The sequence below is a fragment of the Streptomyces sp. NPDC057253 genome, from assembly GCF_042669125.1.
GTDB lineage: Bacteria > Actinomycetota > Actinomycetes > Streptomycetales > Streptomycetaceae > Streptomyces.
On record NZ_JBHUXV010000077.1, the window covers coordinates 1 to 47764 of the forward strand.

Annotated in this window: 51 protein-coding genes and 2 pseudogenes; 35 read left to right on the forward strand and 18 right to left on the reverse strand. The window is 69.3% G+C overall.

The genetic code is table 11. The features are described 5' to 3' along the window. Nucleotides 1–172 precede the first annotated feature (172 nt). On the forward strand, nt 173–469 hold the full coding sequence (locus ACFULQ_RS32595; protein WP_383550998.1) for a hypothetical protein: 297 nt from the start codon (nt 173–175) through the stop codon (nt 467–469). Between the two features lie 603 nt (nt 470–1072). Here ACFULQ_RS32595 and ACFULQ_RS32600 read toward each other — a convergent pair. Continuing rightward, nucleotides 1073–1639, reverse strand: coding sequence for a DUF6233 domain-containing protein (locus tag ACFULQ_RS32600; protein ID WP_383550902.1), 567 nt, complete (start codon nt 1637–1639; stop codon nt 1073–1075). A gap of 86 nt (nt 1640–1725) precedes the next feature. On the opposite strand from ACFULQ_RS32600, the gene ACFULQ_RS32605 reads away from it, so the two are divergent. The 7 genes from ACFULQ_RS32605 to ACFULQ_RS32635 all read left to right on the forward strand — a co-directional run bounded on the left by ACFULQ_RS32605 (nt 1726) and on the right by ACFULQ_RS32635 (nt 6738). Beyond that, a complete protein-coding gene (locus tag ACFULQ_RS32605; protein WP_383550904.1) occupies nt 1726–2733 on the forward strand; it encodes a hypothetical protein in 1008 nt (335 codons plus the stop codon). A 32-nt stretch (nt 2734–2765) separates the two neighbouring features. Further along, nucleotides 2766–3365 (forward strand): DUF6292 family protein, encoded by a 600-nt coding sequence (locus ACFULQ_RS32610; RefSeq protein ID WP_383550906.1) that lies wholly within the window; start codon nt 2766–2768, stop codon nt 3363–3365. A gap of 159 nt (nt 3366–3524) precedes the next feature. Next, entirely contained in the window at nt 3525–3713 is a 189-nt protein-coding gene (locus tag ACFULQ_RS32615; protein WP_383550908.1) for a hypothetical protein, read from the forward strand. A gap of 219 nt (nt 3714–3932) precedes the next feature. Next, nucleotides 3933–4982, forward strand: a complete 1050-nt coding sequence (locus tag ACFULQ_RS32620; protein WP_383550910.1) for a YihY/virulence factor BrkB family protein — start codon at nt 3933–3935, stop codon at nt 4980–4982. Nucleotides 4983–5037: 55 nt separating this feature from the next. Continuing rightward, complete coding sequence (locus ACFULQ_RS32625) at nt 5038–5592, forward strand: phosphatase PAP2 family protein (RefSeq protein ID WP_383550912.1); 555 nt, start codon at nt 5038–5040, stop codon at nt 5590–5592. Nucleotides 5593–5893: 301 nt separating this feature from the next. After that, a complete protein-coding gene (locus ACFULQ_RS32630) occupies nt 5894–6265 on the forward strand; it encodes a phage holin family protein (protein ID WP_383550914.1) in 372 nt (123 codons plus the stop codon). Beyond that, nucleotides 6262–6738: a DUF3618 domain-containing protein gene (locus tag ACFULQ_RS32635; protein ID WP_383550916.1), complete on the forward strand. Its 477-nt coding sequence runs from the start codon at nt 6262–6264 to the stop codon at nt 6736–6738. The genes ACFULQ_RS32630 and ACFULQ_RS32635 overlap by 4 nt, the downstream gene beginning before the upstream one ends. 793 nt (nt 6739–7531) lie before the next feature. Here ACFULQ_RS32635 and ACFULQ_RS32640 read toward each other — a convergent pair. The 3 genes from ACFULQ_RS32640 to ACFULQ_RS32650 form a co-directional block, all read right to left on the reverse strand. Continuing rightward, a complete protein-coding gene (locus ACFULQ_RS32640; RefSeq protein WP_383550918.1) occupies nt 7532–8263 on the reverse strand; it encodes a GAF and ANTAR domain-containing protein in 732 nt (243 codons plus the stop codon). 37 nt (nt 8264–8300) lie between these two features. Beyond that, nucleotides 8301–9071 (reverse strand): GAF and ANTAR domain-containing protein, encoded by a 771-nt coding sequence (locus tag ACFULQ_RS32645; protein WP_383550920.1) that lies wholly within the window; start codon nt 9069–9071, stop codon nt 8301–8303. A gap of 213 nt (nt 9072–9284) precedes the next feature. After that, complete coding sequence (locus ACFULQ_RS32650; RefSeq protein ID WP_383550922.1) at nt 9285–9629, reverse strand: helix-turn-helix transcriptional regulator; 345 nt, start codon at nt 9627–9629, stop codon at nt 9285–9287. Between the two features lie 126 nt (nt 9630–9755). On the opposite strand from ACFULQ_RS32650, the gene ACFULQ_RS32655 reads away from it, so the two are divergent. The 4 genes from ACFULQ_RS32655 to ACFULQ_RS32670 all read left to right on the forward strand — a co-directional run bounded on the left by ACFULQ_RS32655 (nt 9756) and on the right by ACFULQ_RS32670 (nt 13169). Next, nucleotides 9756–10325 (forward strand): anti-sigma factor antagonist, encoded by a 570-nt coding sequence (locus ACFULQ_RS32655; RefSeq protein WP_383550924.1) that lies wholly within the window; start codon nt 9756–9758, stop codon nt 10323–10325. A gap of 501 nt (nt 10326–10826) precedes the next feature. Then, nucleotides 10827–11099 (forward strand): hypothetical protein, encoded by a 273-nt coding sequence (locus tag ACFULQ_RS32660; RefSeq protein ID WP_383550926.1) that lies wholly within the window; start codon nt 10827–10829, stop codon nt 11097–11099. A gap of 117 nt (nt 11100–11216) precedes the next feature. After that, the gene (locus ACFULQ_RS32665) at nt 11217–11678 is read left to right on the forward strand and encodes an ATP-binding protein (RefSeq protein WP_383551000.1); all 462 of its coding nucleotides are present in this window, start codon (nt 11217–11219) and stop codon (nt 11676–11678) included. Nucleotides 11679–12851: 1173 nt separating this feature from the next. Then, nucleotides 12852–13169, forward strand: coding sequence for a hypothetical protein (locus ACFULQ_RS32670; RefSeq protein WP_383550927.1), 318 nt, complete (start codon nt 12852–12854; stop codon nt 13167–13169). Nucleotides 13170–13256: 87 nt separating this feature from the next. On the opposite strand, the gene ACFULQ_RS32675 is transcribed toward ACFULQ_RS32670, so the two are convergent. The 3 genes from ACFULQ_RS32675 to ACFULQ_RS32685 form a co-directional block, all read right to left on the reverse strand. After that, on the reverse strand, nt 13257–14060 hold the full coding sequence (locus ACFULQ_RS32675; RefSeq protein ID WP_383550929.1) for a hypothetical protein: 804 nt from the start codon (nt 14058–14060) through the stop codon (nt 13257–13259). 305 nt (nt 14061–14365) lie between these two features. After that, entirely contained in the window at nt 14366–15076 is a 711-nt protein-coding gene (locus tag ACFULQ_RS32680; protein WP_383550931.1) for a hypothetical protein, read from the reverse strand. A gap of 259 nt (nt 15077–15335) precedes the next feature. Beyond that, entirely contained in the window at nt 15336–15644 is a 309-nt protein-coding gene (locus ACFULQ_RS32685; protein WP_383550933.1) for a hypothetical protein, read from the reverse strand. A gap of 210 nt (nt 15645–15854) precedes the next feature. Here ACFULQ_RS32685 and ACFULQ_RS32690 point away from each other — a divergent pair, with 210 nt between their 5' ends. Beyond that, entirely contained in the window at nt 15855–16091 is a 237-nt protein-coding gene (locus tag ACFULQ_RS32690; RefSeq protein ID WP_383550935.1) for a hypothetical protein, read from the forward strand. A 184-nt stretch (nt 16092–16275) separates the two neighbouring features. On the opposite strand, the gene ACFULQ_RS32695 is transcribed toward ACFULQ_RS32690, so the two are convergent. Next, complete coding sequence (locus ACFULQ_RS32695) at nt 16276–17091, reverse strand: hypothetical protein (RefSeq protein WP_383550937.1); 816 nt, start codon at nt 17089–17091, stop codon at nt 16276–16278. Between the two features lie 529 nt (nt 17092–17620). Between ACFULQ_RS32695 and ACFULQ_RS32700 the strand changes: the two genes are divergently transcribed. After that, on the forward strand, nt 17621–18136 hold the full coding sequence (locus ACFULQ_RS32700) for a hypothetical protein (protein ID WP_383550939.1): 516 nt from the start codon (nt 17621–17623) through the stop codon (nt 18134–18136). A gap of 176 nt (nt 18137–18312) precedes the next feature. After that, the gene (locus ACFULQ_RS32705; RefSeq protein WP_383550941.1) at nt 18313–18822 is read left to right on the forward strand and encodes a hypothetical protein; all 510 of its coding nucleotides are present in this window, start codon (nt 18313–18315) and stop codon (nt 18820–18822) included. 61 nt (nt 18823–18883) lie between these two features. Here ACFULQ_RS32705 and ACFULQ_RS32710 read toward each other — a convergent pair whose 3' ends face one another. Next, the gene (locus tag ACFULQ_RS32710) at nt 18884–19096 is read right to left on the reverse strand and encodes a hypothetical protein (RefSeq protein WP_383550943.1); all 213 of its coding nucleotides are present in this window, start codon (nt 19094–19096) and stop codon (nt 18884–18886) included. A gap of 90 nt (nt 19097–19186) precedes the next feature. Beyond that, complete coding sequence (locus tag ACFULQ_RS32715) at nt 19187–19321, reverse strand: hypothetical protein (RefSeq protein ID WP_383550945.1); 135 nt, start codon at nt 19319–19321, stop codon at nt 19187–19189. A 216-nt stretch (nt 19322–19537) separates the two neighbouring features. On the opposite strand from ACFULQ_RS32715, the gene ACFULQ_RS32720 reads away from it, so the two are divergent. The 4 genes and pseudogenes from ACFULQ_RS32720 to ACFULQ_RS32735 all read left to right on the forward strand — a co-directional run bounded on the left by ACFULQ_RS32720 (nt 19538) and on the right by ACFULQ_RS32735 (nt 24645). Then, a complete protein-coding gene (locus ACFULQ_RS32720; RefSeq protein ID WP_383550947.1) occupies nt 19538–19831 on the forward strand; it encodes a CU044_2847 family protein in 294 nt (97 codons plus the stop codon). Then, nucleotides 19807–23826, forward strand: coding sequence for a trypsin-like peptidase domain-containing protein (locus tag ACFULQ_RS32725; RefSeq protein ID WP_383550949.1), 4020 nt, complete (start codon nt 19807–19809; stop codon nt 23824–23826). The genes ACFULQ_RS32720 and ACFULQ_RS32725 overlap by 25 nt, the downstream gene beginning before the upstream one ends. 172 nt (nt 23827–23998) lie before the next feature. After that, nucleotides 23999–24172 (forward strand): annotated as a pseudogene (gene merB / locus ACFULQ_RS32730) (organomercurial lyase); the annotation flags it as partial. A gap of 8 nt (nt 24173–24180) precedes the next feature. Further along, nucleotides 24181–24645 carry a DUF5990 family protein gene (locus ACFULQ_RS32735; protein WP_383550951.1) on the forward strand — a complete coding sequence of 155 codons (465 nt, stop codon included), beginning with the start codon at nt 24181–24183 and terminating at the stop codon, nt 24643–24645. Nucleotides 24646–24794: 149 nt separating this feature from the next. Here ACFULQ_RS32735 and ACFULQ_RS32740 read toward each other — a convergent pair whose 3' ends face one another. Then, on the reverse strand, nt 24795–25781 hold the full coding sequence (locus ACFULQ_RS32740) for a hypothetical protein (RefSeq protein ID WP_383550953.1): 987 nt from the start codon (nt 25779–25781) through the stop codon (nt 24795–24797). Nucleotides 25782–26363: 582 nt separating this feature from the next. On the opposite strand from ACFULQ_RS32740, the gene ACFULQ_RS32745 reads away from it, so the two are divergent. Next, nucleotides 26364–26960: an RNA polymerase sigma factor gene (locus ACFULQ_RS32745; protein WP_383550955.1), complete on the forward strand. Its 597-nt coding sequence runs from the start codon at nt 26364–26366 to the stop codon at nt 26958–26960. Next, complete coding sequence (locus ACFULQ_RS32750; RefSeq protein WP_383550957.1) at nt 26957–27934, forward strand: CU044_5270 family protein; 978 nt, start codon at nt 26957–26959, stop codon at nt 27932–27934. The genes ACFULQ_RS32745 and ACFULQ_RS32750 overlap by 4 nt, the downstream gene beginning before the upstream one ends. A gap of 499 nt (nt 27935–28433) precedes the next feature. Here the strand turns inward: ACFULQ_RS32750 and ACFULQ_RS32755 are convergent, their stop codons facing one another. Further along, nucleotides 28434–29108, reverse strand: coding sequence for an SDR family NAD(P)-dependent oxidoreductase (locus tag ACFULQ_RS32755; protein ID WP_383550959.1), 675 nt, complete (start codon nt 29106–29108; stop codon nt 28434–28436). A gap of 129 nt (nt 29109–29237) precedes the next feature. Between ACFULQ_RS32755 and ACFULQ_RS32760 the strand changes: the two genes are divergently transcribed. Both ACFULQ_RS32760 and ACFULQ_RS32765 read left to right on the forward strand, forming a co-directional pair. After that, the gene (locus ACFULQ_RS32760; RefSeq protein WP_383550961.1) at nt 29238–29951 is read left to right on the forward strand and encodes a TetR/AcrR family transcriptional regulator; all 714 of its coding nucleotides are present in this window, start codon (nt 29238–29240) and stop codon (nt 29949–29951) included. Nucleotides 29952–30682: 731 nt separating this feature from the next. Next, nucleotides 30683–31474, forward strand: a complete 792-nt coding sequence (locus ACFULQ_RS32765; RefSeq protein WP_383550963.1) for a DUF4239 domain-containing protein — start codon at nt 30683–30685, stop codon at nt 31472–31474. Nucleotides 31475–31679: 205 nt separating this feature from the next. Here the strand turns inward: ACFULQ_RS32765 and ACFULQ_RS32770 are convergent, their stop codons facing one another. Continuing rightward, entirely contained in the window at nt 31680–32966 is a 1287-nt protein-coding gene (locus tag ACFULQ_RS32770; RefSeq protein WP_383550965.1) for a helix-turn-helix domain-containing protein, read from the reverse strand. A 270-nt stretch (nt 32967–33236) separates the two neighbouring features. On the opposite strand from ACFULQ_RS32770, the gene ACFULQ_RS32775 reads away from it, so the two are divergent. The 7 genes and pseudogenes from ACFULQ_RS32775 (at nt 33237) to ACFULQ_RS32805 (ending at nt 36245) form a co-directional block, all read left to right on the forward strand. Next, nucleotides 33237–33515 carry a hypothetical protein gene (locus tag ACFULQ_RS32775; RefSeq protein WP_383550967.1) on the forward strand — a complete coding sequence of 93 codons (279 nt, stop codon included), beginning with the start codon at nt 33237–33239 and terminating at the stop codon, nt 33513–33515. Nucleotides 33516–33677: 162 nt separating this feature from the next. Continuing rightward, a pseudogene (locus tag ACFULQ_RS32780) lies at nt 33678–33858 on the forward strand (IS5/IS1182 family transposase); the annotation flags it as partial. 60 nt (nt 33859–33918) lie between these two features. Further along, nucleotides 33919–34512: a molybdopterin-dependent oxidoreductase gene (locus ACFULQ_RS32785; RefSeq protein WP_383550969.1), complete on the forward strand. Its 594-nt coding sequence runs from the start codon at nt 33919–33921 to the stop codon at nt 34510–34512. A 55-nt stretch (nt 34513–34567) separates the two neighbouring features. Then, on the forward strand, nt 34568–35242 hold the full coding sequence (locus ACFULQ_RS32790; protein WP_383550971.1) for an FAD-binding oxidoreductase: 675 nt from the start codon (nt 34568–34570) through the stop codon (nt 35240–35242). Nucleotides 35243–35252: 10 nt separating this feature from the next. After that, complete coding sequence (locus tag ACFULQ_RS32795; protein ID WP_383550973.1) at nt 35253–35543, forward strand: DUF6510 family protein; 291 nt, start codon at nt 35253–35255, stop codon at nt 35541–35543. A gap of 70 nt (nt 35544–35613) precedes the next feature. Then, nucleotides 35614–36111 carry a hypothetical protein gene (locus ACFULQ_RS32800; protein WP_383550975.1) on the forward strand — a complete coding sequence of 166 codons (498 nt, stop codon included), beginning with the start codon at nt 35614–35616 and terminating at the stop codon, nt 36109–36111. Continuing rightward, complete coding sequence (locus ACFULQ_RS32805) at nt 36108–36245, forward strand: hypothetical protein (RefSeq protein WP_383550977.1); 138 nt, start codon at nt 36108–36110, stop codon at nt 36243–36245. The genes ACFULQ_RS32800 and ACFULQ_RS32805 overlap by 4 nt, the downstream gene beginning before the upstream one ends. Nucleotides 36246–36359: 114 nt before the next feature. Here ACFULQ_RS32805 and ACFULQ_RS32810 read toward each other — a convergent pair whose 3' ends face one another. Then, nucleotides 36360–36653: a zinc-binding dehydrogenase gene (locus ACFULQ_RS32810; protein WP_383550979.1), complete on the reverse strand. Its 294-nt coding sequence runs from the start codon at nt 36651–36653 to the stop codon at nt 36360–36362. Between the two features lie 326 nt (nt 36654–36979). Next, nucleotides 36980–37591, reverse strand: a complete 612-nt coding sequence (locus ACFULQ_RS32815; RefSeq protein ID WP_383550981.1) for a TetR/AcrR family transcriptional regulator — start codon at nt 37589–37591, stop codon at nt 36980–36982. Nucleotides 37592–37748: 157 nt separating this feature from the next. Here ACFULQ_RS32815 and ACFULQ_RS32820 point away from each other — a divergent pair, with 157 nt between their 5' ends. From ACFULQ_RS32820 to ACFULQ_RS32835, 4 genes are read left to right on the forward strand one after another with little or no spacing between them, the layout of a single operon-like run. Next, nucleotides 37749–38306: a (2Fe-2S)-binding protein gene (locus ACFULQ_RS32820; RefSeq protein ID WP_383550983.1), complete on the forward strand. Its 558-nt coding sequence runs from the start codon at nt 37749–37751 to the stop codon at nt 38304–38306. Continuing rightward, nucleotides 38303–39295 (forward strand): FAD binding domain-containing protein, encoded by a 993-nt coding sequence (locus tag ACFULQ_RS32825; protein WP_383550985.1) that lies wholly within the window; start codon nt 38303–38305, stop codon nt 39293–39295. The genes ACFULQ_RS32820 and ACFULQ_RS32825 overlap by 4 nt, the downstream gene beginning before the upstream one ends. Next, on the forward strand, nt 39292–41409 hold the full coding sequence (locus ACFULQ_RS32830; RefSeq protein ID WP_383550987.1) for a xanthine dehydrogenase family protein molybdopterin-binding subunit: 2118 nt from the start codon (nt 39292–39294) through the stop codon (nt 41407–41409). The genes ACFULQ_RS32825 and ACFULQ_RS32830 overlap by 4 nt, the downstream gene beginning before the upstream one ends. Continuing rightward, nucleotides 41402–42634: an XdhC family protein gene (locus tag ACFULQ_RS32835; RefSeq protein ID WP_383550989.1), complete on the forward strand. Its 1233-nt coding sequence runs from the start codon at nt 41402–41404 to the stop codon at nt 42632–42634. The genes ACFULQ_RS32830 and ACFULQ_RS32835 overlap by 8 nt, the downstream gene beginning before the upstream one ends. 628 nt (nt 42635–43262) lie before the next feature. Here ACFULQ_RS32835 and ACFULQ_RS32840 read toward each other — a convergent pair. Both ACFULQ_RS32840 and ACFULQ_RS32845 read right to left on the reverse strand, forming a co-directional pair. Next, a complete protein-coding gene (locus ACFULQ_RS32840) occupies nt 43263–43865 on the reverse strand; it encodes a transposase (protein ID WP_383550991.1) in 603 nt (200 codons plus the stop codon). 161 nt (nt 43866–44026) lie between these two features. After that, nucleotides 44027–45097: a tetratricopeptide repeat protein gene (locus ACFULQ_RS32845; protein WP_383550993.1), complete on the reverse strand. Its 1071-nt coding sequence runs from the start codon at nt 45095–45097 to the stop codon at nt 44027–44029. Nucleotides 45098–45252: 155 nt separating this feature from the next. Between ACFULQ_RS32845 and ACFULQ_RS32850 the strand changes: the two genes are divergently transcribed. Beyond that, nucleotides 45253–45417: a hypothetical protein gene (locus ACFULQ_RS32850; RefSeq protein ID WP_383550995.1), complete on the forward strand. Its 165-nt coding sequence runs from the start codon at nt 45253–45255 to the stop codon at nt 45415–45417. Nucleotides 45418–46105: 688 nt separating this feature from the next. Here the strand turns inward: ACFULQ_RS32850 and ACFULQ_RS32855 are convergent. After that, the gene (locus ACFULQ_RS32855; protein ID WP_383550997.1) at nt 46106–46861 is read right to left on the reverse strand and encodes an NPP1 family protein; all 756 of its coding nucleotides are present in this window, start codon (nt 46859–46861) and stop codon (nt 46106–46108) included. Nucleotides 46862–47764: the final 903 nt, after the last annotated feature.

A 47764-nucleotide genomic window follows, 5' to 3' on the forward strand; every position in this document is an offset into this window, starting at 1 on the left:
CCTGGTCGTCGACCTCGGCTCCCAGTGGGGCCAGTACGAGTACGTCACCAACGTCGGATTCGCCGCCTGGGCTGGGCCTTCCGCACCTGACCGGGCAAGCGGCGGCCCCCGGGTAGGCCAAGGCGACCCTGGGCACGCCCGCCTTGTCAGTGGGGGCTGCCACGCTGATCAGATGAACGGCGATGAGCAGCTGCTGAACGGACGCGTCTACGGCGCGGACCACGACGACCCCCATCCCGGCCCGCTCCCGCACCGGACGTATGCCGCGCTGGTCGGCGGGCCGCTGGACGGCCTGCTCCTGGACATCCACGGGTGGCGGGCCGAGGACATCGACGACGGGGTAGCCCTGCCCACCGAACTCGGACAGTTCCCCGGCGGCCGGTCGCTGTACGACCCGCGTCCCGACGAGCCGCGCACACCGGGGCAGGGCGTGAGCTGCCGCCTATACTACTCCGGCGACACGCCTTGATCATCAGGCCATTGATGAGGCTGACCGGGTCGAGTGGACACGCGACCAGAGCTCCGACCACGGCTGGTGCTGCTGGTCAGCCGTCGGCTGTCAGCTGGTTGGCGGTGTCCTCGATCTACAGCCGCAGCGGCAACTCACCCTCGAAGAGCAGCTCTTGTACTGGTCCGAGGAACTCCGGCGCCGCCGACAACTCAGCCTGCCCAGCCGATGTGACGGACCTCGGTCGCTCCGGCGTGCGGCATGTACTGGAGCCAGCAGCGGGTCCGAACGCCTCCCGGATCTTCCAGCGCCAACTCGGGCAGCAGCGCATGAAGGAACGGCTGATCGTGTTTAAGCCTGTGGGTAACTCCGATTTCGAGGCCTGGTAGACCCACCGGTAGAGGTGACGGTTGACTGTGACCGGCGCGTACTCGTCGATGAATTCCTTGTATCCGTTCGGGAGTTCTGTGCCGATCTCCGCGTCGAGGCGGGCCCAGCTCTCGGGGTCGGCGAAGCGTCGACCTCCGGGCCCTGGCATCGCGAAGGCAAGAGGCAGATGGTCGGTCGCAGGTTGCGCCTCTCATTCGGCGGAGAAAAACGCAGGAAGATCGACGTGGTTCTGCATCACGTTGGTGGGCTCGTGACGGAATGGGCGGCTCGACGGCTGATCTCGGCGGCGTAGGCGCCCAAGTCTCCGGCGGCCCGCGGCCACTTGACGGCGACGGTGACGTGAGTGCCGAGGGTGGGGGCGAGGATCGCGGCGGGCAACTCGGTGGCGAGGTGGAACCGAGCGCGGCTGGGACGCGCTCGCCGGGCAGGCCGCCGCTGCCGCGCCTCGGAGGCCGGGGCGGATAAGTCGATGATGTGGAGCTGGGCATCGGGCTGGCAGTGGGTGCAGGCCCGCAGCCCTTCGGTCAGGAGGCGGCGGGCTTCGTCGCGGGTGACGGGGCGGCGGCGTGAGCCGATCATGTGGCAGTGGCCGGCGTGGACCTGCACGGGCGGCTTGCCGGCGCCGATGCCGACTTCGACGACCCACTCCGACGGCTGTGGCCGGGCGCGCCGACCGTACTCCTCTTCCGCCGTCCGGCGTTCCAGCCGCTCGATCTTGGCGTCGATGCGGTGCAACCACAGCGCGTGCCACACCCGCAGGGTGCGCAGACGCTCCAGGTCGGGCGGAAGATCATCGAACACATTTTTGATTCTATGCCCATGATCACGGCTCGCACCCTCGCGTGTTCGATTTTATGTTCGATAGCGTGGTGGGGGAGGTGAGGCCGATGAGCACCCGCGCGATCTCGGGCGGGCACGGCGTGGTGATGCACGTGCGCTGCCCGGACCGGCTGGGGGAGGAGGCGTTCCGGCAGGTCCTGGAAGAGCTCGCCGGCCTGTCCCCAGTGGTGCAGGCCCTGCCTCCGACCGCGGCCCTGGTAGACCTGCGCGGGGCCCTTCGCTTTCACGGCGTCGACGCCCGACGCCTGGGGGAGATCCTGCGGATCAGGACGATCTCCCGCCTCGGTGTCGACGTCCGCATCGGCATCGGCCCCTCCATCACGATCGCCGCCACCGCCTCCGGCCAGGTCGACCTGCCGGGCGGGGTCCTCGCGATCGCCCCCGAGGACGTCACCGGCTGGCTCGGGCCGCTGCCCGTCGAGGCCCTGCACGGGATCGGCCCCCGGCAGGCGGCCCTGCTGCGGGACTACGGCATCCACTGCGTGGGCCTGCTCGCCGCAGTCCCGCCGGCCACGGTCCAGCGGCTGCTGGGTGGGAAGACCGGCCGCCTGGCCACCGATCGCGCCCGCGGCATCGACCCCCGCCCCGTTGCCCCCCGCGCCCTGCCCGCCTCCGCGAGCGTGCGCTGCGCCTTCGATGAGCACACTCTGGACGGCGCCATCGTCCGAGCCTCCCTCCTGCAGCTGGTGGTCCGGCTCGGCAGCCGGCTGCGCGGCCGCGACCAAGTAGCCCGCGCCCTGACCCTGACCCTGACGTTTGCGGGCGGCGGCAGTTGGGAGAAGACCCGCCGCCTGGCCGCGCCCTCCGCACATGAGGACGACCTGCGCCGGCTCGCCTACCAGCTGATGGACGCCGCCGGCCTGCAACGCGGCCGCCTGACCGGACTCGTGTTGAAGGGCGAGGACCTCATCGACGCCGACCAGGCGCCCCGCCAGCTCTCCCTCGACGACACCCGCGAGGCCCGCCTCGCCGCCGAGACGGCCATCGACCGCGTTCGCGACAAGTTCGGCCCCCGTGTGATCGGCCCGGCGGCCGTCTTCCGCCGCGCCTCATGACCCCCATCCGCTCCCCGCTGGAGGTGAGACCTGTGCTGCTTGATCCGCCGCAATGGCGCAGCGCGCCGCAGGGGCTGCCGCACTGGCCCTACGTCCAGGCCGTCGACGACGCCCTCACCGCGCGCGGCATCCCGCCGGGTTCCGTGCGCGCCAACCACCACGGCCTCGAACGCGGCCTGACCACCTACATGCGCCTGGGCTGGGACGTCTCCCGCACGAGCGGCCGCGGCGGGATCCGGCTCGACTGGGAGGAATGCAAAGGCTGGTACTACGCCCTGACCTCCATCGACTCCCATGACGTGCTCCTGTACACCGTGCTCACGGCTCTGCGCACGCCGATCGCGGACCCGGAGCGGGTAGCTGACGTCGCGGAGGAACTGGTCTGCTTTCGGCGGGTGCCGGATGAGGAGTACCGGGAGGAATGGGACGGCGCGCAGGAGATGCGCGTCGCTGCCGACGACTTCCGCCGCAGTCGTCTGGGGCTAGGGCCCTTCCGGGCGCCGCAGGAGAGCGCCGGCGGTGAGCGGGATGCCGGGCCGGGGGTGCAGCTGACGGTCGACACCAGGATCGATACCTACGAGCAGGCGGCCGCGGCGCTGCGGGCCCTGTACAGACATGGCCCGCAGAAATGAGGACTCCCGGCGCTGGGTTCGGTGCGCCTCGAAAGGCCGAAGACTCGCGGGGTGGGCGGTTCACTTCCAGGCGGTCACCAGACGTTCACAACGCCCGGCTGGTTTCTGGCCCTGCGCGGGCACCCGGGTGTGTGGCCGTTCTGGAGGAGGCTCAGTGTTGTGATCTTCGTAGCTGTTCTGCTGCTGCCGATGCTGGGCCTGCTGCTGTACGGGATGGACCGCTTGGAGGACCGGCTGTTCGCCAGGCCGGACCGGGGCCGCCACGCGCGCGGCCGGCTGCGCCTGATCCACGGGGGCAACTCGCCGGCTGATCGCCGCACCACTGGTCGGCACACGGACGCAGCCTGACCCCTCTAGCGGCCACCCGGCCCTGCCCCAGTGCGCGTGAGCACCTTGGCCCATCCCCGTGCCGCTCCGCCATGCCTCGCCGACGCCAACGACGCGCGCCGCAGGGACCGGGCCGAGAACGTCGGTGCGAGGGATCTGCTCACGCGGCCGCAGCCGCAGCCGCAGCCGCAGCTGTGGACGTGTCGCGCTTGGGAGGGGCGAAGCGGGTACCCGGCCCGCATGACAAAGCTGCATATTCCTGGACGAAAAGAACATCACGCCCACGATGAATCACCCGCGCCGGTCGAGGCCGGCCCCGGGCCGGAGGTGGAGCGCAGGGCGCCGAGCACGCCGAGGCACCTGCCGAAGGGCTCGTGGGGCGCGGCACTCAAGGGCAGCCTGCGCGAGTTCAAGGACGACGAGCTGACCGACCGCGCGGCGGCGTTGACGTACTACGGGGTGCTGGCGCTGTTCCCGGCGCTGCTCGTGCTCGTCTCCCTCCTGGGCCTCACCGGCAGGTCGACCACCGACAAGGTGCTCAGCAACCTCCAGCAGTTCGCCCCCGGCTCGGCCCGCGACATCATCACCAGCGCTGTCCAGCAGCTGCAGGGCAGTGCCGGCGTCGGTTCCGTCATGGCCATCGTCGGCCTGGTACTGGCGGTGTGGTCGGCGTCCGGCTACGTGGCCGCCTTCATCCGCGCCGCGAACGCCGTCTACGACATGCCCGAGGGCCGCCCGGTGTGGAAGATCCTTCCGGTCCGGGTCGCGGTGACCGTGGTGCTGATGGTGCTGGCCGTGATCAGTGCGCTGATCGTCGTCTTCACCGGCAGTCTCGCCCGCCAGGCCGGCAAGGTGCTCGGGATCGGGGACACGGCGTTGACGGTGTGGTCGATCGCCAAGTGGCCCGTGCTCCTGGTCCTGGTCGCGGTGATGATCGCGATCCTGTACTGGGCCACCCCGAACGCGCGGGTGAAGGGCTTCAGGTGGATCACTCCGGGCAGCTTCCTGGCCCTGCTGATCTGGATGATCGCCTCCGCCGGATTCGCGCTCTACGTCGCGAACTTCGCCTCCTACAACAAGACCTACGGCACCATGGCCGGCGTCATCGTCTTCCTGCTGTGGCTGTGGATCACCAACCTCGCCATCCTGCTGGGCCTGGAGTTCGACGCCGAGCTCGTCCGCCGGCGAGCCATCGCCGGAGGCCATCCGGCCGGGGCCGAGCCCTACACCCAGCCCCGGGACACCCGGAAGTGGGACGAGGAGGACCGGCGCCGCCTGGGGAACAGGTGACGGCACTCGTGTCGATCTTGGGTGTAGGACGTTGACCTCGGGATACCTGCCTCTCATGAGGCTTCTGGCGGAGGTTCGTGACGTTGATCGGTGGCTGACCAGGAAGACGGCCCGCGCCACCCCCACCGGCGTCGGCAAGGTGCTCTCGGCGGTGGAGGAGAGTGCGGAGAGCTCGAAGCTGTGGTGGGGTGCTGCCGCGGCCATGGCGTGGCTGGGCGGGTGGCGCGGTCGCAAGGCGGCCGTGGCCGGCCTGGGCGCCCTGACGCTGGCGCAGCTGATATCGAACGGCCTGTGCAAGCAGCTGGCTGCCCGGCCCCGGCCGCCGAAGGAATGGTTCCCCCACGACGAGGTCGACGACCGCCCCGACTCGTCCTCCTTCCCCTCCGGTCACACCGCCGCCGCGGTCGCCTTCACCGCCGCCGTGGTACCGGCATGGCCGGCCCTGGGCGTTGCCTGCGCGGTGCCCGCCGCCGCGGTCTCCGTCGAGCGGGTGCAGAGCGGCGCCCACTACCCCAGCGATGTCGTCGTCGGTGCCGCGATCGGCATGGCCAGCGCCTGGCTCACCCGCCACGCCCTGCACCTGACACTGCGCCTCTGGCTCTCCCGCTGACCGGGACGGTGGCATTCCCGCCGGCCAAACCGCCACCGCACCTCAGGCCTCCCGCCTTGCGGCTGGTCCATTCAGCTGCGGTGAAACCTGTGCTGCCGTGCACGTCCTGGACTTCGGGCAGGTGATGTGGCTCTTCGTTAACGCGCCCGTTCGGGGTACTCGCGCGCCAATCGGGCGGTCGGGCGCAGGAAGCGGCCCGGCCTGCAAAGACGTAGAGGGACGGGAGGTGATGGCCGTGTCGGGTACACAGCCGCACTACGCCGGAACCGATCACAGCACGGACCGCTCTGGTCAGGAGCCGGTGGGGGAGCTGGTGCAGCGGGCTTCGCAGCAGCAGACCGATCTGGTGCGTGGCGAGCTGCAACTGGCTCAGGCGGAGATGAAGGAGAAGGGCAAGCGGTACGGCAAGGGCGGCGGCCTGTTCGGCGGCGCGGGCCTGGTCGGTTTTCTGATGGCGCAGGCGATGGTGGCCACTGCGATCGCCGCCCTGGCGGTGCCGCTGCCGGTGTGGGCCGCCGCACTGATCGTGACCGCGGTGCTGGGCGTGATCGCCGCGGTGATGGCCCTGACCGGGAAGAAGCAGGTCCAGGAGGCCGGCTCGCCCGCACCCGAGCAGACGATCGAGAACGTCAAGGCCGACGTGGCCGAGATCAAGGGAAGTGCACAGCGATGACGCAGCCGCACGACGAGCAGAACCCCACCCCTGAACAGCTGCGCGAGCAGGTCGAGCAGACCCGCGAGGAGCTCGGCCAGACCGTCCAGGAGCTGACGGCCAGGACCGACGTCAAAACGCGCGCCCAGGAAAAGGCCGCTGACGTACGCCACCAGGCCGCCGCCAGGGCCGACCGGCTCAAGGAGCAGGCCGCACACAAGAGCGGAGAACTGAAAGCGAAGGCCACCGATCTGGCGCACCAGGCGCAGGACCGGCTGCCCGCCCCGGTCAAGGACAAGGCCGCCCACACCGCCGAGCAGGCCCGTGCGAAGGCGGCACACGCCGGCCATGTCTGGGAGGAGAAAGCGCCCGAACCGGTGCGGCAGAAGACGGCCCAAGGGGCGCGGCTGGCGCGGGAGCACCGCACCCTGCTGCTGGCTGCCGCAGGCGCGGCCGTGGCGGTGTGGTGGGCCGGTCGGCGCCGGAAGGAGTAAGCCCACGTAGGCCTCGAGGTTCGCCTACAAAGCGGTCGGCGTCACGCTCGGTGCCGTCAGCGGCGCAGCCGCCGGGCGGGTCTTCGCCTGAATGAAGAAGATCCGCACCACGGACTAGGACAACGCGGCCTACGACGACCCCGACAAGTGGCTCGCCGACCGCTACAAGGCGCAGTGCCGTCGCGCACAGAAGCCCTGCGGCGCCGAGGACTTGGACGACATCCGCGAGATCGGCGACATGCTCAAGGGCGTCGCCGACCACATCGAGGCCATCCGCCCGAGTTCACCAAGGTCGTTGGAGGTGTCGACGCCTACCTGGCCACCGTGCTGCCCGAGCCGACCGCCAGTTTTAAGGTCACCTTCCTTGAGCACCACAGCCTGCTCGCCTGGGCGGTGAAGCAGGAAGCCGTCGGCGTCGGGCTGGCCCGCGCCATCCTCACCGCTCAGCAGGACATCAGGTACTCGGGCCGCAGCACGAGGTGGGGCTGCTCCGAGCGTGGAGCAGCCCCACCAAACGATGTGCAGGACGGCAGGCCTGGGCTTGCGGTCACGAGGGTGCCGGCCGGGGTGCGGGTGAGGTGGACGGCCTCGGACGGGTTCACCGCGCCGTCGAAGGATCAGACGGGAGCCTCGGGTCACGGCATGCATGCGATCGTGCAGGCTGTGGTCTCGGGGCTGCTGGTCCGGCAGGGACAGACCGTCACGGACCTGCCAGACAGTGGGGACCTGCTGGTTCTGGCCGACGGGCAGGAAGATCCGAGGGCTGGAGGGGCCGTGGGGAGAGCCGGGAAGGTCATCGGCTCGGTGTGGCGGGGACGAGGGCTGGGTCCATGGTGCGGGTGACCAGGGCGAGGGCGGTGTCGGCGAGGCTGATTTGGTGGTGGGCGGCGTAGTCGGCGAGAAGGCGTCCGGCCTCGGTGACGGTCACGTCGTGGTAGGCGGCGATCATGCCTTTGGCGATGTCCAGGGTGGCTTTGACGGCGATGGCGCTCTGCACGCGGGTGGTGACGTCGTCGTGGCGGGGTTCGGTGGCCCAGTGCATCAGTGACAGGGCGGCCGCGTCGGCCAGCGCCTGGGCGAGAGCCTGGTCGTCCCGCGGCATCTGGGCGGTGCCGGTGCTGAGCAGGGTGAGGGCACCCAGGGTGCGCTCGTGCAGGCGTACCGGAACGGTGTGCAGGGAGCGGTATCCGGCGTCGGTCATGGCGGTGACGAGGTGGGGCCAGTGCTCGTGTTCGGCGGTGATGTCGGGGACGCTGCGGGCGAGGCCGGTGCGGTAGCAGTCCATGCAGGGCCCTTGGCCGGTCTGCAGCTGCATCAGCTCGACGAAGGCGGCTTCCTCGTCGGTGGCGGCCATCGTCTTCAGCGTGCCCCTGCCGTCGGCGACCATCACCGCTGCCGCGTCGACCCGCAGCAGGTGGCGGCAGCTGTGCACGAGCCGGTTGAACAGGTGCAGGGGGTCGAATTGCGGCGCGTAGGTGTCGGCCAGATCGACGAAGGCCTTCGCCAGGGCGCGCTCGCGGTTCATGTCCGTCTCCCCGGCACCGGTGCGTGTGCTCGTTGGTTCATTCATGGCGGATGTCCGTGGTGCGGTTGATGATCGCTCGCGCGACGTCGGCGGAGGTCTGGTCCTGTGCGAAGGCCCGGGCCCGAAGTCTGAGCAGGGCCTCCTGTGCGCTTACTCCCAACTGCACCATGATCATCCCGGTGGCCTGGTGGATTTCTTCCCGGTCCGATTCGGCGCTCTGCAGCCACGTTACGACCTCGGAGGAGTCTGCAGAACCGTGGTCGAGGGCGCTGACGGCCAAGGTGAGGGCGTCGGCGAGCAGCAGCGCGGTGCGCAGCTGTCCGTTGCTCATGCCGCCCGCACGCTCCCGGTACAGGTCAAGGGTGCCCAGCGGGCCCGCGGCACCCGGAAGCGGGAGGGAGGAAACGGCTTCGACACCGGCCCGGGCCGCCTGCACCGCGAACAGCGGCCACCGGCGGACGTCCGGGCCGCGTGTCAGGTCGGCAGCCAGCACCGGAGCCCGCAACCGCAGGGCCTCCGTGCACGGACCCTCTCCGAGCGTGAACTGCATCTCCGCCAGCTGGGAGGCGACCTGGTCACTGGCGAAGAGCACGATGCCGGTGCCCGCCCCAGGTACGGCGATCGACGCCGACAGACCCGAGACCTCCGGCAGGAGCGTCAAACAGGCCCGGCACAGCGCACCAGGCATCGCGGCAGCGGGCACTCCTGCCACCGCGCTGGTCAGTGCGCGGGCGATGCGAGCGCGCTCGTGCTGCGCGGAGCGTTCAGCGTCCTCGCCACTCGGCTCCCGATCCCCGGCCACCGTCATCCTCTCTCCCGGTGGGCGCAGTCGCCGCCCCCGTCACCGTCGTCCGATCTTTCCTCACGGAGACGGTCGCTGGACGGCGGCCCGCTGGTGCTGACGCAGTTCCCAGCCGTATGCGCCCAAAACCCGGCACCGTCGCCGGCGGGCGGCACTCCCGTCCTTCGGCCGGTGCAGGCAGGACCCAGGCTTCGCCCGGTCTCAGGGGGTGGGCCATGCTCACCGTTGGCCGTCCGGTTCCGCGTCGGCAGGGGCGGCGATGACGCGGTCATGGCGGACCAGCAGGGCCAGCAGGTCCGCAACACTCGCCTCACCGTCAGCGGGATGACGCAGCATCGTGTCAGAAGCGACCCGGTAGAGATTGGAACGGCCCTGGCGGATGTGGGTGAGGTAGCCGCCCTCTTCCAGGTCGGCGATGATCCGCTGCACCGCCCGCTCGGTCAGCCGGCAGCGCGCGGCGATGTCGCGGATGCGGGTGCTGTCGTCCTCGGCGACGGCGGCCAGCACCCGCGCGTGATTGGTCAGAAACGTCCAGCCCACATACGGCTTTGCGACTCCGTCCACACCCACAGAGTAGGGGGAACGTTTCACGCTTTCAAAAGCACGACTTGTGTTTCATGTATCAGTTGGCGTGGAACGCGGAGGGTGGCAATGCTGAAGAAGCACGAGGACGGACGCTGGGGAGTCACTATGTCCGACCAGGCAGCCGCCCTGCCAGACGACCCAGAGCTGTGCGTCGACTGCGGTGCCGAACGGCGCCCCGTCTCGCGGGTTCCCCCGCTGTCCTTGACCGTCCATGCCGACGCGCACGGCCGACACACCCTGGTCACAGCGTCCGGTGAGATCGACTTCGACAACAGCCCCGCGCTGGGACAGGTCCTCCAGGACGCGCTCGACCAGTCCGCCGACGGCGTGGACGTCGACCTCGCCCAGATCACATTCTGCGACTGCTCCGGACTCGGCATCCTCCTCCACGTGCGCCGCCGCGCCCGCGAGGCCGCCAAGACCCTCACCGTCCGCGTCTCCAGCCCGACTGTCCTGCGCCTGCTCCAGCTGACAGGCGCCGTCGACGTGCTCACCTCAACGGACACCGCGCACACCCCCGGCACGGAAGACGTTGAAGGCATCCAGACGGAAAACGGACAACTGCGACGCGCCATGCAGACCCGCCCAGCCATCGACATCGCCCGCGGCATCCTCATGGCCTCCTACACCATCAGCGCCGAGCAGGCATGGAACGTCCTGGTCAGCACCTCGTAGCACAGCAACACCAAACTCCACCTGCTCGCCGAACTACTCGTGGGTGCCGTGCACGGCGAGAACCTGCCCGAGCCCCTCGCCGGCCACCTGGCGCAAGCGCTGCAAGAACACCGCAGCCAGCCCCTCTGAGGGCCACCCGGGAAGGACACGCGCTTCCTGGCCGGACCAAGGCCACGCCACAGCGGCGACCGGCAAGGCCGTCACCGAGGACTGTTCGTCAAGAAGATGTGCGAGAACCCCCTTGCTGGATGCGCACGATTGGGACAATGCCGCCGTGAGCAAGCACCTCACCTGGAAAGTCCAGCGGCTGAGCGGGTATGAGTCGACGGTCCCCTGACGGCCGTTGGCCGGGACCGGCTGCAGAACGCCATAGATCACCGGCTCAGCGTCCGACGCGGTTGCGGACGGCGAGGACGGCCAGGCCCAGCAGGACGGGTTCGGTCGGGCGGGAGGTCATCTCGATGTAGGTGCCGGCGGTGGAACGGTGAACGGGGTGCCCCCGTGGTCGACGCTGGCCCCGGCAGCCAGGCCGGCCAGGTAGGCGTCACGATCGGCGGCCGCAAGGTGCGCGAGGCGCGCGGTATGGCCGGGCACACGGACGCCGCGGCAGCCGACGGGATGGTGGCCGGGTCCGTGCCGTGCGCGCAGTACGGCCAGGCTGGCGCTGCCGACGATGTGCTCATGGTGCTCGGCTCCACGGTGCCAGGTGCCCGTATGGACGCCCCTGGGCATGGGGACGGTTCAGGCTCGACGTTGCAGGGCGGCCACGGCTGATGACAGTGGACGTGCCGGTTGCGTACTCGTGATGCCAGGGCTGCGTGCGTCCGGGATTCCGGGGTATCCGAACGCCCTCCGGATTGCTCAGGGCGAGGGTGGCGGTGTGTGCCAGTGGTGCACGAGGACGAGGATCAGCTGCTGACCAGCCGTCCCCTCCTGTCCGCGGTCGCTCTGGAGAGTGGGGAGCGGATAGCTGAGGCCCGGGACGCGGCCCGCCGCTTCATGACCGGGGTGCAGGCGGTTCACGGTCTTCCGGTATCGGAGCGTGCGATCGGCCTGGCGGAGTTGGTGGTCAGCGAGCTGGTGACGAACGCGCACAAGTACGCGTCCGGTCCATGCCTGCTGGACTTGGAAGTCATCGACGGTGCCGTGGAGATCAGCGTCTGCGACAGCGATCCCGCCATGCCGGTGCCCCAGGAAGCGGATCCGAACCGGATCGGCAAGCACGGCCTGGAGATCGTCATGGCCGTGTGCCGCAGCTTCGAGATCCGCCGCGAGCCGGTCGGCAAGAGGATCCGGGTCGCGATCGTGCTGGCTGACGACCCCGGTGGACACCCGACAGGCCGCCTGCTGTAGCCGGTGGCGCCTGCCGCCAGACGGTGTCGGCTCCGGGAAGGCGGCCGGGAACGGTGGGCAGCCGACGATCGGCACCAGTACTGCCACCTGCGAGCAGGCGGCCCCGGCGCTGCGGAAACCGCGTACGGGGAGGCTGACAGCTGTGAAGAGCCGGCAAAGAGCTCTGTGGGGCTGATCGCGTTGCTCGGGGAAGCGATCACGCCCCTGCTTCTGCGGCGCCCGCCCCGAACGGACGGCCCCATCCTCGAACACGCGCACTCCGCGGCTCGTTCGACGGCTCAACACGGCAGATGTGTGACACAGACCGCGCCCGGTGCGCTGTCACGGGTGAGCCGTCACTACGGCTCGGCACGGCCCGCAATACCCCCGTGTGCTGGGCCGCTGCCCACCGGGGCGGGCAGGTCAACTCCCCCTGCCCGCCCCTGATGGAGAGCAAAAGTCAAGGCCTGTGGATCAAGTCCGCGGCGGCCCAATGAGGCTGGCGATCTCGTTCGTCGGCCGGTGCCTCTGCCCGGTCCGGGCATGTTCAGCTGATTTATGCCGCGCTCGCCCAGCTGGTAGCCACTCGGGAGTGTCCCGGGCACCAGCCAGTGCACCTCGTCAGGAAGGTAGGCGGTCCCGAAGCGCGCCTCGAGCCGCTCGATCGGCGCATCGCTGTTGTTTACCATCACGATCTCGCGATAGCCCGGACCTGGGCGGACAGCCGCCCGTGGGTGGACGCCATGCAGCTATACGCCGCCTGAAAAGGCCTGGGGTCAGCCCATCGCCGCGCCTACCGCTACAGCCTCTGGGCAGTACCTACGAGGCGGCCACGAACTGCGAACTCCTGCTGGCCGCAGTCCAACAGATCGGGCAGTAGCCCTAACACAATGCTCGAGGAGCATCGATTCGTCCTACTCGAAACTGCGGCGTCGCGCCGGACCCGTCCGAGGCCCGAGATCCGTATACGTGCGGGCCAAGTAGGAGGGCGGCAAAGTGATCTCGTCCAGCCGCAGCCATCGCCCCAGGCCACTCCGATGAGCCAGGTGGAACCTGGAGTCGCCAGGCTCGTCGGCGTCGTACGGGGCGTTTCCGACAGCCCGCAGCAGCGCTCGGCCGCCAGGTGACCTACAGCGACCGGCACCAACCCTGTTCGTGGAGGATACTTCCTGACTCGAACTCAGGGGAGGCGCGTTGAAGATCGAAGAGCGGGACTCAGCCCACCGCTACGCAGCCAGCAAGCAGTGGACGCTGGAGTCGGCCGAGATGAGCTGGCAGGGCATCACCACCTACATCGACCGATGGACCAAAGCGGGCACCGACATGACTGTGACCGTGGTCTGGGTGCACTCACCCGACGTGTATCCCCATCCCTACTGGGCCAAGGGCCACTGGGAGGCCGAGGGGCAGAAGGGACGTATCGAGTCGATGATGTCCGCGTCCCACGTGCCGAACGTGAGTCTCCAACGGGCCCTGGACGGCCACGCGCTCCGCCCCAACATGCCCTCGTGAACCTCACTGGATCTCAGGCCCCTTATGAGGCGTCTGGGACTGATGGTCACAGTATGAGACATATGTGAGGGTACTTTTGTGGGGGCATCAGCAGTGGCAGTGCACCCGTACCAAAATCGTGGTGAGGGGCAGCTGCGACAGGTAGGCCTCGCTGCCCGGCCATACAGCGGGCCCTGGGGGATCGTGAGGACACGAATCCGGGTCGCAGGACGCGTGAACGGCACTTCCGTCGCCCTCTCGCCACCAGCCATCGACCGTGAGCACGTCCGTGTCCGGCGGAGACTTCCAGGAGAGCTCACGGATGTAGTCAGCACGGCTGCGGGAGAAGCCGATGACGGGATGCTCCGTATGGAACGGGGAGCCCGGGAAGCCCAATCCGAGACTCCAGGGGTGATCGAGGTATGCCTTGATCAGTGGCTGGGCCCGGTAGGCGGCCACCATCCCGTCGTCCCAGGGGCCGCCCGGGAATGCGCCGGGATCATTTCGCCAACGCTCCACGAAGACCTTGAGAGGCAGGGCTGGCGGGTGTTCGCCAGACAGGCGTTGCCACAGGTCCCAGGACGCGGCTGTCGCTCGTTCGGAGGCGGCTTGCGGCCGCGAAAAGTCGAGCAAGGCACGCGGTCCTCCAGCACAGACCCCTGGAGCGCTGGGAGCAGGGGTGCCGTCGTATCGGGGCTCGTCGTGGACCAGCCTGGGATCGTCCTCGTATCCGCGGACGACCGCGAACCCCCGACCGTTGCTGCCACCGAGGATGCGGCGTGAATCCCACATGCCGCGGCCCAGGGGGTTGTCACCGTTCTGGTCGAACGGTGACAGAGCGGCGGCGAGCGCCCCCTCAATATCGTCCGTGACCCCTGGCGGCAGACACACCGTCACTGTCAGGCCCGCCATACGCCCTCCCCGCTCCGTCGGCGAACAGCATGATCGCACCGAGCGGCTACGTTCGGCATGCCGATTTGGCGGCGAGCAGGTGCGCCCGTCGTGCACTGCCGGACTCGCCTCAGGCGGACCGCCCGGTTGGCGCCCGCGGAGGGGCCATCACCCAGCTTCCCCACACCACAGAAGTTGAGCCAGAACCCCAGAGCGGACAGTAGATGTCCACCACTTCGAGAGGCATCCAGCCTGGCCTTGGAATCGAACGCCCGGGTGCAAAGGCGGTCGTGAGGGCTGAGCCGAGGGGCCTTCGCAACGGCCCGTCAGCTCATGCCCAGCGCGCGCCGCAGCCTGCCCTTGGCGGGAGGCTCGGCTTCCGGCGCCTCGCTCTGGTGTTCCAGCTCGGCGACGGAGATCCGGACGAGCGATTCGTCCGTGATGGACTTCTTGACGTAATCGTTGACGAGGAGGCCGGAGGCGGAACCCCTGGGAAAGAAGGGGAAGACCGTCCCGTCCGGGAATCCGGTCACGGGCTTCCGCACCGTGCTGCCGTTCTCGTTGTGCAGCAGGAACAGCCCAGTCCGTTCCCCACCGGTCGACGTGCTGGTCAGGACAGTACGTCCGTACGTCTGCAGATAGCTCTGGCCTGCTGGGATGGCCACGGTCTGCGTCGTACCGGTTCCCATGTCCCGGAGCAGGACCTGCCCACCACTGCCCTGGGTCGGGCCAAGGGCGACGACGTCCGAAACGGTGCCGTACGAACCCGCAGTGCGCGGCCCGAGTCCCTCGCCACCTTCCACTGGCTTGCGGCTGCCGTCGTAGCTGGTCCACCAGAGGCCGGAACCCCCGGAGGTGGAGCGGTACTCGAGGAAGCCGGAAGCCCCCGCGCTCTGCAGATACGTCGTGCGCGGGGTCGTGCGCATGGTGGCCGGAACGACGATCTCCGTTGCGGCCTCCGCGCGCGCCGGCGCCACCAGCGGCACGGCGGACACAGAGAGCGCCAAACCGATGATCGCGGCAAGGGAACCACGCATGAAGGTACGACGAGCCACGTGCTTCCCCTCCCGACGGAGGGCCCCATGCCCCCGAACAAGCGGGCGAATACTGGCAGTTGTTCACGACGGATGACCTTGCCGAGCCGGTTGGCCGGCCCGTGTGCGGATGGCGCGCCGTCCGCGTGCACAAGCCGCGGAAGACTCCCGCACGGCGAGGCAGGACACGTATTGCCACCGCACGGTGCCATCTTTCGTCGCTCATCTCAGTCCTCCGCCGTGGTACCTGCCGGCGTCCGTTTCATGCGGTGTGGCGCAGCCAGCGCTGCAGAGTGGTGTTGATGCTGGAGGGCAGGGCACTGAGCTGGTCGATGGCGTCTCGGTCTTCGGGCCGGGGCGGGACGCCGGCGGCGGTGAGCGCAGCGTGCAGAGCCAGGCGGCGCTGGTCGCGGGGGGTGATGTGGAGGCTGAGGCGCTCGGCGGGGTTGGGCGGGGGCAGCAGGCAGTCCGTGTCCTGCCCGGGGGCCGGCGGCCAGGGGCTTTCCGCAGGGTCGGCGGCGTAGGGGTCGACGAAGGTGTGCGGCGTGTGGTGGTCAAGGGCGATGCTCATGTCGGTCTCCTTGAGCAGCGGGTGGATGTGCAGGGGGAGAGCCCGGGATGGCCGTGTGCGGTTGCGATTGCGCCGCGATGTCACGCCGACGGCGTCTTTGGCGGCTCATCGTCTTCTCCGACAGCACAACTGCAGGTCGGCCGCATGTGTCGGCCGCCCATAGGTACCGGCAGCGGTGCAAGGTCGACCGGGTGGGGCGCCGAGAGCGACATGGAAGCCATGCCAGCCCTGCTGGCCGCTGTGGAAGACCACCAGAAGGCGCTGGACGATCTGCGGCTGGTCTACGCCTCACGGGCGATAGAGGAGGGCGCCAGCCATGCGGACCTCGGACGCGCATGGCACGTCTCGCGGCAAGGCGCCCGGCACCGCTGGAACGTGCTCAAACGCCGGATCCGCCCGGACGTCCCAAGGCAGCGCCCCGACCCCCACTACTTCAACGGCGGCTGAACAAAGACTGCCCTTGCCGGACCGGGGCCCGGCAACTCGCGAGAATCTCGCTCTCGTCCATCCGCAGCCGAAGCCCTCACGACGCCGACATGTCGACCACCGGCGCCCCCGACGCCGATACATCGAGACCGGGGCGGTGAAGCGGAGCACTATGGTCCGTCTTCAAATGGACGCGTCCGTGCGTTCAACTCCGTGCGCCGAGCGCTGCTTCGAGGGTGGCGATGTGCTGTGCCTGGGCTTGCCTGCGGATCGCGGCGAAACGGCGGTCGACCATGAATACCGGGAGGGCCCAGAGGAAGCCCCAGGCGCTGAAGGAGTCGACGACTCCGGTCTGGCGCAACACCGTGTTGGTCAGGAGACACAGGATGCCGCTCAGTGCCCAGGCGGTCGTGCGATGTTGGCCCAGGAAGCGTACGGGGGCGTTCCACGGCCCGGACAGCGCCTTGAGGGTAGCGGCGCGTACGACGGCGTCGCGGTCCTCGACGTTCATGTCCCCGGTCACCGCATCGTCGCCGTGCCGGAGATCCACGGCCAGGGCACGTGCCTGTGCTTCGGTGTCGCGGCCCGCGACCGCGGCGGCCGCCGCTCTCATCCGCAAGTCGTCCCAGTAGCCGCGCTGCGCCCAGCGTTGTGCTGCCGCAAGCCGGTCGGCTTCGGCGGACCGCGGTGCGAGCTGCTTGAGGTGCTTGGACAACGTGACGGCTCGCGCGGCCCGGCCCGGGTATTCGAAAGAGTCGGCACGAAGGCACAGTTCGGCGTAACCGGCCAGAAGCCCCAGGTGGTCACCGTCGAGGGCGAGTCCGGCCCGGAAGGCTTCCTCGGCGTCGTCGTCGTGCTCGTCGTCGTCCTCGGCGGCGTGCCCGAGCGCCAACCAGCAATACAGATCGGGGCTGGGGCCGAGCTCGTCCAGGCCCGCCTGGGCGGCCCGCCTCACAGCACCGTTTCCTCCAGCCACGAACAACTGCTCGCAGCGCCGCTGGTACTCATCGATCGTCGTCACCCCGGGCTCCCCCCAACCGTTGCCACCCCTTTCTGACAGGGCGTGCACATCTGCGGACCGATCTTCGCAGGTCTCGATCCCTGCGATGGATTGGGAGTGTGCCACGTCACTGCCGACTGTTCAGCAACCCCTCCATGTCCCTCCGCCCGGCGGCGGGGGTGCGATGCCAGCCCAAAAGGGCTCCGGAGGACGGGGAGTGTTCGAGATCAGCGATCTTCGTCTGGCGGGTCACAGCACGGCGAGGCGCGCAGCAGCGCGGTACGGGGCAATGGGTCATGCTGAATGGCTCCAGTTCCTCGACGGGTTCTGGCTGACAAGGGCGGCCCCGCGATTTGGCGAGAGGGGGGCCGCCTTTGCCGTGCCTAGGAGTTGTCGCGTCAGGAGCCGAAGCGCGGAGGCCGGCAGTCCCGGTGCGGCGTGGAGTTCTACCGCCCTGAACTGCAGCGTTCATGCGGTCCTTTGTGTGTTAAAACTCCACGGCACACGAAACGATTCGAAGGCAGGACACATGCGTGGGGTGGGAGTGGCCGTGACCGCGATAGCGGTGATGACGGCGCTGACGGGCTGCGGCGGCGGTGGCAGTGTCGGCACAGCAGACGAGCGCGCGACGACGACTGCGCGTGCGGCCGAAAGGGGGGCCAGGGGCGAGGTGACCGCTGATGCCGTGCGGGGTGATGTCCGGTCTGCGGCTGCGGCTGCGGGGATCGGGCGGCTGGGATTCCTCGACACGAGCAAGGCCGGCAATCCCTGCCGCGTGGTGGGGTCCTTGCGGACTGAGGCCGCGCCGAAGCGTGCGTCCGTGGACTCGGTGCTTGCCGTGCTGAAGGCACGGGGTTGGGGACAGTTGGAGCAGATGCTGGCCGATGGCACCGACCAGGCGTGGCGCCTGAAGAAGAACGGCTGGGAGATGATCCTGGGAGCGGGGAAGGTCCCCGAGGGAGCGGGGATCGTCTTCGACGCGTCGGGCAAGGCGTGCGGGGTGCCCATGCCGTCGCGTCCCGCAACTTCCGGCATCGTGCCTCCTGAGCCGCCCGTTCTTCCCTGAGAACGCAGGAATGGTGCTCGGAAAGGCCCCGCCAGCGATGCAGAGCCGTAGCTCCGGCGAGGCACGAAGCGCGGCTCTCGACGTCAGTGCCCCACCTTTCGACCAACAGCGAACGCATCGTCACGACACGGCCACATCCCAGCGATGATGATCGGTGGCCACCCATCATCATCGCCATGAGAAGAGCCCTCGCCGCCACGACCGCCGCACTCCTCCTCGCCGGAGCGGCCGCTTGTAGCACCAGCGACTCCAGTTCCACCCATGACACGAAGACCGGCCCCGCGGCGAGCAGGCCGATCACCGCGAGCAGCGCCTTCTCCGGTGTCTCTGCCAGGGTGTCCACTGCGAAGCAGTCGGGCACCGTGACAGCCGCCAACGACCCGAATCACCTTCTCGGCCGGCCGAACCAGTACACCTCGAAGGTCACCTTCACCGACACGCGTATCAAGGCCAGCGACGTCAGCGGCAGCGAGAAGGGGGCACTCGAACGCGGGGGAGCGATCGAAGTCTTCGCCGACGCTTCGGACGCAAAGGCCCGCGCCGACTACATCCAGTCCGTCACCAAGGCGATGTCCGCGCTCGCCGAGTACGACTACGTCCACGACACCGTCCTCGTCCGCGTCTCGCACTACCTCACGCCGGACCAGGCCGCCGAGTACAAAGCCGCAGCAGACGCGCTCAAGTGACGGGGGCGCCGCTCCCCGTTTGTCCACACAACCAACGATGATCATTGGTGGCCGCGTCCTTCTACGCCGACCAGCAGTACAGGCTCTCCTGCTTCCGGCCGATGGCGCGGACCAGGTCAGCCAGACCGCTCAAGATCCACACGGCAATACCCTCGTCGAAGACCTCGCCGTCCGCCGACCGCTCCGCGACCCACAGTCGGCTGACCTCGACAAGCCGTTGCTCATTGGCAACGGTCAGGGCGTCCTGGAGAGCCCGGGAGGCCGCAAGCACCACTGGGCCTTCACCATCACCAGGATCGGCGACGACCTTGGGAACGTCAGCGGCGACGAGGTCTTCGAAGGTCTGACCGGTGAAGATGCTCTCCTACTCGATCAGCGCCTCTTCGGCGTCGAAGTTCCCGAACGTCAGCGACTCAAAGAAGTCGTCGGGTCCGACGTCCACGACGGCGGCGGCAGCAGCGTGGTCCGGCGTCACGAAGAACTTGATAATGGTACTCACCGGTGCATAGTGCCTGCTCGACAGGTGCCGGCGCACCGGTCGGATGCAGCCGACCAGGCCGACAGATCAAATCCCTAACGGCCTGATTTCCGGCCCGAGTTGCTACTACGCTTCGTGTCCGTCGGATTACTCCACGACAGGGGCTGGCGGGGGACGGGGAACAACATGCAGGACAGAGGACGTGACGACGACTCGGATCGTCTGATCAGGCTCGATATGGACGGACAGCATGTCTACATGGCCGTACGGGAGCTTGATGCCGGATACGGCGGCGAGCGGGAGATCTCTGGCCGGATCGGGCAGCGTCTGGACGAGGCCCTGGAGGGGCTGACGAGCACCGCACGGGCCGTGGTGACACAGCTGCGGCAGAGCGAGGCCACGCGGGTACGGGTCCAGTTCGGCTGTGAGTTCGCTCTGGAGTCGGGGTCCGTTGTCGCCGTGCTCGGCAAGGCGCGTACCTCCTCGGCCTTCACGGTGGAGCTGGAATGGGAGCGGCAGCCGACTCCGTGATCCCGGCCGCGCTGACCGGCTGGGAAGGGCTCCTCAAAGCGTCGACCGTACGGCTCGAACCGCCCTCCGGGGACATCGGGACAGGCTTCGTCATCGCCGAGGGGCTGGTGGCGACCTGCGCCCATGTCGTCGCCCGGGACGAGAGTTCGCTGCCTGAACGGGTACGCGGCCGAGTCGTCGCCCTCGGCCAGGACGTCGTCCTGGCGCCTGTGGCCGAGTCCTACGTCCGGGACCGGGACGGTGGCCTCGACATCGTCCTGCTGCGCGTCGTCGACACCGTCGGCACCCCCGCTCCGTCCCCCCGGCAGGTCCTCACTTCGGGTGTGCTGGAGATCGGTGACACTCTATGGACGTATGGTCATCCGGTCCGCGGCTTCCTGTCCGGCCAGTCCGCACTCCTGCGCCACCAGGGCACGGATCTGCGCAGCGACCGGGCGGAAGGGCCCTGGTTGCCCCGTGGAGAGGGGCGCTTGGGCCAGGGGTACAGCGGCAGCGCTGTGATCAACATCCGTACCGGCGCGGTGTGCGGCATGCTGAGTACCTCCGACCTCGACAGCAGCGTCCATCTGGTTCCGGTGGCCGAGATCCTCGCGCGCTGCCCGGCGGGGGCCGGCCGGGAAGGTCCCCGAGGCGACTGGCTGCGGCGGCTGAACGCCGACCAGCTGAGGGCGGGCGGATGGCCGACCCCGCTGTTACTGGAGTATCTGTCGAGAGCCAGGACCTCGGCCGACGGGCAGCACCCGTATCCGATGATCGAGGGCGAGGCTCCCAAGACCCTGTCCCTGGTGTACGTCAGCCCGTTTGTCGGCCCGGAGGACACAAGCCAGGAAGATTCCGGCTCGGACGGCTCGGGTCCGGACACGGCCTCCCAGAAACCGGTCGCACCGCTCGTCCCGGAGAACGAGCGGATCCCCGCCGGGGAGCTGTTCGGACTCGACGAGGACCTCCTGCTGGTCGGTGCCCCCGGCGCGGGCAAGTCGAGCCTCCTGCGGCACGCCGTCACCGAACTCGCCGCCCGCTGGGAGCGCCCGCCCTGGCACGACGTGGTTCCCGTCCGCGTGGACGCCCGGGACCTGGACAGCACCCAGCTTCTGAAGACGATCGCGGAGGCCATGAGTAGGGACGGCACGGCCCCGTTGGCAGGCGGCTGGCCCCCCGAATTGTTCGACGAGCCCCCGACGCCCACCTCGCGCTGGCTGGTTCTCGTCGACGGGCTCGACGAGATGGGAGACCCTGCCGCACGCAAGAGGCTGCTCGACGAAATCACCGGGCTGAGGAAGACAGATGCGGGTGTCCGCTTCCGCTTTCTGGTGACGACCCGTCCCCTGCCCGCCGAGGAACTTCCCTCCGACCTTCGGCGCTTCGACCTTCTGCCGCTGGACCGGCGTCAGCTCTCTGACTTCGCAGCGCGCTGGCTGGCTGCCCTGGGGGTGAGCGAACCCCGCTCTGCGGCAGGTCGTTTCATCAAGCGGCTGGAAATATCGGGCATGGCGGACCCGGCCAGGACACCCCTGATGGCCTCCATGCTGTGTCAGCTGTTCAAGGCGGACGAGGACAAGCCGCTGCCCCGAGGCCGCAGCGAGGTGTACGAGAGGTTCGTTGAGGCGACTCAGCACGACAGACGCTGGACGCGACGCGAGAGCCCGTGGCCCCGGCTGCGGGACAGAGCGCGCGCCGAGTACGGAGATGCCGGTGTCGCGGCTCTGACCGAGCTGCGCGACATGTTGCCCGACTTCATCGAGCGTCTCGCCCATGAGCGCCACAACGGCGCCGAGGGGTCGGCCGTCGAACTTGTGACGGCTTGGTCGATGCGTATCATGCACCCCGGTGTATCGAACAAGCGGTGGGATGCGATGCGTGGCGAAGCGCTTCCCGAACTCCTCCGTGCCAGCGGGCTGCTGCGCCAGCGCCACGACGACTTCGTCTTCATCCATCAGACGTTCGCCGAGTTCCTCACCGCGCGACGGATCGCCGAGAAGCTCACGCTCAGCACCATCGAGTTCCGCAGGGTCTTTCATCACAACCCGCTGTGGCCGTCCCGGGTCCTGGGCCACCGCTTTCCCGATCCGGCGGCGACCTCCGTGGTCCGCTTCCTGATCGACGCCTGGGGACGCAAAGGCCAGTTCGGACTCAAATCGGCGCTCCGCAGGCTCGCGACTCATGGGGAAGGCGCGGCCCTCATTGCCACCCTGGTCGCCGACGGAGCGATGGTCGACAGGGCCGCGCGGGAGTCGGCCATCTCTGTACTGCACAGAGCCGCCCTCAAGCTGGATCAGGAGGCGGCGATTGCCCTGGCCCGGATGGGAGACGATCGCGGCGTCGGCATCCTCGTCGACGCCACCCGACGGGGCCGAAGTGTGGAGCGTCGCCTCAAAGCGGCCCGTGGCCTCGCCGACGTGGGGCACTCCCGTGGTCTCGACACTCTGCGCGCGATGGCGGCCCACACCACCGACCCCGGTCGGCTCTTGGCCGCGGAAGAACTGGTGCGCCGGGACGAGCCTGAGGGCACGGCGGCCCTCGTGGAGATGGCGAGAAGCGCCGACACCCGATCGAGACTCTGGCTCGACGCCGCCAGGGCGCTGATGCGGCTCCAGCTCGCGCAGGGCGTCGAAGCCCTCCTGACCCGTCTGACCGACACCGGCGCGCCCCCTCAGGCACGCGTCCTGGCAGCCGAACACCTGGAAGGACACCATGCCGAGACGGTCGAGCGGACTCTGGCGGAGCTGATCCGGGGCGAGTTGGCCCCGGAGGACCGCGTTCGGGCGCTCAGGCTGCTCATGTCGTCCAGTGGGCCGCAGGTCGCCGCGAGGCTCGGTGAGCTGGCCGAGGATGCACGGCTGCCCGTGCACCTGCGGATCGAAGCGGCACAGGCCATTAAGTCCACCAAGAAGCGCGAGCAGTTGCTGGTGGCTGCCGCGGCGGACCACGGCGCGAATTCCGAACTGAGGCTGCTGGCCCTGCGGCAGGTGTCGGTCCGAGGCAGCCGGCACATCACCGACCTGCTGCTGTCGGTCGTCGACGATCACTCCACTTCGCTCACGAACCGGTACGCGGCCGCAGGGCTGCTGCCGCCGTCCCCCGGGCCCCGTGCCAGGGCTCAGTCAGCACTGACGGCCTTGGTGAAGGACGCCCACGACGGGCAGTACTCCGCACGCACACGCATCGAGCTGCTGACAGCGACGGCATCCTGGTGGCCTCCGGCAACCTCCGAGGGCCTTCCTTCGCAGTGGGCGTCACCGTGGTGGTGCGACACCGCCGTCGCCCTGGTCACCACCGGGGAACTGGACGAGGGCGATTGCCGGCATCTCATCGTGCGGTTGGGCCAGGCCCATGCTCAGTCCCATCTGCACCAACTGGCCGCGACCGAAGCCCTGCCCGCCAGGCTGCGCCTTGACGCCGCGCGTCTGGCCACGGCTGGCGTCGCCGGGCCAGGCACCCGGAGCGGCATGAGACCCGCGCTGGTACGGAACCGGAGCCTTCATCCGCGCCTGCGTCTCCTGGCTCTCGTCGAAGTCGCACGGGAGGTGGTCGGAGGCATCGGGAGACCTTCGGCCGACCCCGTGCGCGCGATCGGCGACATCGTGGGAGAGGCGATCGAGAAGGTGCTGAACGCCCTCCTCGCCGTGCTGACCGCCGTCCTCAGGCTGCCCTTCGCCGCCCTCGCCGCCGTCCTGCCGTTCGGCGTGGCGGTCGCGGCCAACGCGTTCGCGGTGGCGCGTGCGGCCGAGGCCCCTCCCGAGAGCTGGAAGCCGTGGGTGTACGCCGCAGTGACCGGCGTACTCGTTGCCGCGCTGTACGCCGGGGCATGCCAGGCAAGCGGTGCGGGCAGAAAGGGAAGCAGGCTCATTCTGTGCGGCCTGCTGGCAGGGGCCGCCGTGGGGCTGCTGCGGTTCCCGGAACCCGCGGTTCTCAACGAGTGGGGTACACACCTCGCGACGGTGATTCCCTGGGACGAGGACTGGCGGTTCTGGCGCCACCTCGTTCACCGGAGCTGACCGCTGGCGCCCGCCGTGGGCCCCGGCAAGGGACGGGGCTGGGGGGTGCTTTTATCTGTTCGGTCAAGGTGTGTGGGCTAGGTTGCTTCTGATGGCTCTTGGGTGATGTCTCGGAGCCAGATGACGATCGCCATGGTCTACGTCGGCCACGCTCCAGCACCGGCCCCGCGACGTCGCCTGCGGCGCCCTCAACTTCTTCACCAGCCGCCATACCGCCCGCAGCTGGGCCCAATCCCACCCCGACTACACCGGCGAACCCGTCGACCCGGCCCGCGCCGAAGCCCTGGGACGCTCCGTCTTCGGCCCGCTGCTCACCCCCGCGCAGCCGGACGAAGGGCGAGGATGATGACCGGCATGCGCATCCGTATCGATGCCGGCGACCTGCCCGGCCTCAGCTGCCCACCCGCCAAGGGCAGCGACCAGCCGTACCGCAACATCCACGTCGCCATACAGCGCCGCGACCGCCCAGCGGAACTTCTCGACCCCCAGCCCGGGAACGCCGATACCGTGAGCTGGACCGTGGAGTGCACCACCACCGCGTCCCCGTCCGGCACCGACGTGAAAGGCCCCTATGTGCAGGGCCGCCCGGGCAGCCGGTTCCTCTACCTGTCGTGGGGCACCGTCGATGAGGCGGGCACCTTCACGATGTTCCGTCGCGCCAAGCTCATGCTCGATGCCGTCCCCACCGAGACCCTCACCTCGGCCGCGCACACCGGCCTGCTCGTCGGGCGCCTCGGCCTTACCGACGCCTGCGGCAACCCCCTGTGCGCGCGGGTCGTGCCACCAGCCATCACCTGGACCGCCGCCGTGCCCAACTGAGAAACGGCCACCCGCGCAACGTTGTCTAAGACGTCTGCGGGACCCGCGCCGAGGGGCCTTCGCCGCGGACAACCTCATACCCTGGCCATGACTTCGGTTATGCGCTGTTGCACTGTCCGGGGGCAAAGATCCGTCGTCGTTCACTGGGGTCAGTAAGGCGCTAGGGCCGGTTCCGCCGTGTTCAGCATCTGGTCGAGTGTGCGGGCGAGGCCTTGCTCGTCGTCGACATGCGTGAGCCATGGGACGTTGTCGAGCGTGCGGGCCAGGTCATCGGTGACGAGGGTGTCGAGCGTTGTACGCAGTTCGTCGGGGACGTGGTCGTCTACCGGGCAGAGCCATGCGAGCGCGGCCGACACGCGGACGTCTGCCGGCTGTGCGGGGTCGGACCAAAGGGCGCGGGCCCAGTCTGCGGCACGGGGGTCGGCGTGCTCGCGGGCGAGTTCGGCGACGGCCAGGACGAGGCTCGCGCGAACCCTGGTGGTCTGCTCGACGGCCAGGCGGGTGCGAAGGGCGTCTGCGATGCGGCTGGTTTCGCCGGAAGTGGTGGCCAGGGCGTAGCAGGCAGAGGTGCGCATACCGGGGTCCGGGTCGTGAAGGAGCGGCAGGAGAAGGTCGGCGTCGGCGGTGACGGCGAGGCGTGACGCCTCGATGGACCAGTTCATCGCGTAGCCGCCGCAGTCGTAGAGCCAGTCCTGCGTGGCCACTTTGAGGAACGTGTCTCGTGTGCCCTGCCCCCAATGCTGCTGTCGGGCGGCCGCGGTGGCGAGGTCGAGGGTGTCAGCGCGGTGATGCGCCGAGGGGTCGGCAACGATGCGGAGGAGGAAGGGGACGGTCAGCGGGGCGACGGAGCCGACCGTGCCTTGATGGACGATGCTGCTCCACAGGCGCCGCATCGCATTCCGGGCCACCTCGGCGTTCGTGGCGCGCAGCCGCGCCAGAAGCTCGGGTACATCGTCACCCGAGCTGTAAGCGTGCCTGAAGCGGCCCCAGGGCACCTCGTCGAGGCGGAACCCGTCCTTGACCTCCTGCGGCATCCTCGCGATCACCGCGCGCACGTCGAGTGCTGTTCCCTCGTACGGATCGAATCCGTGCTCATAGACCAGCTCGTGATCCAGTACAAACTCCTCAGACGCCACGCTTGCCCCCGGCTGCATCGATGATCAAAAGGCCCCTTGTCTATCACGGCTCGCTGATGCCACATAGCGAGCACCCCACGCCCTTCCTCTCCGAGCGCACCCGGTGCGTTGCCGGACGGCGGACAACCTCAACGCTGTCCATAACTTGGGCTCAGCCGCCCAACCCGCCCTGAGCTGCGGCGACGGGGTGAGCGTGGCCACTATCGGCTCCGGCGGCATCCAGGTCACGCGCCATCCCTTCCACCGCGACCCTGCGCTGAGAACCCGCAATGGGAGGCCGGAGCTGAGTGCCCTGTGAGCTGTTCCTATCCAGCACTGGTCGCCCCCGACCACGACGGAGGCATGCCCCGAACGATCTGGTCGGGCGCGATCAGCTTCGGTCTCGTGACTTCCTTGAACTTCGGGGCCGTTCCGTTCGAAAGCCTCTGACTGCAGGCCTCTGAAACCGAATCGGTGATGCCGGAGGGCTCCGGGCGCGATGCTTCGGACATACGTGAACCTGTTCGCCGCGGATCGGCAAGTACAGGGTGTGAACACCCGCCATCCTGACACCCACCGACCCCACCAACGGACGGACAGTCCATGACCGACTCGGCCGGCGGCGACGCCGAGCTCATCGCGGCCTCACTCGCGGAACCGGAGCGTTTCGCGGCGCTCTTCGAGCGTCACGCCCCGGCGATCCACCAGTACGTCGCCCGACGACTGGGCCGGGACGCAGCCGACGACGTTACCGCCGAAACGTTTTTGACGGCCTTTCGGATACGGGCCCGGTTCGACCCGGCCCGCGCCGGTGCGCGGCCCTGGCTGTACGGCATCGCCGCCAAACAGATCGGCCGGCAGCGCCGGGAGGAAGTCAGGGCTCTGAAGCTGCTCGCCCGCACCGGCCACGACCCGGTCGCCGACAGCTGGACCGATTGCGCCGACGACCGCCTGGCTGCCGAGGCCGCCGCCCGCCCACTGGCCGGGGCGCTGGCCCGTCTCTCCGCGGGTGACCGGCACGTCCTGCTGCTCTTCGCCTGGGCCGACTTCAGCTACCAGGAGATCGCCGAAGCCCTCGGCATTCCCGTCGGCACCGTCCGCTCCCGCCTCAACCGCGCCCGCCGCAAGCTGCGCACCGCAACCGGCGCGGCCGGTGGCCCCCTCGCCGAAGCTCGCATACACGAAGGTGACCCCGCATGAACGAGCTATCCGAAACCCGCGGCCTGCGCGCCGACGCCCCCCTTCCCGACGCCGACCGGCTCGCCGCGCCGCGGGCCCGGCTTACCGCGGCGCTCCGGCAGGAGACCCACCGCGGACGGGCAGCCCGTCCCAGGCGCCGGATGATCCTGGCCGGCGCCGCCACCGCAGGGGCCCTTGCCGTGACCGCCGGGATCGTCGCGGCCCTGCCCGAGGACAGCTCCCGCGCCCCCGCCGGGAAGCGCCCCCACGTGCTGTCGGCGGGCGCCTCCGCCGACGCCCTCGAACTGGCTGCCGCGACCGTCGAGAAGCACGACGGCACCGAACCCGGCCCGAAGCAGTGGGTGTACGAGAAGAACACCGTCTTCGTCCAGGGCAAGCCGCAAAGCAGCCAGGAGTGGACCCGCTGGGACGGCACTGGACAGGCCAATCTGCCCGGCATTCCGCCGGCTGGTGACATCTCGGACTTCGACCCCGACGAGCTCCAGGTCTGGTACGGCCCCAACCAGGAGGAGAAGTGGAAGCGGGAGGGGTACGACGACCGCTCCCAGCGGCAGTTCTACCGTTTCCTCGCCACCTTGCCGAGCGACCCCGACCGCATGATGAAGCGCATCCGCGAGGAGCACGCCATCGGCTCCATCAACGGGGAGACGCGCGCACAGCGCGACTGGCGGGAGATCGACGTCCTGTACCGGTCGGTGCTGATCCCGCCGAAAGTCCAGGCAGGCCTGTTCCGGGCTCTCGCGAAGATTCCCGGCGCGCGGGTGACGACCGGCGTCAAGGACCCGCTCGGCCGCGCGGCGATCGGCGTGAGTGTGAACTACGACGAGGAGACGTCCTCGGGCTGGCAGGGCAAACAGGAGATCTTTTTCGATCCCGAGAGCTACGCCTACCTCGGGGAGACCCGCAATGACGGGGAGACGGTCAGCGCCCGCGCGGCCTGGGGCGTCGTCAACAAGCCCGGCGCCCACCCCTGAGCACCGCGACGGGCACACGGTGCGACACCGGGCGCCTCTCGTCGTCAAACCGACGACTCCGAGCCGCCGCGTTCACAGCCTCATGGGCGTGAGGCAACCGGGTTCTTCGTTCCCCTTCCGCAGGCGTCATGTCGTTGCATTGGCGCTGTCTCGTGTGGAGTCTTCCTTGGAGTGCGGCTTGAGAGCACCCCGCCCACGCGTACGGTCCATCTCGCGCCATTTCGGCCGCAGTCCGGCCGGACCGGGGTGACGATGGCGCCCTCCGCGCCGAGCAGGACACACGGCCGCAGCGGGTCGGAGGAACTGCGAGCCGGAGGACCGTGAGATTGCCCAGTCGGAGATCGGCTCGCGCACCTCGGGCGGGTCCGGGCAAAGGCGCGCGACCTGGTTGGGGGCGGCCCGGAGGGAATGCTTTCGGGGCCGCCCCCGGGCCGGGTGTTGATGACGATGTGCGCGGCGTAGGTACCAGGGGGCCAGGAGGACGGGTGCTTGAAGGGCTTCAGAGACTGAAGACCCGTTCGGCCTGGTCACGCCTGGTGGTGTGCAGGTCCCAGTAGACCGGGGAGATCTCCTCGGGCTGGGCGGTCGGGAATCCGGGGATCGCCGGCGTGCCGATCGACACGTTGATGGCAACGTGCGCCGCCTGGACACCGGTGCCGTCCAGCTCCTTGTGCAGGTTGATCACCCAGTTGCGCAGCGCCGCGGCGGCGGCGTTGACGTTGGCGACCTGCGGCACGGGGTCGACGGAGCCGGCGCCGGTGGTGAACAGCAGGGTGCCCGCACCGGCCTCCCGCATGGCGGGCAGCACCGCACGGGTAGCGGCGATCGCTCCGTAGAGCTGGAACTCCATCTCGTGCTGCACGTCGGCCGGCTCGGTGGCGTCCGGGGTGGTCATGACGGTCTGGAGGCCGCCGACCGGGGAGTACTCCAGGACGTCGATGCCGCCGAAATGCGTAGCTGCATCCTTGAGCGCCTGGGTGAGGGCGGGGCGGTCGAGGACGTCGGCGGGGAAGGCGGCAGCGGTGATGCCCTCGGCGGCCAGATCGCCGACAAGGGCTTCAAGCTTGGCCCGGTTGCGGGCGATCAGTGCGACGTCGTAGCCGTGGGTGCCGTAGGTGCGGGCGATGGCGAGACCGAGCTGAGGGCCGGCACCGACGATGGCGATGGTGGGCATGAGGGAACCTTTCGTGGAAGGGAGCTTCGGATAGGGCTATCCGTTTCTCTTCCGGAAAGCCCTATCCGTTTCTCTGTCCACCGTAACACGAGAATCGGATAAGGCATTCCGGTTTGCTAGTCTGACGTCATGAGCCCTCGAAATCCGCACACCGAAGCCAGTGTCGACGCGACTGTTTCCGCAGGTCAGTCCAAGCGCAGCGACGCGGAGCGCAACCGGGGGCGGATCATCGCCGCCGCGCGAACGGTCTTCGGGCGCGACGGGCTGAACGCGTCGATGGCCTCAGTCGCACGCGAGACCGGGGTCGGGATCGCCACCCTCTTCCGCCACTTCCCCCGCAAGGAAGACCTGCTCGCCGCGGTCTTCGCCGACCGCATGAAGGCGTACGCGCAGGCCACCGACGCAGCCCTGGCCGATCCGGACCCCTGGCACGGCTTCACCGGCTACATCGAGACCGTCTGCGCGATGCAGGCCGCCGACCGCGGCGTCGCCGACATCCTGACCATGAACTTCCCAGGCGTTCCGGAGCTGGAGAGCTACCACGCTCAGGCGTACGAGGGCTTCCTCGAACTCATCGGCCGCGCCAAGAACACCGGGCAGTTGCGCGAGGACTTCACCAGCCGCGATCTCGTGCTGCTGCTGATGGCCAACGCCGGAGTCCTGAGCGCCACTGCCGATGCCGCCCCGGATGCCTGGCGCCGCCTGGTCGCCTGGATGATCCAGTCCTTCCAGGCCCCGGCCCGCGGCCCACTGCCGGACCCGCCGGACGATGCTGCGCTGTACGAGGCCATGCGCCGCGCCAGCCAGAGCGCCACCGCCCCCGAGACTGGAAATCGACGCTGAACCAGCGACCGGTGCTCCTGCAGGAGGGTGACACCTTCATGCTGGGCAACCCGCCGCCCTATGTGCTGGCCGGCACACCCGACGCAAGCCCATGCCCTGCGGAGCCGGTGTTGGCGGGTGCCGCAGACGGGCTCGTGCAGATCGGTCCGGAGTCCGAGGAGGACCTCTACCTGGCAACCTGTCCGAGAGCGCGTTCAGCACCGCGTTCCGCCGCGTGGTCGGCTCATCACCCGCACAGTTCCGGAACCAAGCACGACAGCCACCGCGCTCGGCCACGAACGGAAGCTGAAGGAGGCGTCCTGTGCTCAGCTACGCCGCTCACGCCAGCGACGAAGTCACCAGCACACCGCCCGCCGACACCACTACCAGCGACGCGGACACGCGTCATTGACGCGACTGGAGTACCAGCGGTGCCGCGGTGGGTGTCGACGGAGCGTAAGGGGCTGGCCCCCGACGGCAGTTGCGTTTGGTGTGAGGAAAAACAACCACGCCGTCGGGCGCGACCCGGTGACAGCGCGCAGGAAAGATCGTTTATGCCGGTATGAAGCAGGCCCGCCCTCCTGGTCAGGGCGGGTCACCACCGCCGAGTTCGATTCCCCCTGCAGCCCAGACGCCCTTCCGGTATCGGGCTCTGGCCCCTCACTCGGTGGGGTGAACTTCTCCGCGTAGGCCCGCAGTTGCTTGCATGCATGCGGTTTTGAGCTGTTGTGCCCGGCCTAGACTCCGCGTTCATGTCGCTGTGGCTGCTCAACCATTTCAGTACCTTCACGCTGGCCGTCATCACCGTGGGCGGGACGGTGGTGCTGGCCGTCGCCGGCAGTGTGCTGTTGCGGCGCAGATACCCCTCGCTGGCCCAAGGGGAGCACAACGACATGGTCGGTGTGACGCTGGGGATGTTCGGTGCGATCTACGGGATCATCCTCGCATTCGTGATCGTCACGCTGTGGACGCAGGTGGAGGAGACTCAGACCATCGTCGCCTCGGAGGCCACTGACACGGCGCTCATCGCCCGCGACGCCGCCGCGTTCCCGCCGCCGGTGCATGCCCGCCTCGACTCCGCCCTGAGCGGTTACGTCCACGCGGTCGTCGAGGACCAGTGGCCCCGCATGCGGGAGGGGAACCCCAGTTACGGGGCGACCGAGACTCATCTGCGGGCCGCCTACCAGACACTGCAGGCATACGAACCGGCAACCGAGCGGGAGCAGGTCTTCTACGAACAGGCCGTTGCTCACCTCGACGACGTCGCCACGCAGCGGCGTGCCCGCATCACCATGGCCCGCCAGGAACTCCCCGTACTGCTCCAGGTATTGGCGTTCGGCGGCGCACTCGTCCTGGTCCCGCTGACCTTCCTCTACGGCCTGCGCAAACGGCGGGTCCAGATGCTGTTCGTCGCTTCGGTCGCCGCCCTCGTCGGGTTCAGCCTGCTCCTGGTCGTCGTCCTGGACCGCCCCTTCGCCGGCGACCTCGACGTCAGCCCCGCCCCGTACCGGGAGGGTGCGCTTGCCCAGTACTGGGTCAAGTGACGCGGTGACGGGGCGGTGGCGGGCGGAATCTGTCAGTGGGCGGACAGCAGCGCGTCGGCGGTGTGGTCGATGACGTTCCCTACGGAGCAGATGAACGAGCACCCTGCCGTGCAGGTCACGCGGTGTACGCCACACCGTCGCACCGGCACAGCTCTGAGCGGTCAGGAACAGCACCCTCATGGTGTAGGCGTTGGACCGGGGGTGTTCATCGCGGGTTGAACGGCACCGGGGCCAGGCGGTCGGGGAGCCATGCCTCGGCGACGGCGGTGAGGGGGCGTGGCCGGACCAGGGCATGGGGCGGGAGGTGCTGCTTGGCGCGTTTGTTCGGAGGCGGGCGCGGCCTTCTTCGCCGGTGCGGTCCTCGGTGAGGACTTTGCTGAGGGTCCTGATGACGGCGTCCGCGCCGACGGGCTCGGGCGCGGTCGGCGGGTCGGTGTCGGTTGGGGGTGTTCACTAGCGCTGAATCCTGGCTGGCTTCGCGGTGGGCGTCGTGAAGGAGCTGGGTGAAGTGGTCGGTGTCGCCGCCCAGGACGTGGACGTAGGTTTCCAGGATCTCGGGGTGCGGCAGCGCGGTGGCTTCCAGGCGGGAGGCGACGGCGCTGGCGGGCAGGAGCCAGCGGCTGGCGACGGTGATGTCGGTGGGGGTGGGACGTCCGGCGCGCAGGTGCAGGGTGTGGATGGCGGAGCGGAGCCGTTCGGCGGCCGGCCGGGGGACTTCGCTGAGATCGGGGTCCGGTTCGCGGTGTTTCTCGCTGAGCTTCTCGGATTCCCACATGGTGCGCAGGACCGCCGGGTCGGCGCCGCAGGCCTGGGCGAACTTGCGGGTCAGCGCCCAGGTGGGGACGCGTTCACCGGACAGGATCCCGGAGAGGAACGAGGCGGAGAAGCCGAGTTGGGCCGCGATGTCCTTGTTGGTGAGCTGTGCGGTGCGGATCAGCATGGACAGGATGGGGGAGAGGCGGTTGTAGGCCGCGCCGGAGGACGCGATCGGGGCGGACTGCTGTTCGGGACTGTCGCCGCGGTCGCTGCCCGCATCGCCGGTTTCTGCGGCGGTCTCGCTGTCGGCGGGGGTGTCGGGGGAGGCGGTGCTGCCGGGGAGGCCCGCGAGCGTGGTCAGCATGGTCTCGGAGCGGTTGAAGCGGGCCAGGCGGCGCAGGATGTAGCGCTCGGTGTAGCGGTGGCGGACGGTGTCCTCGCTGATGCGCAGGATGGTGCTGACACTCGCCCAGGTCACGCGCCGGTAGCGGGCGCGCCCCACGACGGCCGCGGTCAGGCCGTCCAACTGCTCCTGCAACTGGGCGATCTGCCGCAGGGGTTCCTCCCCGTCGAACGACGGCAGCAGCCGGGCCAGGTCCCGCGCCCCGTCCTGGATGTCCTTGGCGATTTCGGCGCACAGGTCGTCGCCGACCGACGGACCGTGAGCCGCCGGGCGTGCGGCGGGCCCGGGCCGGGGTGCGCCGGTGCGCAGGGAGTTGCACGGCGGCCGCCTCACGGATGCGCGCCGACGAGAACGAATCCGACGACGGAACGGCGGTACCGGCCATGGCCGCTCTGTGCTCGCCCACCGGTCCCGCGTCCTACTACCTGGTCCGCGCTGCCGTCATGGCACCTTCCCTCTACAACACCCAGCCCTGGCACTTCGTCAGCCACAACGGCGAGCTGCAGTTGCACGCCGACACCTCTCGCCGCCTTCCGGTTACCGATCCCGCCGGACGGGAGCTGGTCATAGGCTGCGGCGCCGCCTTGTTCAACGCGGATCGCCATGCGGCATCTCGGCTTCCTGCCCTGGGTTCGGGTCTTCCCGGACACGGCCGCCCCCTGGCACCTGGCGACCGTCCGCTGGGGTTCGCATCTACGGCCGGACGCGGACGAGGAGGCGATGTACGCCGCCCTGACGCGCCGGCACACCCACCGAGGCCCGTTCCGGCCCGATCCGCTGCCCGTCACCCTGATCGAGGAACTGCGACAACACGCTCGCCACGAGGGCACCGAGCTGTCACCCCTCAGTACCACCGAAGACCTGCGCAGGGCGCCGACCTGATCCGCTCGCGACGGACCGCACGCCCAGCCCGACCGGCCGGCCCGCCGACGGCTGAGGTTATTGCCCGGCTTCAGCCTCTGGCCGGCTGAGGTGTCCCCTTAGCGCCCCAGCCGCTGGTGACGCCGTCGCCCGGCGCCACCCGGCCGCCAACCGTGGAGGCGCTCAGCGGCGAAGGAGGTCTTGTTCCGGCTGCGGCTGACGCCCCCCTGAGATCACGCTCGCCTGGGCCGACTCCGCCTACGCCGGACAGCTCGTGACCTGGTCGAAGACCTGGCTGGGCCTGACCTTGAAGACGGTCAGCCGGCCGAAGGACGCGAGCGGGTTCGTCGTCCTGCCTCGCCGCTAGGGCCGCGAGAATTCTCACGTTGGGTTACGCTGCCCAGACGATGGGTGGTGAGCGCACATGGTCACGCGCGGATTCACGGGACGTCCTCGACGCACGGAAGGCGCCGTCCCGCCGGGGCAGTTCGTCACCAGCGACTTCCCGGTCCTCACGGCGGGCCCGACCCAGCACGTACCGCCCCGCGCGTGGGAGCTGGTGGTCACCGACGGGACCACGGAGAGAACCTACACGTGGGCATCCCTGCGCGAGCTGGGCGTGGTGGACCTGACCACCGACATTCACTGCGTCACGCACTGGTCCAAGCTGGGGACGACCTGGCAGGGCGTTCCGGTGGCGGCCGTGCTGGAGGACGCAGGGGTGGCCGACGAGCCCTACGCGCTGGTGTCCTCGTACGGCGGCTACACCACGAACGTCCCGGTGGAGGACTTGGTGAACCGCGACGCGATGGTCGCGGTGGGCTACGAGGGCAGTCCGATCCCGGCCGAGCACGGCGGGCCGGTCCGGCTGCTGGTGCCACACCTGTATCTGTGGAAGTCCGCCAAGTGGTTGCGCGGGATCCGGGTGATGCCCGAGGACGAGCTGGGGTTCTGGGAGAACGCCGGCTACCACCACCGCGGTGACCCGTTCCTCGAACAGCGCTACTACGGTGACTGACCCTTCAGCCATGCCACCGCGGGTGCCCCCCGTTCACGGCTGGCGAGCCGCCACTGTGGCCGGAACGACGCGTGAGAGCGCCTCGGCGCGCAGCGTCCGGCTCGCCGTCGCCGGCTGGCCGGGGCATGTCGCCGGCCAGCACATCGACGTCCGGCTCACCGCCGAGGACGGATACCAGGCCACCCGAAGCTACTCGCTGTCCTCCGCGCCCGGGGAGGCGCCGCAGATCACCGTGGAACGCGTGGACGACGGCGAAGTATCTCCATACCTGGTCGACATCGCCACCGACGGTGATGCCCTGGAGGTCATGGGACCGGTGGGGGGCTATTTCGTCTGGCAGCCCGGCGACGACGCACCGCTGCTCCTGGTCGCCGGCGGCTCCGGCATCGCGCCGATGCGCGCCATCTGGCGGGCCGCCCGCGCTCACGACACTGAGGTGCGACTCGTGTACTCCGCGCGCACCGCAGACCGGGTCATCTTCGCCGACGAGCTGCGCAGTCCCAACGGGCCGAAGAACACCATCCACCTGACCCGTCAACGCGCGGCCGGGTTCGAGCACGGCCGGCTGAGAGCCGAGCAGCTGAGCGCGCTGCTTCGTCCGGGTGGCGTTCGCGAGCCGCGGCTGCGGGCATACGTATGCGGCCCGACCGCCTTCGTCGAGGAAGCCGCCCGCGCACTGATCGGCGCCGGCTTGGACGCCGACTTGCTGAGGACCGAGAGGTTCGGATAGGAGGCCCGCAGTGAACGCAGAGGAAGACCTCCTCTCCGTGCCCCCGGAGGACGGCTATGTGGACGGCAACGCCGTCGCCGGGGCGATGTCCCTGGCTCTGGGCCGGGACGCAACCACGATCGTCCTGGAGTGTGCCGAGTGCGGGGATCGGCACCTCGTCGCCGAGACCAGGGTCTATCTGCGCTGTCCCGGCATGGTGGTGCGCTGTCCGGGGTGCTCAGCGTGCGAGGTGCTGCTCGTCGACCGACCACGCCGGCTCCAGCTCACCCTGATGTCGATCCGTACCTTGGGGCTGCCGTGAGCCCCGCCCCGCTGGGCGAAGACTGAGAGGCGGTGGCCGAGCGGCGTGCTCGGGCGGCCCGGTCGCTGGCATGCGCGGACATAGTCGACGCCCTCGGACGAATCCATCGGTGCCACACACCTTCACGACCTCGTCACTGCGACCAGGCCGGGTCCTGTTCGGGCCGGCGGTCCCGATCTCCTGCCTCCCCTCCTGTTCGGTGATGGTGGGCCCCGAGACCCGCACCTTCGGCGCTCTGTTCCAACAGGCGGTGGGCGTCAAATCCGACGATGCCCGGGGCAAGGTGCTGGTACTGGCGAGCAATGGCCACCGCGACGTCTCCCTCGGCGGCGGCACCAAGCTTTCCCAGCTGGCGCGCTACGGCCTGGCCGGTGTGCTCACCGACGCATGGCTGCGAGACTGCGCCCAGCTGCAGTCTCGTCCCTTCGCGGCCTACTGTTCCGCGGAGGCCGTGCGACGGGGCGGTGATGTGATCACGCCGTACCAGGCGAACGTGCCGATCGTGGTCGCGGGGTGGGCGTGCACCCGGGGCAGGGCGTCTTTGCCGACGACTCTGGTGGGGTGGTGATCCCGGAACCTGACATCGACGCTGTGCTCGACGGAGCGGTGACGGCGGGCAAGGAGGAGGCCGCGTTCCGTGCCCAGGTCGATCAGGAGCGCACGACCGGTGGAGCCTGCATCGAAGGACAGCGGGAACGCTGACACACCAGGGCAACGAGGGACCGTCACTCCGGGCCGAAGCGGGCTCTGCGAGTCAAGTCCGACACCGGGCAGGTCGGCGGTCGTCACCACCGCTGTTGGCCCATTCCAAGGTGCTCAGGGGCGCACGCGAATAACGGTCTTGCCCTTGCGCCGCTCGATCGGGTTGAGCGCAGGGACGGCGTCGGCGAGGGTCGCGACGGTTCCGATGTGCGTGCGAAGGCGCCCGTCTCGCACCCGGTCGACGATCTCCACCAGCTGGCTCGGAACGGACTCGACGACGAAGTCGACCGCCAGGCTGTCGACAGGGCGAGCCTCAACAGGCCCGACCACCGTCACCAGCGTCCCGCCAGGCCGGATGATTCTCGCCGAGCGCCTTTGGACGTCAGCGCCGAGGACATCGAAGACCACGTCGACAGCACCGATGTCGTCGAGAAGGAGAACGCGTGGACACGAAGTTCGAGCTCTGGCGGGAACTGATCTACGCCATCCGGGGCCTGCGGCTGGACTCGTACGGCATCGCCGAGAGGCTGCGTTCCTGGCGCCAGGTCTGACCCTGGGCCGCGCACCGACACGCTGCGTTCGGTGGGCCTCTGGACGGGCTGCTGCTCGACATCACGGACTGGCATCAGAGGAGATCGAGAACGGCGCCGCCCTGCCTACAGAGCTGGGGCGGTTCCCGGGCGGCAACAGCAACTGCGGCACACGGGCCGCACCGTGTCACGAGGCGCTGGTGCCTACCCTCGGCTTGATCGGCCGGAGGAACCCTGACGTCCGGGTGCCCCCGTGCGAAGTCCGTCCATGACGATGTCCAGCAGGCGCGTCGCCTGCGGCTGCCAGTCATCGTGCGGCGCGAGTTGCCACAGGCCGGCGATGGCCAGCATGAAGTCGTCGGCGGTGACGCCGGGGCGGATCGCGCCGGCCTCCTCGCAGGCGTGGAGGAGGAGGCCGGCAGCCTCGGTCACCGGGGTGTGGCCCGGTTTTGCCGCCTTGACGGTCGAGGTGCTCAGGGCTTGGCGGATCGCCTCCGCCAGGCCGGCCTTGGTCATCGCGAACCGGGCGAGGTGGTCCATCCATGCCCGGAGTGCACGGTCGGGTTCCATGGTTTCCAGCAACTCGGATGCGGAGTCGGCGATCTGCTGTACTCCGTGGCGGTACAGCTCGAGGACGAGCGTCTCGCGGTTGGGGAAGTTCCGGTAGAACGTGCCCTGGCCGACGCCCGCCTTCTTGGCGATCGTGCTCAGCGGGGTGTTGGCGGCCCGGGAAAGCTCGGTGAGGGCCACTTCCAGAATGCGTTCGCGGTTGCGTTGCGCGTCCGAGCGCAGGTGCGGGTCGTTGCTCTGCCGCACTCGTCCTCCTCGCCGGCTTGTGTCCGAAAGCGGTCCTTGAGAACCGGACAGTTGTCCACTACGTTCGGGGCCAATAGCGGACAGCTGTCCGCTTGAGCTCACTCTAGCGTCGGACTGACGCCCCGTCGTGTCCGGGACACGTGAAAGAAGGCTGAACATGGCCCTGGCTCCCTCGTCAACGTCCAGCGACATCACCCTGAACATCAACGGCGAGAAGCACAGTCTGCCCGTCGACCACCGCACCACCCTGCTCGACGCCCTGCGCGAGCGCCTCGACCTGACCGGTACCAAGAAGGGCTGCGACCAGGGGCAGTGCGGCGCCTGCACGGTACTGCTCGACGGACGCCGGGCGGTGTCCTGTCTGCAACTCGCCGTGGCCGCCGACGGACGCGAGATCACGACCGTCGAGGGCCTGGCCGAGGGCGACCGACTGCACCCCGTGCAGCAGGCGTTCCTCGACCTGGACGGCTACCAGTGCGGCTACTGCACCCCCGGCCAGATCTGCTCGGCGATCGCGGTGATCGAGGAACACGCGGCCGGCTGGCCCAGTGCGGTCACCGACGACGTCCGCCCCGAGGCCGGACCACCACCCCTGAGCGCCGAGGAGATCCGGGAACGGATGAGCGGGAACCTGTGCCGCTGCGGCGCGTACGTGTCGATCGTCCAGGCCGTGGCCCAGGCGGCGCAAGCCAAATCCGAGGAGGCAGCAGCGTGAGGGAGTTCGCATACGACCGGGCCCTCGACGTCTCCGGGGCCCTGGCCCTGCTGGACACCGACCCCGACGCCCGCTTCCTCAGCGGCGGCACCAACCTCGTCGACCTGATGAAGACCGGCGTCGAGCGGCCCACCCGCCTGGTCGACGTCCGCGAACTGCCCCTGGACGGCATCGAGGTGACGGCGGACGGCGGCCTGCGCATCGGCGCCACCGTCACCAACAGCGACCTCGCCGCCCACCCCGAGGTCCGCCGCCGCTACCCGGCGTTGGCACAGGCGGTACTGGCCGGCGCCTCCGGCCAGCTCCGCAACATGGCCACCGTCGGAGGCAACCTGCTCCAGCGCACCCGCTGCGGCTACTTCACCGACGTGACCAAACCCTGCAACAAGCGTGTGCCCGGCAGCGGTTGCCCCGCGATCGAGGGCGAGCACCACAACCACGCCATCCTGGGTGCCTCCGAGCACTGCGTGGCCACCCACCCCTCGGACATGGGCGTCGCGCTGACCGCCTTCGACGCGGTCGTGTCGTACGAAACCGCCGACGGCCCCGGCGCATTGCCCTTCGCCGACTTCTACCTGCCGGTCGGTGACACCCCGCACCGCGAGACCGCGCTGCCGCCGGGCGCGCTGATCACCGGCGTCACCCTGCCGCCCGCTCCGGTGGCCGCCCGCTCCCGCTACCGCAAGGTGCGCGAGCGTGCCTCGTACGCCTTCGCCATCGGCTCCGTCGCCGCCGCGCTCGACCTCCGGGACGGCGTCGTACGCGACGTACGCCTCGCCTTCGGGGCGGTCGCATCCCGGCCGTGGCGGGCGACGGCGGCCGAACGCGTCCTGACCGGAGCGTCAGCCGACGCCGAGACCTTCGCCGCCGCCGCGGACGCCGAACTCGCCGCGGCGAAACCGCTGCCGCACAACGCCTACAAGGTGACCCTCATGCGCAACCTCGTCGTGGCCGTGCTGACCCAACTGACCGAGGAGGCCGCCCGATGACCACCACCCCCATGGCACGCAAGAACGCCGTCGGCACCGCGCACACCCGCGTGGAGGGCCACGACAAGGTCACCGGAGCCGCCCGCTACGCCGGTGAGATCCTGTTCGCCGACCTCGCGTACGGCTGGCTGGTGCTGTCCACGGTCACCCGCGGCCGCATCCGCTCCATCGACACCGCCGACGTCCTCGCCATGCCCGGCGTGATGGCCGTCCTGCACCACGGCAACGCCTCGCGGATCGAGACGGGGTACGTCGGTGTGCTGGGCGTTCCGGACCCGACCTCGGCCGTCTTCCAGCACGACAGGGTGCCGCACGCCGGCTGGCCGGTGGCGCTGGTCGTCGCCGAGACCTCCGAACAGGCCCGGGAGGCCGCCGAAGCCCTGGTGGTGCACTACGAACAGGAGCCGCACGACGTCGACTTCACCAAAGAGCACCCCGACGCGTACCCGCTCGACAGCCATGGGCCGGCGGTGATCGAGAACGGCGACCTGGAGGCCGAACTCGCCGCTTCCGCGGTGGTCGTGGACGCCGAGTACACCACCCCGGAAGAGCACCACACCATGATGGAGCCGCACGCGGCCACCGCCCGCTGGGACGGCGGCCGTCTCGAAGTCGTCGACTCCAACCAGGGCACCTTCTGGGTGGCGAGCGAACTCGCGCAGATGTTCTCGCTCGACCCGTCCGCTGTCCGGGTGCGCTCCGAACACGTCGGCGGCGGCTTCGGCAGCAAGGGCATCCGCGCACACCAGGTGGCCGCCGTCATGGCCGCGACCGAACTGCAGCGCCCGGTCCGCGTGGTCATGACCCGCCGTCAGATGTTCTCCCTCACCGGCTACCGCAGCCCCACCCGGCAGCGCCTGCGGCTCGGCGCCGATGCCGACGGCCGGCTGCGCGCGCTGGAGCACCGTTCTCTCAGCGCCACCTCCACCGTGCACGAGTTCATCGAATCGGCCGCCGGTCCCGCCCGGACCATGTACGGCGCCGACGCCCACCACACCGCCAACCGGCTCGTCCGGCTCGACGTGCCGACCCCGACGTACATGCGCGCGCCCGGCGAGGCACCGGGATCGTTCGCACTGGAGTCGGCGATCGACGAACTCGCCGAGAAGTGCGGTCTCGACCCGATCGAACTGCGCGCCCGCAACGACCCCGCGAAAGGCCCGGTGTCCGGGCTGCCGTTCAGCGGCAGAAACCTGATCGCCTGTTTCAGGGAAGGCGCCCGCAGGTTCGGCTGGGCCGACCGCAACCCGCGCCCCGGCCTGCGCCGCGAGGGACGCTGGCTGCTCGGCACCGGCACAGCGGCCGCATCCTTCCCGTCGGGTGCCGGCCCGTCCACCGCGGCCGTGACGGCACAGGCGGACGGCACCTTCACCGTGGGGATCAACGCCGCCGACATCGGCACCGGCGCCCGGACCGCACTCACCCTGATCGCCGCCGACGCCCTTCAGACCGCGACAGAACACGTCCGGGTGCGCATCGGCGACAGTGACCTCGGTCCCGCTTTCATCGCCGGGGGCTCCATGGGGACCCGCTCCTGGGCATGGGCGGTCATGACCGCCGCACAGGAGCTGCGGGAGAGGCTCGCCCTCGGCGCCGACATCCCGCCGGAGGGGGTCACCGTACGGTCCGACACCACGGAGGCTCTCGGCGCCCTCGCCAGGACGGAACGACACTCCTTCGGCGCCCAGTTCGCCGAGGTCGCCGTCGACCCGGCCACCGGCGAGGTCCGGGTGCGCCGCATGCTCGGCATCTTCGCGGCCGGCCGGATCGTCAATCCGCTCACCGCCCGCAACCAGTTCGTCGGCGGCATGACCTGGGGCATCTCCATGGCCCTGCACGAGGAGGCGGTCCGCGACCGTGCCCTGGGCAGCCACTACGGCGCCGACCTCGCCGGCTACCACGTCGCCTCCCACGCCGACGTTCCGGCCATCGAGGCGGACTGGATCGACGACCCGGACCCCGACGACCCGGTCGGCATCAAGGGCATCGGTGAGATCGGCACCGTGGGAGCCGCCGCGGCCGTCGCCAACGCGGTCTGGCACGCCACCGGCGTACGCCACCGGGACCTGCCGCTGCGCCCCGACCGTGTTCTGATGGCAGGCGTCCGTGCTTGACCTCGCCGGGGACCTGCACCGCTGGATGGAGGAGGGCCGCGCGTTCGCCGTCGCCACCGTCGTGGCCGTCGGCGGCAGCGCCCCGCGCGGCCCTGGCGCCGCCCTCGCCGTCGACAGCGAGGGCACGGTCATCGGGTCCGTCTCCGGCGGCTGCGTGGAGGGAGCGGTGTACGACCTGTGCGTCCAGGCGCTGCAGCACGGCGAGACGGTCGTCGAACGGTTCGGATACAGCGACGAGGACGCCTTCGCGGTCGGGCTGACCTGCGGCGGGATCATCGACATCATGGTCACCCCGGTCGGCACGGACACGCCTGGGAGGCCAGTGCTCCGGTCGGCCCTGTCGGCTGCCGTCCGAGGCGAGCCGGCAGCCCTCGCCCGCGTCGTACGCGGCCCCGCCGATCTCCTCGGCACGGCCCTGCTGGTGCGGCCGGGCGAAGCGGAAGGGGAGCCATCCCAGCCCTCCCGGGCGAGCTCGTACGAAGGCGGACTCGGCGGACACACGGAACTGGACCGTACGGCGGCCGGTGAAGCCCGCGCCATGCTGGACGCCGGCCGCACCGGCACGGTCGAGCTGTCGCAGGACGGCTCGCGCTGCCCCGACGGACTGACCTTGCTCGTCGAGTCGAGTGTCCCTCCGCCCCGCCTGATCGTCTTCGGGGCGATCGACTTCGCCGCGGCACTCGTACGGGTGGGCAAGTTCCTCGGCTACCACGTCACCGTGTGCGACGCCCGCCCCGTGTTCGCCACCACGACCCGCTTCCCCGAGGCCGACGACGTCGTCGTCGACTGGCCGCACCGCTACCTGCGCGGCACCATGACCGACGCGCGCACGGTGCTGTGCGTGCTCACCCACGACGCCAAGTTCGACGTGCCCCTGCTGGAGGCGGCACTGCGGATGCCGGCGGCGTTCATCGGCGCGCTGGGCTCACGGCGTACGCACACCGACCGGGAAAGACGGCTGCGGGAAGCGGGCCTCACCGACGGGGAGTTGGCGCGGCTGAGGTCGCCGATCGGCCTCGATCTCGGCGCCCGCACACCCGAGGAGACGGCCCTGTCCATCGCGGCGGAGATCATCGCCACCCAACGGGGCGGAACGGGCACGCCCCTGACCGGGTCGGGCAGACCGATCCACCACGAGGAGGAGACGCGTGACGCGGGGACGAGTTCCGGCCCCTGGACGCGGAGCACCGCACCGATGCCGACGTCCATACCGAGCTTGCGGTAGTGGCCGGCCATGCGTCGCGACGTACGTGTGGACCGTAGACGCCGAGGCCGCCCCGACGGCGCACGGCCGCTGCGCGGTCCTGGCGTTGCCGTCTCTGGAGCCGGCGACGGAGAAGCCGGGTTGCTCGCTGCAGGGCCTCCGTCGGCCCCGCAGTGGAGCAAGCCGGCGGTTTCTATGCGCAGACTCGCTTGAACTCAGTCGCCCCTGACCGCGCACGGAATCGCACCTCATGCCCAGCGTCGTCCGTGAACATGGCTTCTGTCTCGGACTTCAAGGTCATCGTGCCGTGCTGGGTGGGGTTGTCCCATCCCTCGGGCGGGTTCCCTGAACTGTCGGAGAGCGGAGTTACGGCTTCGAAGTATGTTGAGCCGACACGGGCTTCGTCGATTCCGCAATGTGTGTAGAGGTCGAAGGGAATTGTCCGATCGGACGAGGCCGATCGGACCTCCCTTCCGTCATCATCGGCCGTGGCACAGCCCGTGAGAGCCCCGGCCATCGCGACGGCGACGACGACTCGCCCCATGCCCGTTCTCACAGCTCTACCCGTTCTCTAGACATAACTGCTCTGTCAGTCATGGCATTTCGACGTACAGGGCGAGTCGCCGGTTCCGCGGTTCCGTGAGCCGGTTCAGCAGGGGCGGCGGCTTCTCCTACAGGAGAGACTCCGCGTCGACCTCGTTCTCCCACGCCGGGTTGGGCGCCTCGCCCGGTCAGGTGAACTTTGTGGAACTCGATTGCGCAGAAGCCGACTTGGGAACTGCACTGGCCGTGTCCTCCTGTACGAGGCGGGCCAGGCTGACGTAGGCGCCCTTCTTCTGTACGGAGGTGTCGTCGGCCACCACGACGAGGACCCGATCAGGACGCGCAGGCACCGGCGGTGTTGTGCGATGGTTCGCTCGGCGGCCTCGCTCAGGTTGTGCCAAAGATGCGTGCCTGAGACTTGGACGGCCTGCGGCGCCCCGGCGGCGGCGCCTTCGGTGAAGAACGGGGCGCGGTCGCAGCAGACGACTTCGACACCGGGCGGCTGTGCCAGCCACACGCCCAGAGTTGGTGCCTCCCGCTCGGGCAGCAGGTCGGCGGGGCGCCGCGTCTCGATGTCGACGAGAACCGTGCCGCAGTGGCGGCCCTTGTGGGTGGTGTACTCGTCGACGCCGACCACCCGCGGCGTGGGCACGTCCGGCTCAGGAAGCGCGTCGACCGAGCAAAGAACGGTCCTGCGCCTGATGGACATCCCCAGGAGGGATGCCAGGCGGGCGCCAGCCCGGCCCGCCAGGGCAACCCCCACTGCGGCCAGGGCCGAAAGGTCGGCGCCGCCCGGCGCTCCGACTGCGCTTCATGTACGCTCGGGCGCGCCTGCGCGGACCGATGACCCCGCCGCCCAACGGGGCCGGGTCAGTGGCCGCGGATGTGCCAGCTACGGGATGCGGGATGCCACACCAGGTGAACCTGTCCTTGGTCGGGCCTTCGGAGTGTCAGTTCATTCATGTCCAGTGCCGACAGGGCTCGCAGCGCTTCGTCGGAGGCGTTCGACCAGAGGACGAGCGAAATGTTTGCTTCCGGGTCCTGGACGATGGCAAGTCCCACGTTGGCCTCGACGGCGGCCGGAGAGTTTGGTGCTTCTTCTTCGTTGCTGTCGTTGCTGGTTGTGCGGTTTCGGCGCACCAGGCGCTGGATGAACTGCCGGGCGTGTCCGTAGGCGTCGTCTGCGGTTTTGGACACGAGCGTCTGGATGAACGGCACGAGGGCGGTGGTGACCACGGCTGTCACGATCACTTCAACCCAGCCCGGCCCGGCCGGCACACCTGATCCGCCTTCCCAAGAGCCCAAGGTCTCGGCTCGCGTGCGCCACTCGGCGGCCTCGTCCACCCGGCCCAGCCGCTCGAGGGCCTCGGCCAGTCGTGTGGCGGCTGCCTGGGAGCCTGCCTCGGCCTCTGCCTTTACATACGTCTCGGCTTCGGCCGGACGGTCCTGTGCGATCAGGAAGGAGGCAAGGTCATGGCGTGCAGAGGCAAGACCATGGGTGAGGGCTGCGTGATACCACTGCTCCGCTTCGGTCGCCTGTCCTTTCCCCGCCAGCATGTTGGCGAGGCGCAGCATTTCGGGCCGGGCCCCGCCGCTGGCGGCCCGGCGGAGCCAGAATTCCTCCTCATCCGTGCCTGAAGTGATCAAAGCCATGGCGCGCATCGCGCCAACCCAGCCTGCCTCCGCGGCACGCCGGCACCAGCTCATCCAGGCGTCGTCATCAGCCCGTTCACGAAAGACCCACGCCAGTTCGAACATCGCCTCCGGATCTCCGGCCTCGGCCGCGGCGAGCAGCCACCGTTCAGCCTCCACCCGGTCGGTGCACGGCTCGGGAGCGGTCTGGAGGTACTGGCCCAGCACCCTCATCGCTCCCGGATCGCCCGCTTTCGCGGCCAACTCGATGTTCTGATCCGGCCTTCCGGGCCCCTTGAGTGCAGCCACTCGCTTCCTCTCTGTTCCAGCAGCACGCTTCCCTGGACATGCTGCGCAAGACCCGCCCAGAAGCCGAGGCGTTCGCCCGTGAGCGCCCGGCGCGAGGCGACACCGACCGGAGACCACGGTCTTCTCGACGACACCTTGGGCCCCTCGTCACTGCCGTGCCCACGGTCATTCTCCACGCGTCGATACGCCACGGAGGCAAGCTCCAGGCCCTCGCGGACGACCAACGACTGCTGACCGACGAGGAGTTGGATGTCCTGGAGATCGGGGACATCAAGGGAAACCATCTCCAGGACCTGGTGCGCGGCTGTTCGGTGGCATGACGGTGAGGACGGTCCCGCGGGAGACGGCCTTCACCACGGACAGATCAGCATCTACAACAACAGCGACGGCACCGCCGACTTCATCGTTGACACCAGCGGCTACTACACCTGATTGATCTGCCTTCAGATTCGCGTACGCAGCCTCTCGCCCCAAGGCGGCTCGCCAGGACACGCGCGCCAAGGCGGCTCCGGCGCATGCACGTTGGGCAGAAAGAGCCGGCGACCTGAGGGGAAGGAGTTCCTTGAGCCGGTGACTGTGCCGTTTCGGCTTGGCGCGCGATGTCCTTATGACAGAGGAACGTACGGCGCTGTGACCGCGTCGTCGACTCCTGGTCGGCCGACGACGCGGCGGGCCTGGAGGAGGCATCGATGGACGGCATCCTGTGACCTGGGATCCCACTCGAGTGGGAGCTTTGCCGTCCTACCGCACGAACCCCGCATACATCACGGTGCTGTCTTTCGCCTTCTGTACGGAGTGGCAGAGGGCCGACCTGGACGAGGCCGGTGCTCACGGTTGGGTCGGGTGCTGCCACGCACGCCGGTGCCCGAAGGTTCTGGCCCGTTCGGTAGGGAGGAGTCCGCAGCCGCCGGGGAGTTCGGAACCTGTAGCGGTTCGAGGGGTGGGGCACCGAACAGTAGCTCGGCATGCGGTCCCCGGCGTCGGTGTCGGGCTGAGACGGCCGTCGCGTCACGCGTAGGGGTCGAAGGCGATCCCGGACGGCATGGAGTGGTCGAGGGCGTACTGGAAGTCGCCGTCGTCGATCTTCAGCGTGGCCGAGCCGAAGTCGGCCGCGACGAGCTTCTCACGGTAGCCGGACGGATAGCCGTTCCAGCCGACGAGCCGAGGGAAGAACCAGCCGCCTGTGGCGTTTTCCGGCGGCTCGTCGCCGCCGCTCGCGAACCGGAAGCAGTGGGTGGAGATACCGTCCTTGTGGTAGACGATTTTCGGGTGGGTGCCGTCAAAGCGGACCGACGAGGCCGCGGCCACCTGGTAACCGCTGTGCTGGGACACCGACACGTACCGCACCTGGTTGTCGCTGATCCACACGACCACGTGCTCCCAGTCGTGGGTGTGCCCGATGGCCGCGGGGCCCAGGGTGGCCTGGTCCTTCTCGAAGTAGCTGGCGTACATCACCGCACACCAGCCGTTGTTGCACTTCGCCCGGGAGTACGTGTTGGCGTTGGCCAGTTGGGCGTAGTCGTGACACTTGCCGTTGACGTTCCCGCCGAGCTTCAGCCCGGGGTTGATCGTGCCGTCGGCGCCGATCGCGGCCGTGGCGTAGCAGCCGTCGCCGTCGTAGTCGTAGGCGGGGGAGAAGGTCTGCTCCAGGCCGTCGGCGTTCTGCGGGAGCAGGGTCAGGACGCTGGCGTGGGCGGAGGCAGGAAGCGCCACTACGAGCGCCAGCGCGCCCAGCAGCGTGGCCAGGGGTCTCAACGTGCGCACTTTGTCTCCTTGTTCAGCAGTAGAGGTTGCCACCGGGGGCGACCCCGAGGATCGACGCCGTCGCGGCGGCCGGCGTTGCGGACAGAGGACTGGCCACCAGGGCGAGGAGGGGCGAGGTGTGTAAAGCCCAGCGAGCGGGCGCGATCCGCACTGCCAAGGGATGCGACCACCTTCGAAAAGAGGAGCGCGCGCCTGATGATGGGTCAACCAGCCGCGCGTAATCGGAAAATGACGCTCCGAAGGTAATGGTCTATACCAATCATGTCAAGACGTGTCCATGACACTCTAAATAGTCATTGGCGGGGAAGGCCTCCAGGATCCCGCGGCGCATGCTGTGGCGTAGCTGGTGCGGGTACTTAATGATCTTGGTTGTGGCCTGGTGTTGCTCAGTTCCTCTGAGCGGTGGGTCTAGTCCGTGGGTGGGGTCTTCGCAGCGTCGAGGGTTCGGCGCCGGAGGGTATGTGGGCTGAGCTGGCTGCAACGTGCATCTCGCCTACGGGGTGTGGCCATTCATTGCCCGGCAGGACTGGCTGACCATCCACGGGATCCGGCGGCTGGGCGGGATGGGGGCCCACTGGCCGCAAACCGGTGTCGCGAGGTGGCAGTTGACAGCTGCCGGCCCTCCGGTGTCCACGAGCATGGCACGCCCCGCCCCCACCCCGCTCACCCTTAATGTCACATAAGTTCGTAATGCTGGTTTGCCGGTCCACGGGTGTTCCAGGTACCTACCTAGACTGAGTTCACAACGGCTCGGCGTCGTCCCCCGCGGTGGCCAGCACGTTGTTCCCTCGGGCCCGGCGACCGCGGTCCGCTCCTGTTCCAACCTGCCTTGTCCCCCCAGACCGTAGAGACTGATGCTCACAACCGGTCGTCGGCGCGGCGGCGGGGCCGGACCATCCGGTC

Coding starts and splice junctions, on each gene's coding strand:
- ACFULQ_RS32595 (WP_383550998.1), top strand. CDS start 173: ATGAACGGCGATGAGCAGCTGCTGAACGGACGCGTCTACGGCGCGGAC.
- ACFULQ_RS32605 (WP_383550904.1), top strand. CDS start 1,726: ATGAGCACCCGCGCGATCTCGGGCGGGCACGGCGTGGTGATGCACGTG.
- ACFULQ_RS32620 (WP_383550910.1), top strand. CDS start 3,933: ATGACAAAGCTGCATATTCCTGGACGAAAAGAACATCACGCCCACGAT.
- ACFULQ_RS32625 (WP_383550912.1), top strand. CDS start 5,038: ATGAGGCTTCTGGCGGAGGTTCGTGACGTTGATCGGTGGCTGACCAGG.
- ACFULQ_RS32635 (WP_383550916.1), top strand. CDS start 6,262: ATGACGCAGCCGCACGACGAGCAGAACCCCACCCCTGAACAGCTGCGC.
- ACFULQ_RS32640 (WP_383550918.1), bottom strand. CDS start 8,263: ATGAACCGCGAGCGCGCCCTGGCGAAGGCCTTCGTCGATCTGGCCGAC.
- ACFULQ_RS32645 (WP_383550920.1), bottom strand. CDS start 9,071: ATGACGGTGGCCGGGGATCGGGAGCCGAGTGGCGAGGACGCTGAACGC.
- ACFULQ_RS32655 (WP_383550924.1), top strand. CDS start 9,756: ATGTCCGACCAGGCAGCCGCCCTGCCAGACGACCCAGAGCTGTGCGTC.
- ACFULQ_RS32675 (WP_383550929.1), bottom strand. CDS start 14,060: ATGGCGGGCCTGACAGTGACGGTGTGTCTGCCGCCAGGGGTCACGGAC.
- ACFULQ_RS32680 (WP_383550931.1), bottom strand. CDS start 15,076: ATGCGTGGTTCCCTTGCCGCGATCATCGGTTTGGCGCTCTCTGTGTCC.
- ACFULQ_RS32685 (WP_383550933.1), bottom strand. CDS start 15,644: ATGAGCATCGCCCTTGACCACCACACGCCGCACACCTTCGTCGACCCC.
- ACFULQ_RS32690 (WP_383550935.1), top strand. CDS start 15,855: ATGGAAGCCATGCCAGCCCTGCTGGCCGCTGTGGAAGACCACCAGAAG.
- ACFULQ_RS32705 (WP_383550941.1), top strand. CDS start 18,313: ATGAGAAGAGCCCTCGCCGCCACGACCGCCGCACTCCTCCTCGCCGGA.
- ACFULQ_RS32720 (WP_383550947.1), top strand. CDS start 19,538: ATGGACGGACAGCATGTCTACATGGCCGTACGGGAGCTTGATGCCGGA.
- ACFULQ_RS32725 (WP_383550949.1), top strand. CDS start 19,807: ATGGGAGCGGCAGCCGACTCCGTGATCCCGGCCGCGCTGACCGGCTGG.
- ACFULQ_RS32735 (WP_383550951.1), top strand. CDS start 24,181: ATGCGCATCCGTATCGATGCCGGCGACCTGCCCGGCCTCAGCTGCCCA.
- ACFULQ_RS32745 (WP_383550955.1), top strand. CDS start 26,364: ATGACCGACTCGGCCGGCGGCGACGCCGAGCTCATCGCGGCCTCACTC.
- ACFULQ_RS32750 (WP_383550957.1), top strand. CDS start 26,957: ATGAACGAGCTATCCGAAACCCGCGGCCTGCGCGCCGACGCCCCCCTT.
- ACFULQ_RS32755 (WP_383550959.1), bottom strand. CDS start 29,108: ATGCCCACCATCGCCATCGTCGGTGCCGGCCCTCAGCTCGGTCTCGCC.
- ACFULQ_RS32760 (WP_383550961.1), top strand. CDS start 29,238: ATGAGCCCTCGAAATCCGCACACCGAAGCCAGTGTCGACGCGACTGTT.
- ACFULQ_RS32765 (WP_383550963.1), top strand. CDS start 30,683: ATGTCGCTGTGGCTGCTCAACCATTTCAGTACCTTCACGCTGGCCGTC.
- ACFULQ_RS32775 (WP_383550967.1), top strand. CDS start 33,237: ATGCGGCATCTCGGCTTCCTGCCCTGGGTTCGGGTCTTCCCGGACACG.
- ACFULQ_RS32785 (WP_383550969.1), top strand. CDS start 33,919: ATGGTCACGCGCGGATTCACGGGACGTCCTCGACGCACGGAAGGCGCC.
- ACFULQ_RS32800 (WP_383550975.1), top strand. CDS start 35,614: ATGCGCGGACATAGTCGACGCCCTCGGACGAATCCATCGGTGCCACAC.
- ACFULQ_RS32820 (WP_383550983.1), top strand. CDS start 37,749: ATGGCCCTGGCTCCCTCGTCAACGTCCAGCGACATCACCCTGAACATC.
- ACFULQ_RS32830 (WP_383550987.1), top strand. CDS start 39,292: ATGACCACCACCCCCATGGCACGCAAGAACGCCGTCGGCACCGCGCAC.
- ACFULQ_RS32840 (WP_383550991.1), bottom strand. CDS start 43,865: ATGTCCATCAGGCGCAGGACCGTTCTTTGCTCGGTCGACGCGCTTCCT.